This is a genomic window from Oscillibacter valericigenes, assembly GCF_021531435.1.
Taxonomy (GTDB): domain Bacteria; phylum Bacillota; class Clostridia; order Oscillospirales; family Oscillospiraceae; genus Oscillibacter; species Oscillibacter valericigenes_B.
Genome location: NZ_JAFBIS010000005.1, coordinates 57,672 through 113,442, shown reverse-complemented (window position 1 = coordinate 113,442; position 55,771 = coordinate 57,672). Strand labels below are relative to the sequence as shown.

Genomic DNA, 55,771 nt, shown 5'->3' with positions numbered 1-55,771 from the left:
CGGTACAGCAACATCAACTTCGTTCTCATCTCTCCCACCGAGCTAAAGCTGCCCCGCTATGTGAAGGAGGAGGCCCTGAAAAAGAAGGGCATCCCCTACACCCAGACCACCGATCTGGAGTCTGTCATCCCCCAGCTGGACATTCTGTACATGACCCGCGTCCAGAAGGAGCGGTTCTTCAACGAGGAGGACTACCTGCGGCTGAAGGACAGCTACATCCTGACCCCGGAAAAGCTGGTAAACGCCAAGGCCGACCTCTCCATCCTCCATCCCCTGCCCCGTGTCAATGAGATCGCCGTGGCGGTGGACAAGGACCCCCGGGCCGCCTACTGGCGCCAGGTCAAGAACGGCAAGTTCATCCGCATGGCCCTCATCATGAAGCTGCTGGGCGTTGAAATCTAAGGGGAGGTATCTGCATCTATGAATATCGACAGCATCCAAAACGGCGTGGTCCTGGACCACATTCAGGCCGGCAAGAGCATGGACATCTACAGGTACCTCCATCTGGACGAGCTGGACTGCCAGGTGGCCATCATCAAGAATGCCCGCAGTGAGCACATGGGGAAAAAGGACATCATCAAGATCGACTATCCCCTGGATCTGGATCTGGATGTGCTGGGCTACATCGACTCCAACATCACCGTCAACATCATCCGGGACGGCAAGCGGGTGGAAAAGAAGCACCTGGAGCTGCCCCAGAAGCTGGTGAATGTCATCCACTGCAAGAACCCCCGCTGCATCACCGTGGCAGAATCCCAGCTGGACGCCATCTTCCTGCTGAGCGACCCGGCGAAGCACACCTACCGCTGCGCCTACTGCGAGACCGCTATCGACAAGAAATTCTGAGATAACCGGCCCGGGGCCTTGCTCCGGGCCGGACGCCTTTTAAGGACAAACATATGCAAGAGAAAAATCCCCACGCTCTCCGGGGCGTGGCCTGTGCCGCCCTGGGCGGCGTGTGCTGGGGCTTTTCCGGCACCTGCGGACAATACTTGTTTTCCCGGTTCGAGGTCAGCTCCCTATGGCTGACCTGTGTGCGGCTCCTGGCGGGCGGCATCCTGCTGACGGTACCGGCTGTGCTGCGGCACCGGGACAGCGTGCTGGGTATCCTCCGCAATCCAAAGGACCTGCTGCGGCTCATCTGCTACGGCATCTTCGGATTGCTGCTGTGCCAGTACGCCTACATGACCGCCATCTCGTGGTCCAACGCCGCCACCACCACGGTGCTGCAGAACCTGGGGCTGCTCATCGTCATGGGCTATACCTGCCTCCGGGTCCGCCGCCTGCCCTCCCGTCGGGAGGGAGCGGCGCTGGTGCTGGCCCTGGCGGGCGTATATCTGCTGGCTACCGGCGGCGACCCCGGCCACATGGCGCTCTCTCCCAGGGGACTGTTCTGGGGGCTGGCCGCCGCCGTAGCTGTGGCACTGTACACCCTGCTGCCCCAATCCCTGCTCTCCCGCTGGGACCGGGACGCCGTCATCGGTCCCAGCATGCTCATCGGCGGCGTCTTTTTGAATCTGACGGCCAGGAGCTGGACCTTTTCCGTCAGCCTGTCCCTCCAGGGCTGGCTGGCAGTGGGGGCCGTCGTCCTGCTTGGCACCGCCGCGGCTTTTTCCCTTATCATGCAGGGCATCCTGGACATCGGCCCCGCCAGGGCGTCCATGCTGGCCTCCACAGAGCCTGTCTCCGCCACGGTATTTTCCGCCCTGTGGCTGGGGACCACCTTTTCCGTGACAGACCTCATTGGCTTCGCCGCCATTACCGCCACCGTGTTTCTGCTGGCAAAATCCGAGTAGAGTCGTCCATATGGAGCGGATGACTACTCTTGACAGGAGCATCTGCCCCATTTATACTGAAATCGGCCTCAACAGGCATATTTAAAAAAGGAGAACTGCTGTTTGACACTGTACCGTACCTCGGAGCTTGCGGACTGACCGGGAGGTCTGTTCCGTAACGCCACGACCTCCCGGAAGCTGAAAAAACAACTTTCGAGGAGGAATTCCCTTGCATCACGATCCCAAACGGAAAAAGCCCGACTACCGCACCGAACCCTGCGATGATGTGTTCACCTGCCGTGTCTGCGGCTGGCCCGTTGGCCCCGAGGGAGCCGGGAGCCACCACCGCAACCACTGTCCCAATTGCCTTGCCAGCGTCCATCTGGACGACGAGCCCGGGGACCGGTCCGCTCAGTGCGGCGGCACCATGGAGCCGGTGGCGGTGTGGGTGCGCAAAGGCGGCGAATGGGCCGTCATCCACCGCTGCAAGGTCTGCGGCGTGCTCCACTCTAACCGGGTGGCCGCCGACGACAATCCGGCGCTGCTCATGAGCCTGGCGGTGAAGCCTCTGGCGGAGCCCCCCTTCCCCCTGAGCCGTCTGAAAGACCTGCTGTAAAAAAAGATCCCGGCTGACGGTTGTCAGCCGGGATCCTTTTTTACAGGCGATGCGCAGCCTGATATAGCCCCGCTGTCCCCGTGTAGTCCCGGAACAGGCGGTAGGAGTACCAGGGGGAGTACATCGACACCCGCGCCCGGACCGCCGGGGTCTGTTCCTTCATCCCGTCATCTTCTTGCGCGCCTATCCCGCCGAAGACAGGGCATGCTTGACTCGATGTTTTTGGCTATATAAAAATGGACGCCTCCCCGGCGTCCATTTTTCATTGTTACAGGCCCCGCCATTCCTCAGGCCGCAGACGGCTCAAGTCGTGCTCCGCGGCGTCAATGGTGCGGAGCATGGCCTCCTTGTCCTGGTTCAGCGTGCCTTTCAGCACCAGGTAGTTGCTGGCGTGGTTCATGCGGAACACACTGCCGGGGCTGTCTAGGTTCTCCACAAGGAGGCGGGTCTCCCGCAGTACCTGGGGCTGGGTCAGCAGCCGGAAATCTCCGTCCCGCACCCAGTCGTACAGCGGCGTGCCCGGCTCCACCATCAGCGTCAGCATCCCGATGTACTCCGGATTCATGGCGTTGAAGGCCTTGGCCGTCTCGATGGCATGCTGCTCCAGCAATTCCGGGCCGCCAAGTCCGGTGATGGCGGTGACGGACAAGGCGATACCGTTCCGGCGGACCTTCTGGCCCATCTCGATGATCTCCGCCGACATGTGGCCCTTCCGCATCAGCTTCAAAACCTCGTCGCAGCCGGATTCCAGGCCCATGTAGACCATGGTCAGGCCCTTGGCCCGGAGGGTTCGCAGCTCCTCGTCCGTGCGGATGCGGATGCTGGCCGGAGATGCGTAGCTGGTGACCCGCTCACACTCCGGGAACAGCTCCCGGATGGTGTCGAGGATAGTGTACAGCTCCGACGCCTTGCGCACCAGGGCGTCACCGTCCGCCAGGAACACCTTGTCCACATGGCGGTAGGTCCGGCGGGCGATGCGGAAGTCCTCCAGCACCTCGTCCAGGGGCCGCAGGGCAAACCGCTTTTCCTTATACATGCTGCAGAAGGCGCAGGTATTGTGGCTGCATCCGTAAGTCACCTGGACGATGAGGCTGTACGCCTCGGAGGGGGGGCGGTAGACGGCTCCGTAGTATCTCATACGCCCAGCTTCTCCAGAGCGGCCATTTTCAGGCAGGTGCAGAACACGGCAATGGCCTGCTCCAGCTCCTCAACGGGAGGCAGAGACGGGGCAATGCGGATGTTGCTGTCCTGCGGGTCCTTGCCGTAGGGGAAGGTGGCGCCGGCGTTCGTCATGGTGACGCCTGCCTCCTTGCACAACGCCAGGGTCCGCTTGGCGGTGCCGGGCATGGCGTTCAGAGAGACGAAATACCCGCCCTTGGGCCGCCGCCAGGTGGCGATGTCCAGCGGTGCGATCTCCTTGTCCAGGGTATCCACCACGGCCCGGAACTTGGGGCCCATGATGGCGGCGTGCTTCTTCATCAGCTCCAGGGTGTGGGCCTTGTCCTTCAGGTACAGAACGTGGCGCTGCTGGTTCACCTTGTCGAAGCTGATGACCTGAACGGTCAGCAGCTTTTCCATGTACTTCATGTTGGCCTCGGAGCAGGCGAAGCAGGCCACGCCCGCGCCGGGCAGCGTCACCTTGGAGGTGGAGGCAAACTCGAAGACCATATCGGGATGGCCCGCCTCCTCGCACATGCTGAGGATGTCCGGGAACTCCACGTAATCGCCCTCAAACTCGTGGATGCAGTAGGCGTTGTCCCACATGACGAGGAAGTCGGGGGCGGCGGGGTTCAGGGCCGCCATGCGGCGGACGGTCTCATCGGAGTAGATGATACCGTCGGGGTTGGAATACTTGGGTACGCACCAGATGCCCTTGACGGCGGGGTCCTTGACGGCCTCCTCCACGGCGTCCATGTCGGGGCCGTTGTCGGTCATGGGGATGGTGATCAGCTCAAAGCCGAAGGACTCGGTGATCTTGAAGTGGCGGTCATAGCCGGGGGCAGGGCACAGCCACTTCACCTTTTCTTCCCGGCACCAGGGCCGCTCACTGCGGAGCAGGCCGTGGGTATAAGCCTTAGAGATGGTGTCGTACATGAGCTGGAGGCTGGCGTTGCCGCCAACGAACACCTGCTCCGGCTTGCAGCCCAAAATCTCGGCAAACAGGCGCTTGGCGGCGGGGATGCCGCTCATCTCACCGTAGTTGCGGACGTCGATGCCGTCGGAGACATAGTCCTCCGGCTTCTGCATCAGGCCGAAAATATCGCTCACCAGGTCCAGCTGCGCCTTGCCGGGCTTGCCCCGGGCCATATTCAGGCTCAGCCCCTGAGCTTTCAGAGCCTCAAATTCTTTCAGCAGGCGGGCATACTCCGCCTTGCGCACCTCGGCGGTCATCTGGGGATACGCGGTCATAACGATCTTCCTTTCCGTTGGTTTTTTCGGAACATTTTCAACCACCAGTATACCCCATTCGTCCAGTCCCTTTCAAGGCCCAATTCCCCGTTAAAATCGCCCAAAAAGTTCCGCATCCGCCGGAATATTCCGGCGGATGCAGTCAATTTCTTCAGCTCAGTCTCCGCATCTTGCGCATTTGCCGCCGGCGCAGGCGATGGTCGGGTCATCGCAGTCCGTGGTCACGCCGAAGCGGACGGGCACCGAGACGCAGACCTTCTGTGTAATGGTCAGCGTGCAGCTGATCCCTCCGTCGTTGGTCACGCAGTCCACATCCGGCGCGCCCTGGCAGGCTACGCTGATGCTCCCTACCACAGCGGTAGGCGTCAGCGTCACCGGAGCGGTGACTTCCACGCACTGAGAGGCGGTCTTGCTGCAGCTGTTGATGGGGCAGGCGTCCTCCGGCTGGTAGGGCAGGATGGGCTCATGCTCATAGGCCTCATTGATATGCAAAACGATCCCCCGTTTCCTGGATATTGTACCCGACAGCACGGGTACGGTATATCCTATGTTCCGGGGGGTGCCTTTGTCAGTGGTAGCGGTGCGCCGCCGGGGCAGCAGTTTTCTTTTTCGGAAAAGCCATTTTCTTTTTTCTCAAAACCGTGTTATAATATCGCTCAGAGAACGAAAACGTTTGAGGTTTAGTGATATGGACGAAAAACAAGAGAAAAAATTTCATAAAATGACCGAAGAACCGGTGGGAAGCCTGATCTGCCAGCTGGCTCTGCCCTGCATCATCAGTATGCTGGTCACCGCTTTTTACAACATGGCGGACACCTTTTTCGTGGGGAGGCTGGACAGTGACGCCGCCACCGGTGCCGTGGGCGTGGTCTTTTCCCTGATGGCCGTCATCCAGGCCATCGGCTTCTTCTTCGGCCACGGCAGCGGCAACTTCATCTCCCGGGAGCTGGGAAAGCAGAATTTTGAGGACGCCTCCAACATGGCGGCCACCGGCTTCTTCTCCGCCCTGGGGACCGGCCTTGTCATCTGCATTCTGGGCCAGATCTTCCTGGAGCCGCTGGCCTATCTGCTGGGCTCCACGGAGACCATCCTGCCCTACGCCAAAGATTATATGCGCATCATCCTCATCGGCGCGCCGTGGATGACTGCCTCTCTGGTGCTGAACAACCAGCTGCGGTTCCAGGGCAGCGCCGCCTACGGCATGGTGGGCATCACCAGCGGCGCCGTGCTGAATATCGCGCTGGACCCCCTGCTGATCTTCGGTCTGAACATGGGCGTGGCCGGCGCAGCGCTGGCCACCATCATCAGCCAGTTCGTCAGCTTCTGCTTGCTGCTGGTAGGCTGCGGCAAGGGCGGCAACCTCCACATCCACATCTCCCGGGTACAGCTGAAATGGCCCTACTACCAGCAGATCATTCGGGGCGGCCTGCCCTCCCTGGCCCGGCAGGGGCTGGCCTCCGTCGCCACCATCTGCCTGAATCTGGCGGCCAAGCCCTACGGCGACGCCGCCATCGCCGCCATGGGCGTAGTGCAGCGCATCATGATGTTTGGTGCCTCCGCGATGATCGGCTTTGGCCAGGGTTTCCAGCCGGTGTGCGGCTTCAACTACGGTGCCAAGCTCTATGACCGGGTGAAGAAGGGCTTCTGGTTCTGCGTGAAAAGCTCCACCACCTTTCTCTTTGCCGTCGGCGTCCTGGGCTTCATTTTCGCGCCCCAGTTGGTGGCCCTGTTCCGGGACAGCCCGGAGGTGGTTGCCATCGGTGCCACGGCCCTGCGGTTCCAGTGCGTCACCTTTTGCTTCCACGGCTGGGTGGTCATGAGCAATATGATGCTCCAGACCATCGGCCGTACCGCCCCAGCCACCTTTCTGGCCATGGCCCGGCAGGGCGTCTTCTTCATTCCCCTGGTGTGGCTCCTGTCGCATCTCCTGGGTCTGACCGGCATCCAGATGGCCCAGATGGTCTCCGATGCCCTGACCCTGGCCTGTGCCATTCCCATCCAGATCAAAGTGCTGCGGGAGCTGTCCGCGCCGTCCGCATGAGCAGCCGCCCCCTCCACGGGGCGGTTTTACATACATTTTACGCAAACGTTTAATGTTTTTTTCGTGAAAGCGCCCAGCTTTTTTATAAATACTTGTTCTAAACGTCGAACTTTTCTTTGCCTACTTGACTTTAGTTGGAGTTTATCCCATAATATACTCACCTCAAGGGAAGAAACCCGGGGGTTTTTCTTTCCGATTTTTTCGGAAACGTTTGCGTTATTTCGCGATTTTAGAAGGGATGTGTGAACTTCCTATGGCACCCTCCTTCTGGATATTGACCGCGTTGGTCTTTGTATTCACCTATGTGAACGGCTTTCACGACGGGTGCAACGTCGTCGCCACCCTGATCGCCAGCCGTGCAATGAAACCGCATCCGGCACTGGCCTGGGCCGCCGTCGTGGAGGTTCTCTCCCCCTTTGCGATCCTGGTGGTGGGCTCCAGTGTTTCCGATACCATCAAGAAGCTGGTCGGCGAAGCCTATTATACCGACCCAAGCGTGCGCAGCACGGCGCTCGCTTTCATTACGGCGGGGATCCTGGCCGCGATCCTGTGGAACGTAACGACCTGGCGTTTCGGGATCCCCGCCTCCTCTTCCCACGCGCTGATCGGCGGCGTGGTGGGAGCCGGCATGGCGGCCTTCGGCACCGGGGCCATCTCCTGGGGCTACTTCTGGGGCCGCGTGGTGCTGATGATCTTTCTGACTCCCGCCATCAGCTTTGTGGTCGGCTTCCTGATCCTGAAACTTCTCCTGCGGCTGACACGGCACGCAAGTGTGGGCGTCAACAAGTTCTTTACATACGCCCAATGGCTGAACATGACCTTTCTGGCCTTCAACCATTCCTTCAATGATTCCCAGAAGTCCATCGGCATCGTGATGATCCTGCTGGGCATCTACGGCGGCAGTATCAATTCCATTCCCGTGTGGGCCATCGCCTGCGCCGCTCTGTGCCTGTCCTGCGGCATCGCCTTCGGCGGCTTCAAGATCATCAAGACCGTGGGCACCGGCATTTACAAGGTGCAGCCCATCCACTCCTTCGCCTCCCAGCTCACCGCCGGCGCGGTGATCCTGTCCGCCTCCCTGCTTGGCGCTCCCGTATCCGCCAGCCAGATCGTGTCCTCCTCCATTATGGGCGTGGGCTCCGCCGAGCGGTACAAGGCCGTCCACTGGAACGTGGCCGGAAAGATTTTGACGTCCTGGTTCATCACCATTCCCATCGCCGGTGTGCTGGGTGCCATCCTCTATTTCGTATTTTCCATGATTTTCTGACAGCGAGGTGCGTTTCACCATGTTCAAACGGAAAGAAAGTCTCAATTTTTACGCGCTTTTGATCCAGCAGGCCCAAGTCATCCGCGACGCGGTGGAAGCCTTGTGCGCCTTCTGTGAAGACCCCACCCAGGAAAAGGGTGATTTCGTCAAGGTCAAGGAGAAGGAGGCAGACGCCATCCGCCGGGAACTGGTGGATGACATCAACCGCACCTTCATCACCCCCATCGACCGGGATGACCTGTACCGGCTCTCCACCTCCATCGACGATCTGGCGGACTACGCCTGGACCACGGTGAAGGAGATCCGCATCTATGACATCACGCCCGACGCGCACCTGCTGACCATGGCCCGGACCCTGCTGAAAATGGCGGACGGCCTGCTGGTATGCACGCAGAAACTGGAAAAGGACCACGCCGGTGTAGCTGCCGAGGCCACCAAGGTCAAGAAGCTGGAAAACACTCTGAACGTGCAGTTCCACCAGTCCATCGCGGCACTGTTCGAGGAAGACGATATTAAGAAGATCCTGAAATACCGGGAGATCTACAACCATATGAACCACGCCGCGGACAAGGGCGACTTCAGCGCCGACATCCTGCTGGACATCGTGGTCAAGCTCTGATTTTGTTTCCCCGCACGCATTGTTTTGTAATGATGCGTTTCTGTTTCTCCTTTCCTTCTATGGCAAAGGGCCCGCGCTTTGGCAGAGGCGCGGGCCCTTTGCCGTTTAAAACCATAAAAGTGCCTGCCCAGAGAGCAGGCACTTTTGATTCATTTTTCAAGTATGGCCAAAAGTGCTTCCATCAGCTTTTCGCCGCCCCGGATGGGATAGCCGCCCTTTTCGGCGCTGGAATAAATCACGAAACAGGGCTTTCCGCCATTACCGCCGTCATTGAGGACAATATGCAGAGGACGGCGGCCATCGCCTCCGGTCAGACAGAGGGAACCATAGCCGCCCCATGGGACCCGGCGGGGCACCGCGCCGCGCTGATAGGTGCGGAGCAGGGCTTCAATTTCCTCCCGTTCCGCTCTGGAACTGTCATCATGGAAATGAATCGTTTCCCCCTGGTATTCAACATAATCCAGCTGATAGCTGCTCCCCACCAGCGGGTGCGGAATGACACACCAGACTACCGTCAGGGCAGCCAGAGCAGCGATGCCGATGATGACTTTCTTTTTCACAGCCTGCCCCCCTTTTTTACAATGTTATCATATCCCTTAATAAAAGCCAACAGGCGCCGCTTTCGGGCGCCTGCTGGCTATGTATGGGTCTTAGTAGAACGCTTTCATGTAGGCGTCCAGGTCCTCCCGGGTGCCCATGTAGGGGCCGGGGGTCTCCATTTTCAGGGAGACCAGCGCCGTGGCGGTCTTGAGAGCGGTGGGGATGTCCTGGGTCAAACGCTCGGTGATGTAGCTGGCGAAGGTGGTATCGCCCCGGCCGGTACGTCCGGACAGGTTCCGGGCCTTGATGGGGCAGGTGTAGATGTCCTTGCCATCGTAGACCAGCACCTCGGTGTTATGGGTGATGAGGACCTCTTTGGCGCCCCAGTCGTACAGCATCTTGGCGGCGGCCACCCGGTCATCGGTGCCGGTCAGGATCTCCGCCTCGGCAGCGTCGGTCTTGAGGAAGCGGATGTAGGGCAGCATCTCGCGCTTGGCGGCCCAGTCGTGGTACACCATGCCGCCGTTCTCGGCCCAGCGCAGCATGGTCTGCACATCCACGGCTACCATGGCGCCCCGGGACACAGCGTAGGGGATCATCTCGTCAGGAATGTCTCCGCCCACCAGTCCCGCCAGGTGCCAGATCTTGGCGTCGATCTCCTCCGGGACCTCAGAGGGCTTGTAGGGGTCGATGACGCTATCCACCGTGGAGGTGCGGCGTTCCCGGTCAGGGGTGTGGTAGACGTTCTTGGTGACGAAGGAATGGGTGCTGTGGATGGGGAACACGGTGATGTTGGGGGCTTTGGCGAAAACGTCCTTCAAATCCACCTTGGCGGTGTCCGCCTTGGGCAGCACGGCGATCTTGTGGCCGATGTTGGCGGCGGCGAAGCCGGAATAGTACACCGCGCCGCCGATGGCCTGGATGGTGGTGCCGTCATAATCCACGTTGGTATCTTCCGCGATCTCGCCGATGATGAGGGATTCAAACTGGCTCATTTGTTGTTCTCCTTTCGCATTTCCGCGTCGGCCGCCAGAATATCCGGGAACTCCGGGCACCAAAGCTGGAACTGCATCGTTTCGATCATATGCTTATAGGCACGGGAATCCTTGACGCGTTCGGGGAGGATGACGCCCGCGCGGGCCTCGTCGCCGTCCCGGTGGGTGTCGGAGCCGGCCAGTCGGAAATACTCGGGGTGGCGGCGGCACATGGCCAGCGCCTTGTCGTTGTTGTTCTCATGGCGGGGGTTGTCATTGATGATCTCCGCGCCGTGGATGGCGGTCTCCTGCACCGGGGCGCTGCCCGCACGGAAGGGGTGGGCGTGGATGATGAGCACCTCGTTATGGAACTTGTCGTAAAACTCCTGGGCGCTCATGCAGCAGGCGTAGGGATTGGAGCGGAGCCACTGCTCGTCGATGCCATAGACCAGGTAGTCGTTGTCATTCTCCGGGAAACGGAACTCGGCGCCCAGCATCACGTCCAGGCCCACCTCGTCGCCCCGCTTCTTGGAGGCGTGATAGCCGGAGAGGTAGTGGTCCATCACCATGTCCCAGTTGTGCTGGGTGTCGATGCGAGAGAGGTACTCGGGGTGGAGGTGATCCGTGACCACCAGGCCGGAAAAGCCGTTGCGCACATAGCGATCCACCACATCCGCGGCAAACAGGTGACCGCACTTGCTGGTCTCCGCCGTATGGGTGTGGGGATCATACAGGTAACCGTTCATTTCTCTTCTCCTCTTTCGGGAACCCGGCCCTTTGCCGGGCATCCCGTGATTTCAATTTAATCCAGTTCTTTGCAGGTCCCACGCTTGATGAGGGTGGGAAGCAAAATCTGGTGGACATACCCCTGGGTGCCGTTTTCGATCTTGTCCCGCAGCATGTCCACCGCCTGGACCGCCATGTCCCGCTTGGGCTGCTCAATGGTGGTCAGGTCGATGCGGGGCAGACCCGTGGCCGTGATATTGTCGAAACCGATCAGACTCAGACGGCCGGGGATGTCGATATGCAGCTCATCCGCCGCCTTCAGGATACCAAGAGCGTTGGAGTCCGTGGAGGCAAAGATGGCGGTGTAATCTATCGGCTTGGAAAACAGCTCCCTGGCCATCTCATAGCCGTTGGCAATGGAGGAACGGGAAAACTCGCTGTTCACAAAGCGCTGCTGAAGCCCCAGCTCCTGGCAGGCCTTCATATACCCCTCGGCGCGGAGCTGGTGGGTGGTGGTATGACGGCGGCCAAAGTACAAAATGTCCCGGTGGCCCAGCTCATACAGGTACTTGGTGCCGATATAGGTGCCCCGGCTGTTGTCCGCGGCCACGTAGCTCTGAGGCTGGTCCCGGAGGTTCTCGCTGAGGAACACCGTGGGCACCTGGTCGGTGTAAGCCCGGATGTTCTCGTAAGTCTTGGGGCTCTGGGGGACAATGAGGATCCCGTCCACCTGACGGCCCAGCAGCAGCTTGACCACCGTCTTTTCCTGTTTCAGGTCAGGGCCGGAGTTGCACAGCATGATATTGTAGCCATGGGACCGGGCGCTCATCTCCGCGTAATAGGCCAGCTCGGACATGAACTGGTTGTCAATGGAGGGCACCACCAGGCCGATCAGGTCCGTCTTTTTCATCACCATGGAACGGGCCACATAGTTCGTGGTATAGCCCATCTCGTCACAGAGCTTGATGATGCGTTCCCGGGTGTCACTTCCGATCTGGGGGCTTCCCGACAGGGCGCGGGAAACGGTGGCATAGGAGACGCCCGCTGCCTTAGCGACATCTTTCAAAGTCACGCTTTTCACTAATATCGTCCCCTCTGCACAGCGGAAAATCGCAAACGTTTCCGCTTTATTTTAGGCAGCCATGGGCGAAACTCTCCCCTTGGCTGCATAATAGAAGCATATATGATTTTCCCGGCAATGTCAATAACAATCTGGATTTTTCCCATGTTTGGGCAGAAAAACGAAAATCCCGCTCACTCTTTGGCATTTGTCATATTGACAAAGCCGCCCCGCTTATTTAGAATAAAACCAGCGAAAAGTCGCAAACGTTTACAATCGTTTTACATCACAGAACAGGAGAGGATGCCTATGATCCGTGCGGTCCTTTTTGACGTGGGCGGCACGCTGCACGAAGTCCATCATTCCCCGGAGCTGGAGACTTCCTTTTGCCAGCGGCTGCTGGATCTGCTCTCCGCCCACGGCATCGCCCTTCCCATCACAGCCGCGGAGCTGGCGCCCCGGCTGCATGAGAACGCTGAAGGCTACAAGCACTGGTCGGAGCAGTCCCGCCTGGAGCTGCCCGGCGCGAAAATCTGGAGCGAATACTATTTAAAGGAGTTCCATCTCAGCGAGGAGCTTCTCTCTCCCATGGCGGAGGAGCTGTCCTGGATGTATGACGCCGTCCGGGTGGAAAACGTCCCCCGTCCCCACATGCGGGAGACCATCCGCACCCTTCACGACGAGGGACTGAAAATTGGCATCATCAGCAACATCATCTCCGCCACCTTCGTTCCCCGGCTCCTGGAGGACTACGGCATCGCGGACATGATGAGCTGCGTCATCATGTCCTCCACCGCCGGCGTCCGCAAGCCTGACGCCGCCATCTTTGAAAAAGCCGCCGCGGAGTGCGGCGTGCCCTGCGGCGAGATGGCCTACGTGGGCGACACCCTCTCCCGGGACGTGCTGGGCTGCCGGAACGCTGGCGTGGCCCTCTCCATCCAGATCAGCAATCCCTCCATGGCCCACCGGGACACTGCCTTCATCGGCACCGGCCTGGCGCCGGATGTGCTGATCCACGACCTGGCGGAGATCCCCGGCATCGTCCACGCCTTCAACAAGCGATAAATCATTTCACATACATTTCTATTTTATAAGGAGGAACCTCATATGACTCCCGACATTCAGACCATCTTCTTCGACGTTGGCAATACCCTGCGTATCGTGGTGCCCGATCAGGAATTCATCGACAAGGCCGAGGCCGGTCTGATGGAGCTGATCCAGACCAAGGAATCCCACGACGAGCTGTTTGAAAAGCTGGAGGCCCGCTGGAAGGTCTACCGCAAGCTGTCCAAGGACACCCTGCTGGACGTCTCCGAGGGCGAGCTGTGGACCCAGTTCATGCTGCCTGATTACGAGCCCAACATGGTCTACGCCAACGCGCCCAAGCTGACCCGCCTGTGGCGCGACCATGACGGCCGCCGCGTGGCCCGTCCCGACGCCGTGGCTACCCTGAAGGAGCTGCAGGCCCGGGGCTACACCCTGGGCATTATCGCCAACACCGTCACCGAGACCGAAATTCCTGACTGGATGGCCGCCGACGGCGTGGCCCAGTGCTTCAAGACCACCATCCTGTCCTCCAAGGTGCGGCTGCGCAAGCCCGACCCCGCCATCTATCACCTGGCCTGCCGCTGCATCGGCACTCCCGAGGCCAACTGCGCCTACGTGGGCGACAACCCGGTCCGCGATGTGGAGGGCACCCAGGCCGCCGGTTTCGGCATGATGATCCGCATCGACGAGCCCGACACCCTGAACAAGGAAAAGGCCACCGGCAAGGAGTTCATCCCCGATCACGTCATCACGAAGCTGGGCGACCTGCTGGACATCTTCCCTGCCCGTGGGTGAGCGAAATGGCCCTGTCTGATATTCAAACCATCTTTTTCGACATCGGCAGCACCCTGCGGGTGACGGACAAGGATCCCGCGTTTATCGCGGAGGGACGCTGGAAGCTGGCGGCACTGGCCAGGAGCGACGAGGACCCGGAGGTCTTTTACAAAAAGCTGAAGGACCGTTATGACGTCTACCGGGAAGCCTCCAAGGTCGCCCTGCTGGACTATCCCGAAATTGAGCTCTGGCAGCAGATCATGCTGCCGGATGTGGACGGCGAATATGTGGCCGCCCACGCCCAGGAATTCACCACCCTCTGGCGGGACGGCACCAACGGCAAGCGCCTGACCCGGTTCGACACCGTGGACACCGTCAGGGAGCTCTACCGCCGGGGCTATAAGCTGGGCATCATCGCCAACACCATCACCGAGGCGGAGATCACCGACTGGATGATCGAGGAGGGCATCTCCCACTGCTTCACCACCACCATTCTCTCCTCCAAGGTGCGGCTGCGCAAGCCCGACCCCGCCATCTACCACCTGGCCTGCCGCTGCTGCGGCACCCCGGAGGCGGGCTGCGCCTACATCGGCGACAACCCCGACCGGGATGTGGAGGGCACCCGGGCGGCAGGCTTCGGCTGCATGATCCTCATTGACGACCCCAAAAAGGGCCGGACGGAGAAAATGCGGGCGGCCTGCGATCACCTCATTGAAAATCTCAGCGATCTGCTGGACCTCTTCCCCGCCCGCGTCTGAGCGGCAATCAAAATACAGGAGGTTTCTACCCATGGATAACACCAAGCGTTACAAAGCGGTATTTTTTGACCTGGGCGGCACCCTGCGCATCGCCCTGAAGGATGAGCCCTACATGAAGCACGCCCGCCGCAAGATGGCGGAGATCGCCGGCACCGATATGCCCTACGAGGAATTTTTCCAGTTGATCGAGGACCGCTACGAGCCCTACCGCAAATGGGCCCTCAGCGAGTTCAAGGAGTCCGACGACGAGGAGCTGTGGTGCAAGTGGCTGCTGCCCGACTATGACCCGGTCCGCATCAAGCAGGTCTGCCATGAGCTGAGCTACCAGTACCGCCAGACCAAGGGCCGCCGCGTCGTGGTAGACGGCGGCGTGGAGGTCATCAAGGGCCTCCATGAGCGGGGCTACAAGCTGGGTATCATCTCCAACCTCATCGGCGAGACCGAGGTCCCCGACTGGCTGGAGGAGGACGGCCTGGACCAGTATTTCGACTCCGTCATCCTCTCCTCCGTCTGCCACCTGCGCAAGCCCGGCTTTGAGATCTATCAGCTCTGCGCCAAGGAAATGGGCGTGGAACTGGCGGACTGCGTGTCCGTGGCCGACAACGTCAAGCGGGACATCCCCGGCGCCAAGAAAGCCGGCGTGGGCTGCAACATTATTTTCGAGTCCCCGGAGAAAAAGCACGCCGTGGAGTTCACCGAGGAGAACCGCCCCGACGCCATCATCAAGGACTTCCGGGAAATTCTGGACCTGCTGCCGCCCCTGAACTAAATCACATGGCGGGACGTCCGGGGCCTCCCCGGGCGCGTCCTGCGTTATGGAGGTCATCAATATGAATACGGATATTCGCTATATTTTCATCGACCTGGGCGGCACCTTCCGCGTCATCGACGAGGACCCCGCCTACCTCTCTGCCGCCCGTGCGAAAATTGCCGAGCTGTGCGGCGTGGAGACCGACGACCCCAACAAGTGGTTCGACGAGGTCATTGACAAGCGGTACGACAAGTACCGGGAATGGGCCCTGAAGTTCATGTGCGAGGCTCCCGAGGAGGTCCTGTGGACCCGCTGGCTGGCCTACGACATGGACCGGGAGCGCATCCTGAAGAACGCCGCCGAGCTGACCTACCAGTACCGCCAGACCAAGGGCCGCCGCACCGTGGTGGAGGGTGGCGCCGAGACCGTCAAGGAACTGTGCGCCAGAGGCTACACCCTGGGCATCATCAGCGATTTGGTTGGCAAGCGCGAGGTGGACGAGTGGCTGGATGCAGACGGTCTGCGGCCCTATTTCAAGACCGTCCAGCAGTCCTCCATCACCTACGTCCGCAAGCCCGGCCCCGCCATCTACTACTACGCCATGGAGGAAGTCGGCGCCCAGCCGGAGAACTGCTGCTATGTGGGCGACAACCTGAACCGCGACATCGTGGGCGCTAAGGCCGTGGACTTCGGCATGACCGTGGCAGTCCAGTACAACAAAAACAAGCCCCTGAAGCTTACCGAGGAGAACATGCCCAGCGCCAAAATTTACACCTTCCCCCAGCTGCTGGACATCTTCCCCGCCTGCGGCCAGGTGGCTGTGGATAAGCTGATCGCCCCCAACGACGGGCAGTAATTTGTAATTAGGAGGTACATTCCATGTCTGATTTGAAACGCGGCGGCGCCCAGCTGGCGGAAGCCGTCAAGAGAGCATACGAACTGGGTCAGGACGACTACCATCTGGAGCCGATGCTCCTGGTGGAGGACGGCAAGCCTGTGGGCAAAATTTCCGACGGCGACGCCGCCATCTTCTGCTGCCGCCGGGGCGAGCGGGAGATCGAGCTGACCGAGATGTTCACCGAGGAGGGCTTCGACAAGGTGGAGCGCCGGAAGCTGAACGACCTGGACTTCGTTATTATGACGATGTACCACGACAAGTTCAAGGACCTACCCATCGCTTTCGCCCCCGCCAAGGTGGTAAAGCCCCTGGCCCAGGTCCTCAGCGAGGCCGGGAAATCCCAGTTTCACTGCGCCGAGAGCGAGAAATTCGCCCATGTGACCTTCTTCTTCAACGGCGGTGAGAACAACGCCTTCCCCGGCGAAGATGACGTCTGCATCCCCTCTCCCAAGGGCATCGACTTTGACCAGCAGCCCGAGCTGTCCCTGCCCAAGGTGGCGGACACGGTCATGGACGCCCTGGGCAAGTATGACTTCGTGGTCACCAACTTTGCCAACGGCGACGTCATCGGCCACACCCAGAACACCGCCGCCAAGATCCAGGCCTGCGGCCATGTCAGCCACTACCTGGACGTGGTGGTCCACGACGCGCTGAACAAGGGCTACGTGGTGGCCATCACCGCCGACCACGGCAACATTGAGAAGCTGTACACCGCTGCCGGCAAGCCCGACGGCGCCCACACCACCAACCTAGTGCCCTTCATCATGATCGACCCCGCCGACAAGTCCCCCATCGCCCTCCGGGACGGCTCCCTGGGCGACGTGGCTCCCACTGTGCTGGACGTCATGGGCATCCCCCAGCCCGCCGAGATGTCTGGCCGTTCCCTGGCCGAGGGCAAGAACTGGGGCAAGGACCGCAAGATGCTGCTCATCATCTGCGACGGCTGGGGCCTGGGCACCGGCGACGAGAACGACGCCATCCATGTGGCCGACACCCCCTATTGGGATTCTTTGCTTGCCGAGCAGTCCTGGAGCAAGCTCCACGCCTCCGGCGAGTTCGTGGGTCTGGGCGCCGGCAAAGCCGGCAACTCCGAGGCCGGCCACTCCAACCTGGGCGCCGGCCGCTGCGTGATGCAGGACGACGTCCGCCTGGACGCCGCTGTCAAGGACGGCAGCTTCAAGAAGAACCCCATCTTCCTGGAGGCCATCGAGCACGCCAAGCGCAACGGCACCGCCCTGCACCTGCTGGCCTACCTGACCTACAAGTCCTCCCACGGCTGCATCGACTATCCTCTGAACATCTGCGAGATGGCAAAGGAAGCCGGTCTGGAGAAGGTCTACTTCCACATCATCTTTGACGGCCGCTCCACCGAGCCCGGCTCCGCCCCCACCCTGCTGGCTGAGCTGGACGCCAAGCTGGACGCCATCGGCCTGGGCCGTATCGTGGACGGCGTGGGCCGCGGCGTGGCGCTGGACCGCGACAAGAACTACGACAAAGTCAAGCGCGCCTATGACGCCATGGTCGACGGCGTGGGCACACAGTACGAATAATTGGTTGTCTCATAAAATTCCGGCGGCGGCACCCTCCACCGGCTCTCCCGCGGAGCTTTCGGAGGGCTCCGCCGCCTCTTTTTACCGGTTTCCGCATTTATCCTTGTTAAAAAACAAACGGTCATTGACGAATCGGCTGTTTCTGCTGTAAAATAACTCCGAACGCAGAGTGATCTTGCCATTCTGTTTTTATGGGCGTTTGGCAAACGATTACCTGCGCCGCAGCCAGCGTGAATCCTGCGCCCTGTCAGCCCTTTTCTGGCCTGGCGCTTCATTTAAAAAAGGAAAGGAAGATACCCCCCATGAACGAGAAAAAGTGCAAAGTTCTGGCGGCCGAGATCCGGCTGGAGACTCTGAAAGTCATCCACTCCCGCGGTTTTGGTCATGTGGGCGGCTCCATGGATCTGGCCGATCTGATGGCCGTCCTGTATGGAGAGGTCATGAAATTCGATCCCAAGAATCCCCGCTGGGAAGACCGTGACTGGCTGGTCCTGTCCAAGGGTCATGCCGGCCCTGTGGCTTACGCCACCTTCGGCCTGATGGGTTTCTATCCCATGGAGGAGGCCTATACCCTGAACCAGCCCGGCACTAAGTTCCCCAGCCACACCGACCGGAAGCTGACCCCCGGCGTGGACCTGACCACCGGCTCCCTGGGCCAGGGCGTGTCCACCGCCACCGGCGCGGCTCTGGGCAACAAGATCGACGGCCGTGACAACCACGTGTTCTGCGTCATCGGCGACGGCGAGGCCGACGAGGGCCAGGTTTGGGAAGGCCTGCACTTCGCCTACGCCCACAAGCTGGACAACATCATCTACTTCTTCGACAACAACGGCTATCAGCTGGACGGCCCCACCGACGACATCCTGGCCCACGGCAGCCTTGCCAAGAAAGCTGAGGCCTTCGGCCTGTACACCCAGGAGATCGACGGCCACGATGTGAAGGCCATCTACGACGCCATCCAGAATGCCTACGCCAAGAAGGGCGTGCCCAGCTGCATCGTTCTGGACACCAGCAAGGGCAAGGGCGCTACCTTCGCCGAGCCCAAGCACGACCACTCCTCTCAGCCCAGCGAGGAGCAGTGGACCGAGGCCATCGCTGCCGCTGAGAAGGCACTGGATGCCATCAAGAACGCTTAAAGGAGGGAAAGAACGATGAACGTGAAACTGATTGGTGAGCACAAGAAAGATTCCCGCGCCTGCCGCGACGGTCTCGCTCTGACCCTGAACGAGATGATGGCGGAGGACAAGTCCATCTGCTACGTGGACTGCGACCTGATGGGCTGCATCAACACCAAGATGCTGCGCAAAAACTATCCCGACCGCGCTTTTGAGGCCGGTATCGCCGAGGCCAACGGCGCCGGCGTTGCCGCGGGCCTTGCCGCCACCGGCAAGAAGGTGTTCTATCACTCCTTCGGCACCTTCTCCTCCCGCCGCTGCTATGACCAGATCTACATGTCCGCCGCTTACGCCGGCCTCAGCGTCCGTGTGCTGGGCTCCGACGCCGGTGTGACCGCTGCCTTCAACGGCGGCACCCATATGCCTCTGGAGGATGCCGCCATGTACCTGAGCATCCCCGAGACCACCGTGCTGGACCCCGCTGACTACGACCAGCTGGCCAGCATCACCCGCCAGCTGGTGAACGTGGAGGGCGTTTCCTACACCCGCTTCGTCCGCAAGGGCATCATCCAGGTCTACGGCGAGGGCTCCGAGTTCGAGATCGGCAAGGGCGTCGTCCTGCATGAGAGCGACAAGGATGTGGCCACCATCATCACCTCCGGCATCATGGTGGACGAGAGCCTGAAGGCCTACGAGTCCCTGCAGGCCGAGGGCATTTCCGTCCGCGTCATCGATATGTTCACCTGGAAGCCCCTGGACGAGGAGCTGGTCATCAAGGCCGCCAAGGAGACCGGCGCCATCGTCACCGCTGAGAACCACAACGTCACCTGCGGTCTGGGCTCCGTAGTCGCTAACTGCCTGGCCAAGAACTGCCCCACCATCCAGGAGTTCGTGGGCGTACAGGATCTGTTCGGCGAGGTGGGTCCCCAGGACTACCTGATGGACCGCTTCGGCCTGCGTGCCGCCAACATTGTCGAGGCCGTGAAGAAGGCCGTTTCCCGCAAGTAAGTTCGTTGACTTCTGTCCCGGCGGGCGCCGGGACAGCGTCAAATAATTCTATATTTCAAAGGAGAGTTGATTCCAATGGCTATGGACGCTTTTTCCGCCTCTCTGATGGCTGATAAGAGAGAGATCATCTTCGCCCCCACCGTGTACAAATTCCAGACCTTCGCCCAGATGGCGGAGGAGTTCAAGCTGAACGACCGCGACGTGGTCCTGACCAACGAGTTCATCTACAAGCCCTTCATGGAGGAGCTGGGCCTGAAGTGCCAGTTCGTGTTCCAGGAGAAGTTCGGCGCCGGTGAGCCCTCCGAGGCCATGATCCAGACCATGTACGACGCCATCCCCTATGACAGCTATGACCGTGTCATCGCCGTCGGCGGCGGCGCCATCATGGACCTGTGCAAGCTGCTGGGCTGCCAGCGTCCCGACACCGTGCACAACCTGTACTTCAAGCGCTTCCCCGTCGTGCATGAGAAGGACGTCATCGCCATCCCCACCACCTGCGGCACCGGCTCTGAGTGCACCAACATCTCCGTGGCCATCGTCAAGGACGAGAAGGACGGCGTTCTGACCGGCGGCGAGACCAAGCTGGGCCTGGTTTCCGACGACATCATCCCCAACAAGGTCTGCCTGATCCCCGACCTGCTGCGCACCCTGCCCTACAAGCCCTTCGCCTGCTCCGCCATCGACGCTCTGGTGCACGCCACTGAGTCCTTCCTGAGCCCCCACCGCAAGACCATCACCAGCGAGCTCTTCAGCGAGAAGGCCATGGACATGATCCTGAAGGGCTTCAAGCTGCTGGACGAGAAGGGCCCCGACGCCCGGTTCGAGTACATGGACCAGTTCGTCACCGCTTCCTTCTACGCCGGCATCGCCTTCCTGAAGGCCGGCTGCGGCCCTGTTCACGGCATGAGCTTCCCCCTGGGCGGCACCTATCACGTGCCTCACGGCGAGTCCAACTACATGCTGTTCGGCGCCATCATGGACTACTATGACGAGAAGAACCCCGACGGCGAGATCATGCGCTTCAAGGAACTGGTGGCCGGTATCCTGGGCTGCGAGGCCAAGGACGCCATCCCCGAGATGAACGCCCTGCTGCAGCGCATCCTGCCCCTGCGTCCCCTCCGGGACTGCGGCTTCACCGAGGCCGACTTCAAGGCCTTCCCCCAGTCCGTGGAGGCCAACCAGCAGCGCCTGATGACCAATGCTTACTATCCCTTCGATCTGGAGAGCGAAGAGGCCATCTACCGCAAGTGCTACTAATTCCCACATGCAGAAAGAGCGACGGTTTTTACCGTCGCTCTTTTTTGTCCTGTTCATATCGTTTGCCGAACCGGATCAGGGCGATCCCCACGGCGATCTTCAACGCGGCAAGCAAAGTCGGCAGCACAAATGCCGACACCAGCATGGTTGTACCAAAGGATTCCATACGTCCCTCCCCTTTCAATACCATAACACCCTTGCGATATTCAGGATGCCCAATAAGTCCAGTGCACCCCAAGCCACCGCCGCCCAGCCCAAAATTCGTGCCAGGGTTCCCAGATGCTCCGTCAAAAATCGGTTGGATTTCTCCCGGCGGATGGGCTCCTGTCTCTCGACCTCCGGCCGCAGCTGATAGTCCGTGGTAACGCCGAACAGGTCTGCCAAAAGGATGACCTTCTCTGTCTCCGGCATCGTCTCGTTCCGCTCCCAGCGGCTCACCGCCTGGCGGCTGACGTCCAGCTTCTCCGCCAGGACGTCCTGGCTCATACCCGCTTTTTGCCGCAGGCTTTGCAGCTTCTCTCCAAATGTCATGGCCCCGCTCCCTTTCTTTAGTAGTGGCACCATCATAGCAAAATTTCTCTATGCCGTCCAGCAACCGGGCATGGAACTTCCGCAATCTCAGGTTGCGCGGTGAAAAGACGCAAAAAAACAGCCCCCTTCGGGACTGTTTCACGGATTCAGTTGGATACCTCCCGCATGACGGCGTCCAGGGCCTCCTGGGGCGCCATGCCGCCCTCCGACACCGCCCGGCACAGGCGGCGGTAGAGCAGGCGGTCCGCGCCGGCCAGGGCTACGGCCCGGTCCAAAAGTTCTTCCCGGAAGCCCACGGCCTCCAGCTCCTGCATCAAGGGGATAATATTCACCGCGCCACCGCCTTTCCGACACCAGTATACCCGCTGCGCCGGAAAAAACGCTATCAAGATTTTGTTAAATTCTTGTATGGCTTTCGTTTACTCAGCCAAAATCGGCAGGTCCACGATGGCCAGTCCCTGGTTCAACGCATATTCCACCGTGTACCGGGTGCCGCCGGAAGTGCCGTCAAACGCGGCGATAAGCAGCGACGCGTGGTCCACCAGATAGCGGTCCCGGCGCAGCATACAGGTGGAAGTGTACTGGCCGGACACCATCGTCTCAAAGTCGCAGGCCGCCACCAGGCGGTCATACCGCTCCCGCTGGGCGGGCGGCCAGGCGTCGGCCTGGGTGGGACAGGGGATGGCCGCTTCCACCGTCACATCGGGGTGACGCTCCCGCAGGGCCAGCACCGCCTCGCAGAAATAGAGGTCACAGCCCATGGCCATGCCGCAGAGAAAATGGCGGAAGCCCTGCTCATAGGCCAGCTCCACCGCGTCGGCAATGCGGCGCTTCAGCTTCAGGCAGCGGGGGTCGAACTCGTTATACCGCCAGGGCAGTTTTCCCGGCCGGTGGCCGGTAAAGCAGCAGGATTCCTGTCTGGCACGCATGGCAGCACCTCCCCTTTTGATAGCTGTTTTCAGTATAGAACATTCGTTTGAATTTGTAAAGGGGAAGCGAAAAAAATTAGGGGTTGCTTTTTGATGGAGACTGTCATATAATATCCCACAGGAAACAACTGAATACTTTGTCTTCAGGGCGGGGCGAAATTCCCCACTGGCGGTAAAGTCCGCGACCGGATACCTTCGGTATCCGCTGACCCGGTGAAACTCCGGGACCAACAGTATAGTCTGGATGGAAGAAGATGAGTGCGGCAAGGCCGCGCGTTTTTGACGCGCTTCTTTGTTGTAGGAAGCTCTGATTCAATTCGTGTATGTGGATCGGGGCAGTTTTTTTGTCCGGCGAGGCAAAAATCTGCAGGAATCCCAAGGGATTTCAAAGATTTTTAACGAAGCTGGGCGGAAAAAATGCCGCCGGGACATGTGCGCGAAGTGGAGCAGAGGTTCCTGAGATCACCTTGGAGAGAAGTCAAAGCATCCAGGGTGTTTTCAAAACAACAAAGGAGTGTATTTTTATGTCCGAACCCAATGTCAACGCCATCCCTGCCACCAAGTCCAATGTCAAAACCATCACCTCCATGGCCATGCTGACCGCCATCGCCTATGTGGTGATGGTCCTCTCCAAGATGCTGCCCCAGGTCTCCGGCTTTTTGCAGCTGGACCTGAAGGACACCGTCATCTGCATCGGCGGTTTCGTCTTCGGCCCTCTGGCCGCCGCCATCATCTCTATTGTAGTAGCCGTCGTTGAGATGTTCACCGTCAGCGACACCGGCATCATCGGCCTCATTATGAACATGCTGGCCACCTGCGCCTTCTGCTGCACCGCCGCTTTTGTGTACAAGCGCATCCACACCAAGAAGGGCGCCATCATCGGCCTGGCTCTGGGCGTGGTGCTCCTGACCATTGTGATGATGCTGTGGAACTACCTCATTACCCCCCTGTACATGGGCGTGCCCCGTGAAATGGTAGCCGGCATGATGCTGTCCGTGTTCCTGCCCTTCAACGTGGTCAAGGGGGGTCTCAACATGGCTCTGATCCTGCTGCTGTACAAGCCTGTGGTCACCGCCCTGCGGAAAGCCAAGCTGGTGCCGGAGTCCCACGCGCCCCAGCAGTCCGCCCGCAAGCTGAACGCCGGCTTCCTGCTGTTCTCCCTGGCCCTGCTTGCTACCTTCGTGACCCTGGCACTGGTGCTGATGGGCATCATCTGATCCCGTCCATACTTTTTACTCCGGGAGGAGCGGTGCGCTTCTGCGTACCGCCCCTCCCCTTTTTTCGAAATCCGGCTTTTCTTTTCCGAACAAATGTGCTATTATAGGAATATTGAATGAAAGGGGGGATACCGTGGACCGCATCATCCTGCACTGCGATCTGAACTGCTTTTACGCTTCCGTGGAGCTGTTGAGCCACCCGGATCTGCGGGACGTGCCCATGGCCGTCTGCGGCGACCCCCAATCCCGCCACGGCATCATCCTGGCGAAGAACGAACCTGCCAAGAAATTCGGCGTCCAGACGGCGGAGACCATCTGGCAGGCCAAAAAGAAGTGCCCGGACCTGGTGCTGCTGCCGCCCCACCATGACCTGTACCGGGAGTACTCCCGGAAAGTCAACGCCATTTACGACGAGTACACCGACCTGGTGGAGCCCTTTGGCATCGACGAGAGCTGGCTGGATGTGACCCACACCCTCCACCTGTTCGGCGGGGACGCCAGGGCCTTGGCCGACGCCTTGCGGGAGCGGATGAAGCGGCAGCTGGGGCTGACTCTCTCCGTGGGCGTCAGCTTCAACAAGGTCTTTGCCAAGCTGGGCAGCGACTATAAAAAGCCCGACGCCACCACCGTCATCTCCCGAGAAAACTGGAATGAGCTGGTGTGGCCCCTGCCGGTGGGGGATCTGCTGTATGTGGGCGGCGCCGCCCGGAAACTCTTAAAGCAGTACGGCATCACCACCATCGGCCAGCTGGCCGCCTGCAAGCCGGAGATGCTGGAGACCCTGATGGGCAAAATGGGCACCCAGCTTTACGATTACGCTAACGGCCTGGACCGGGACCCGGTGCGCTCCCGGTATGACACGGAGCCGGTGAAGTCCGTGGGCAACGGCACCACCTTTCCGCAGAACCTCACCACCCGGGAGCAGGTCCACGCTGGCATCGCCGTGCTGGCGGACTCCGTGGCCTCCCGTCTGCGGCACGCGGGGCTGTATGCGGGCGGCGTCCAGGTGACGGTCCGGGACCCCCAGTTCCACGACCGCTCCCGCCAGCGGCAGCTTGCCGCCCCCACCCATCTCATTCGGGACCTGACGGACGCCGCCATGGAGCTGCTGTATGAGCTCTGGAAGCCGCCATCTCCCATCCGGGCGCTGACGGTCACCGCCATCCATCTGGTCCAGGAGGGCGAAGCCTATGAGCAGGTGGATCTGTTCAGCTCCGGCCCCGGCAAGGAAAAGCAGGAGAAGCTGGAGGGCGCCATGGAGCAGATACGGAAAAAATTTGGCGCGGACGCCATCGTCTTCGGCGCCGCCCGGCCGGAAAAAGAGGAGGACCCCTTACCATGACGAAAGCAGAGGACAAGCAGCGGCTCCGCCGCGTCATCCGGGAGTTGGAGCGCCAGCTCTCTCCCCGCTACAAGGAGGCCAGCAGCCGGGCCATCGCCGCCCATCTGCTGGCCATGCCGGAATACCAGGCCGCCGGGACGGTGTTCTGCTTTGTGGGCTCGGAACGGGAAATCGACACCCGGCCCATTCTGGAGGACGCTCTCGCCGCCGGGAAGTGGCTGTGCGTGCCGCTGTGCACGGGGCCGGGTATCATGGAACTGCGCCAGGTCACGGCGCTTGACCAGTTGGTCCCCGGCGCTTACGGCATCCCGGAGCCGCCTGCCGCTGCCCCCGAGGTGGACATGGACGAGGTGGACTTCGCCGTCCTCCCCTGTGTCGCCTGCAATCATCTGGGACAGCGCCTGGGCCGGGGCGGGGGCTACTACGACCGCTTTCTCTCCGGTTACCGGGGCGGCACGGTGCTGCTGTGCCGGGAAAAGCTCATCCGGGAGGAGATCCCCCTGGAGCCCTGGGACATGCCCGTCCCCTGGGTACTGACGGAGCGCGGCTTGTACGAGGACGGCATCCCCGCGCGGCTGGGTTGACAAAATTGGCTGTTTTTCCTGAAAAAGTCCTCTGTTTTCCGTGAAAACCGTCGGTTGTCAAATCCGCTCTTCTCCCGTACAATGGACGCAATACGTTTTCGGCGGCAGCGCCGCTTTCCAAAGGAGGACTTTTTCATGCTTCAGCAATCTATGGAGTTTCTCTCCCAGTACGACCCGGAGGTGGGGGCCTCCATTCAGGAGGAATTTGCCCGGGAACGATGCCATATTGAACTGATCGCATCAGAGAACATCGTCAGCGAGGCGGTGATGCTGGCGCAAGGCTCCTGCCTGACGAATAAATACGCCGAGGGTTACCCCGGCAAGCGGTACTACGGCGGCTGCTACGCCGTGGACGTTACCGAGGACCTGGCCCGCCGCCGGGCCTGCGAGCTGTTCGGCTGTAATTATGCCAACGTCCAGCCCCACTCCGGTGCCAACGCCAATCTGTCGGCCTTTTTCGCCCTGCTGCAGCCCGGCGACACCGTGCTGAGCATGAGTCTGGCCCACGGCGGCCATCTGAGCCACGGCAGTCCCGTCAATATTTCCGGCAAGTATTTCCACATCGTCCCCTACGGTGTGGAGGACGACACCGAGGTCATCGACTACGACAAGGTGCTGGAACTGGCGAAGGAATGCAAGCCTAAGCTGATCCTGGCAGGTGCCAGTGCCTATCCCCGGACGCTGGACTTCCCCCGGTTCCGGGCCATCGCTGGCGAGGTAGGTGCCTATCTGATGGTGGACATGGCCCACATCGCGGGGCTGGTGGCCGCCGGGGTCCATCCCTCCCCCATCCCCTACGCCGACGTGGTGACCACCACCACCCACAAGACCCTGCGGGGCCCCCGGGGCGGCATGATCCTCTGCAATGATGAGACGATCTACAAGAAAATCAACTCCGCTGTATTCCCCGGCACTCAGGGCGGCTCTCTGGAGCACGTCATCGCTGCCAAGGCCATCTGCCTGGGCGAGGCGTTGAAGCCGGAGTTCAAAGCCTATGGCGAGCAGGTGGTGAAGAATGCCAAGGTCCTCTCTGAAGAACTGACGAAGCAGGGCTTCCGGCTGGTATCCGGCGGCACTGACAATCACCTGTGCCTGCTGGACCTGCGGCCCTTCCACATCACCGGCAAGGAGTTTGAGAACCGCCTGGACGCGGTGCAGATCACCGTCAACAAGAACGCTATCCCCAACGACCCGGAAAAGCCCTTCGTTACCAGCGGTGTCCGGGTGGGCACTCCCGCCGTCACCTCCCGGGGCTTCAAGGAGCCGGAGATGATAGAAATTGCCCGGTGGATGGGCATGGTGGCCCGGGACTTTGAGGGCTGCCGCTACCAGGTTCGTTCCGAGGTGGACGCCCTGTGCCGCCGTTTCCCCATTTACGAATAAGCGCAAAGCCGTCAGGTCACATCCCTGGCGGCTTTTTCATGCCGCCTTGGTTGACGGTTTCCGGTTTCTGTGTTATATGTGCTATGTAGATATTTTTTTATAGAAGCAGCGTGGGAGGATACCGCATGGAATATTGCAAGCTCCAGACCGGCTGTCTGCTGGTCGTCGCCTATATCGCCTTTCTCTATGTCCGGGAGCGTCGGCGTTATGAGAAAAAACTCCGCCCTACGCCCTTCGACGGGCTTCTGGCTCTGGGTATCCTGAGCCTGACGCTGGACGGCGTGACGGCCTAGACCGTCAACCGCCTGGACACCGTCCCGGCGATACTGAACCTGGTGCTGCACCTGCTGTTTCTCATCAGCCTGGATTCCATTGTTTTTCTGCTGTTTCTCTACTTTTTGGCATCCACTGAGGGTCTCCCCAAGCGGAAAAGCGCACGGTTTTGCCTGTTTGCCCCCTACGCCGCCAGCATTGCCATGGTGCTGCTGAATATCGGCTCCCTGGAATACCGGACGGGACGGCTGTCCAACTACTCCATGGGCGTGTCAGTCTACGCCTGCTTTATCATGGTGGGGCTCTCCATCATCTTCACCTTCGTGGTGTTTTTCCGGCGGTGGAATTACATTGAAAGCCACAAGCGGGCCAGTATTTTCACCTACCTGCTGGTAATGCTGCTGTTAGGCGGGTATCAGATGCTGTTGCCGGACGCTCTGGTGACCAGCCTGGGCGTGACCATTTTCATTCTGGGCGTATACCTGAACCAGGAGAATCCCGCCCTGCGGCAGCTCTCCCACTATCACCGGGAGATGGTGATGGGCTTCGCCGTCCTCATCGAGGGCAAGGACGGCAGCACCGGCGGCCACGTCCGCCGCACCACCGCCTATGTGGAGGTGCTGGCGAAGGCCCTGCGGGACCGGGGCCATTTCCGGGACGTCCTGACCAAGGACTATCTGGAAAACCTGATGATGGCCGCTCCCATGCATGACATCGGCAAGATCTCCGTACCGGACAGCATCCTGCAGAAGCCGGGGCGTCTGACGGCGGAGGAATTTGAGATCATCAAGCGCCACACCGTCAGCGGCGGCGAGATCATCCAGAATACCTTTGGCCACGTCGGGAACGCCCAATACCTGGACATGGCCTACAACGTGGCCCTCCACCACCACGAGAAATGGAACGGCAAGGGGTATCCTACCGGGCTGAAAGGCGGAGAAATCCCCCTCTGCGCCCGCATCATGGCCATCGCGGATGTATTTGACGCCGTGTCCGAAACCCGCTGCTACCGCCCCGCCATGCCTCTGAACCAGTGCTTTGACATCATCCGTCAGGGCGCCGGGAAGGATTTTGACCCCCTGCTGGCGGAGGTTTTTCTGGACATCCGTCCCCAGGTGGAGGCCATTCACGCCCAGGTACAGTGATTTCCCATATGCAAAAAGGAGTTGAACCCCATGGAACAGGAGCATAAGCGGCGCGTCCGCTACAAGGGCACCCATCCCCGCGCCTTCCGGGAAAAATATAAGGAACTGGATCCGGAAAAGTACGGCGCTGATGTGGAGAAGATCATCCAAAGCGGAAAAACCCCCGCCGGAATGCACATCCCCATCATGGTGAATGAAATTCTGGAGGTACTGGATATTCAGCCGGGACAGGTAGGGTACGACGCCACCCTGGGCTACGGCGGCCACACCCGGAAGATGCTGGAAAAGCTGGAGGGGCAGGGCCATCTTTACGCTACCGATGTGGACCCCATCGAGTCCGAAAAGACCCGGGCACGGCTGGAGGCCGCGGGCTATGGGTCCGACATCCTCACCATCCGGCGGATGAACTTCGCCCAGGTGGACCAGGTGGCGCCGGGTGAAAAATTCGATTTCGTGCTGGCGGATCTGGGCGTCTCCTCCATGCAGATTGACGACCCGGAGCGGGGCTTCACCTTCAAGTACGACGGCCCCCTAGACCTGCGGCTGGACCCCACCTCCGGCGTGTCCGCGGCAGAGCGCCTGCGGGAGCTGGACGAGGAGGAGCTTGCCGCCATGCTGGTAGAAAACGCCGACGAGCCCTATGCCAGCCGCATCGCCAAGGCCGTCATGCGGGTATACCAGCGGGGCGGCAGCGTGGATACCACAAAGCAGCTGGCCTCTATCATTGAGGGTGCCCTCTCCTTCCTGCCGCCTGCCGAGCGGAAGGAGGCGGTCAAAAAATCCTGCCAGCGGACTTTCCAGGCGCTTCGCATCGACGTGAACAGCGAATTCGAAGTTTTGTACACTTTCTTAGATAAATTGCCCACTGTATTGAATAGCGGCGGCAGGGTCGCGGTACTGACCTTCCACTCCGGAGAGGACCGGCTGGTGAAAAAAGCCTTCAAGCAGCACCTGCGGGAGGGCGTTTACAGTGAAATCTCCGAGGACGTCACCCGGCCGTCAGCGGAGGAGTGCTACCGCAATCCACGGGCCAAATCCACCAAGCTGCGGTGGGCAGTCCGGGCATAAGGAGGAACTGCCATGCTGAGAGTCGAGACCATACAGCGTGTCCTGAAATTCCGGGACGACCGGGACTGGCGGCAGTTCCACACGCCGAAGGACCTGGCCATTTCCATGAGTCTAGAGGCCGCCGAGCTGCTGGAGGTGTTTCAGTGGAGCGGTACGGACCTGGAGTGCAGGGACAAGCTGGATAAGGTCAAGGAAGAACTGGCGGACGTGCTGAGCTACTGTATTCTGATGGCGGACGTCTGCGGACTGGACCTGGACGAGATCATGAACGAAAAAGTCGATAAAAACGAGGCCAAGTACCCAGTGGAAAAAGCCCGGGGCAGCGCCGCCAAATATACGGAACTGTGAAAAACCGCCCGCGGAAAGATCCGCGGGCGGTTTTTTGCAGAGATTTTTTACAGGGGATGGCGCTTACGCACCACATCAAACGCTTCCTCCGCCACGGCGACGGTCTGGGCAATGTCCTCGTCAGACAGGGCGTAGTTGATGAAGTGGTTATGGTGGGTGGTGAAAAACACGCCCCGTTTCACACACTCGGCGATCCACTCCTGGTGGAGCATCAGGCTGGGGTCGTCCGCCAACCGCAGATAGAACAGGCTGGGCATTCCGCTCACCCGGAGGTCAAAACCGTACTTTTGTCCGGCGTCAACCAGGCCATCGCACAGTTTCTTGCCCTTTTCGTTCAGTATCTTGGGCAAATCCAGTTTCTTCATCTTCTCGATGCAGGCGATGCCGGCGGCGAAGGGCACGGCGGACATCCAGTAGCTGCCGGTGTAGCTAAGCCCGGAGACGGCGTTTTTCAGGAATTCCTTACCGCAGAGGGCGGAGACGTTGTAGCCGTTGGCCAGGGCCTTGCAGAAGCAGATGAGGTCCGCTTCAAAGCCGAAATAGTGGTCGCTGCCCTGGAGGTCGATGCGCCAGCCCGCCCGGACATCGTCCACGATGAGGACGGTGCCGTTGTCGGTGCAGAGCTTGCGGACCTTCTGCCAGAAGCCGTCGGCAGGCAGCTCGTTGTCCTTGAAATTGCCGTGCATATAAGGCTGGCCGATGACGGCGGCGATCTCCCCCTTGTAGCGGTCAAACAGCTCCGCCAACGCGTCGAAGTCGTTCCAGTCCACATAGAGGTTGTGCATGACGTCCTCCTCCAGAATGCCGGAGTAATCCAGCTTCTGGGTCCAAGGGGCGACGCCGTGGTAATAGCCCTTGAAGAACACGATTTTTTTGCGGCGGGTGTAGGCCCGGGCGGTAAGGACCGCCAGGGTGGTGACATCGTTGCCGTTCTTGGCGAAGAAGGCCCAGTCTGCGCAGGCCACGGTATCCACCAGCAGCTCCGCGAAGTCGATCATTTTGGTGGAGGGGATGGTGACGCAGTCCTCCTTCTCCCGCTGCTTGCGGGCAGCCTCATCCACATCCGGGTCGTGATAGCCCAGGATATTAGGGCCGTAGCCGCACATGTAGTCGATGAAGCGGTTGCCGTCCACATCCCAGAAGTAGCTGCCCTGGGCACGGTCGGAAAACAGGGGCCACGCCTCCACGGGGGTGTAGCAGCCCTCGGCGGGGCCCTGGTGTCCGTAGATGCCGGAGGGGATCACCTTACAGGCCCGGAGGTATGCCTCCCGGCTCTTGGAATAGTCGTTGATGTTCATGTCCGTCCCTCCTTACGCCAGATACACCGCCACCCGGTCCAGGATGCGGTTGATGTTGTCCACCTGGCTGATCTGTCCGCCGATACGGACCTGCCCCAGGCCCACGGCGGAGATGGCGTTCACGTTCCCGTCAAACAGGGCGCGGGCCAGGGCCATGTCCTGAAATTCCATGTAGGAAAGATACTCTGCGGGAGCCTGATGGACCGCCGTGATGCGGTGGTCCCGGCAGCACAGGGCGGCGGCGGGGCCGCCGGCAATGGACAGCTTGGCCGTGCCGTCCACGATGTTAGAGGCGGAGAACATGCCCACCTTGTCGTGGTTGGCGATCTGGGCGATGGCCTCCGCGATGACGTGGAACATCAGCGTGGTGGAGACGCGGAAGAACTCCGGGTCCTCCAGCGCCGCCGGGTCCGACTTCAGGAACATCGTCAGCCGGTCCGTCAGCTTGGTGAAGGGGCCGGTGAGGAAACCGATTTTCGTAAAGCCCTTGCTGGGGATGGGCGTCACGGTGCCGTCGATGAGGCCGTTGAACTTCTCGCAGGAGGAGAAGGGCAGCTTCACCTGGCAGCGGTCCACGCCGGGGGCCATGCGGCACTTGCCGCTTCCGAAAAACAGTGTGGCTTCGGGGCCGTCCTTGACGGCAAAGCCCACGGAGACGGACTTACCTTTGATCAGCTCCGCGGCCTCCTTGTCCAGGTCGCAGAGATAGGGGATGGCGCCCAATACGGCGAACAGGTTGATATATGCCAGCGTTTTGGCATCCTTCATAACTTTCCTCCGATCTCCCGCGCTCCAGCGGGGCAGGATAGAAAAAGTATACCAGCCCGCCGCCGTGGTTGCAAGAAAATCCACAAAAAACCGCCTCCGCTTGCGCGGAGGCGGCTGCTGTTACTTCAGAAGTGAGACGGTATAACGCAGGCACTTGCTCTCTCCCGGTCCCAGAACGGCGCAGTGGGGCTTATCCGTAAAGTCGCCGCTCTCATTGTCCACGGCGGCGCAGCCCTGCCAGGGTTCGATGCAGATGTACGGCGCCCGCACCCCCGGCATGGTCCAGAAGGCCACCATGGGGAACTCCGAAAAGTCCACCCGGACGCCCCTGCCCGTTGCGTCATGGCGTAAGGAGACGGTTTTGGACCGCAGGCCATCGTAGATCAGGGTATCCACCTGGTCGAAGATCTGGTGGTCCAGGCGGATGTCCGTGCCGGTCAGAGCCGGGCCGGGCTTGTCATGGCACAGGCAGCCGCCGGGCCCCGGCAGAATGGAGTGGGTATCCTCCGCTCTGTCGAACACCAGGCGGTAATCCTCGAACTTCTCCCCCTCCGCCAGCGGACAGCGGAAAGCGGTGTGGCCGCCGATGCAGAAGGGCATGGGGGCCGTCCCCGTGTTCATCACCCGGAACTGGGTGAAAAAGCCGTCTTCAGTCAACTGGTGCCGCACCCGCAGGGAAAACGGGAAGGGATACCGGGCCAGCGTCTCCGCCGTCTCCCCCAGTTCCATCTCCGCATAGTCGTCTCCCTGTCCGACCACGGAAAACTCCATCCGCCGGGCGAAGCCATGGCGGTCCATCTGATAAGGCTTTCCGCCGATGCGCACCGTGCCATCCTTCAAGCCGCCCACGATGGGGAACAAAATGGGGTTCCGGCCGCTCCAATAGGCCGGGTCGCCTTCCCAGATATACTCCGTCCCCGCCGCGTCCCGCAGAGAGACCAACTCGCCGCCCATGGTGTCCGCCAGTGCCGTCAGGCCGCCGCGCTTCAATACGATCTGCATCGTCTCCCCCTCTTTCCATTATCCGAATGATTCTTCCAGCCGGTCCATGATCTCGTCGGCCAGGTCCTCCAGCTCCTCATGGCGCTCACCCCAGGCCTCGTATTCCTCACTGTTCATGTCCGCCGGTTCCCGCTCGTCCAGGTCCGCGATGCGCTCCCGCACCTCCTGCAGACAGGCTTGCAGTTCCTCCCGGTCCATTGCTTCAATATCCGGCGCAAAACCGCCGTCAAATTCCAGAAATTCCGCCATTGTTTACGCTCCTTTTATGAAAACACAGTGATTTTCCCCGGACTCCGCCGGGTCGTAATGGTATCCCAGGTCGTGAAATTCCCGGATGTCCACCGCTTTCGTGACGTTGTTTTCCGCCAGCCAGCGGACCATCTGGCCCCGGGCCATCTTGCACATGGTGCCCTTTTCCACGATCTTACTCCCCTGCCGCTCGCCGAAGGTGCAGCGGGCCAGGCGGACGGTTTTCGGGAGGTAAGGCTCCACCGCCCGGCTGTACTCCCTGGAGGCCAGGTCCAGCACAAAGTCCGTCTCCTCCGCCAGCCGCCGGGCCAGCTTACCGCCCCAGAAGGCGTACAGGTCTTTGCAGCCGTCCACCGCCAGCTTCGCCTGCATCTCCAGCCGGTAGGGCGTCACGCCGTCGAAGGGCCGCAGCAGGCCGTAAAACCCAGAGACGATACGCAGGCGCTCCTGAATGAAGTCGTATTGCCCCGCTTCAAACACGCCGGGAGCCATGTACTGGTACTGGATACCCTCATAGGACAAAATGGCCGGTGTCAGGCCGCTGCGCAGGTCCATGTCCGCCAACCGCTCCACGTTCAGGGCGGCGATGGCGTCATTGCATTTCCAGAGGGTCTGTAATTCTTTGGGGCTCATGGCCCGCAGGGCGGTCAGCAGCCGCTCCGTCTCCGGGAGGAAATCCGGCAGAGCCTGGATGGGCAGGCTGTCGGTGTCCACCTGCATTTTCTTGGCGGGCGAAATGATGATCCGCATGTCGTCACGCTCCCTCATGGGGGATCAGGCACTTTTCCACCCGGAAGCGGCCATCCCCCGCCTCCATGCGGCAGAGGGTGATCTCCTGGTGGAAGCGCCGCCGTCCGCAGCTGCCGGGGTTCAGCCACAGCACGCCGTTTTCCTCCCGCTCCTCGTATTTATGGGAATGGCCGAACACCACCACGTCCACACCGGACAGGTCCTTGGGCACGTCCTTTTTGTTGTGGACGAGGAAAAAGCGAACGCCCTCCACCGTGAAGGTCAGGCTGTGGGGCAGGTCCACCGCCCAATCCTTGTCGTTGTTGCCCCGGACGATGTAGCTCTCCCCGCACCGGCGCAGGGCGTCCACGATGGCCGGGGTATTGATGTCCCCAGCGTGGATGACCACGTCCGCCTGGGCCAGCAGAGCCTTGACCTCCTCCCGGAGCAGGCCGTGGGTGTCGGATAAGATCAGGATGTGTTTCATGTGTTCTCTCCTTGGGTCACAGCCCCGTGCGGTACAGGGGGATGACGTTGATGACCGGCTCTTCGTAGGGGTGGATGGCTTTGACAGCTCGCAGCGTCTCCTCCACCCGCTCCGTCCGGCAGGTCACTTCCACTTTCAGCTCCGGCTCGGCGCAAAATTCTCCCTTGGTGCCGATATAGGGGTTCGTCCCCTCCAAAGGCCGCCAGCAGCCGGTCACCCGGCTGTATGACAGGCAGCCGTCGTATTTCCCGATGTGCCCCGCGTCCACTGACAGCAGCGCCTTCCGCAGCGGCTCCAGATGGGTCTCGGGAATAAAAATCTCCAGTTTACAGCAGCAAAAATCCGGCACACCGCTCCCTCCTTTATCGGATACTCCCGGATTCGGGCGCATACAGCTTCCGCAGGTCCGTGATGGCAAGCACCAGCTCCGCCACCTCCTGGGGCGTTTTCGGGATGTCTTCCGTCATCCACCGCCGGATCAGGTGGTATGTGCCGAAGCCGATGCAGGCACTGGTCAGTTTCCAGGTATCCTCGTCCATCCGGGGCATTCCCTCGATCTCCTCCCGCAGCTCCCAGACGCTGTCGTTGATCTCCCTGACGACCTCCTCGTCCGTATAGCAGCGAAGCAGGATCTTCACCAGGTCGGCGTGGTCATACAGATAAACGCAGATATGCTCCGTGACTTTTCTGATATCCGCCATCGTTCTAGGCTTGATCATCGTGCTCCGTAGCTCCCGGGAGCAATCCCATTCAATGTCCTTCAATACATCCCGTGGCGTCCCGTAATGGCGGTAAAAGGTGGCGCGGTTGATGGACGCCTCCCCGCACAGCTCACTGACAGTGATCTGGTCCAATTGTTTGCGGGTGAGCAGGCGCAGCAACGCCTCCTTCAAAAGCCGTTTGCTGAGTGTGATCCGCTGATTTTCTTTTTCCATGCAAGCTCACCTAAAAAAGTTCACAAAATAAACGATACATTTTTGTCAAAACTGTCGCATTCACAGCATTTTCAGAATAATTATCCGTTGTCAATGCGACATCTGTATCATATAATCTGCTTTGCCCGCTGTCAAGCGGCAGACTGCGGAGAAAGAAACAGAAGAGGTGTTCTCCTATGATTTGGATCGCGTATATACTCGCCGGGCTGGGCGCCGGCGTCGTCACAGGGCTGGCGGGGCTTTCCGCCGCGGTGGTCATCACGCCCGTACTGGTCAGTCTGTGTGGCTGGGTCAGCTATGACGCGGTAACGGTGGCGCTGGCCTCCGACGTGCTGGCCAGCACCCTTTCCGCCTATACATACTACAAAAATAAAAATATCGACCTGAAAAACGGCACGCTCGTCACTATCACCGCATTCTTCGGCGCCGTGATCGGCAGCTACTGCGGATACCTGTTCAGCCAGGCCCAGCCGGACGGACTGGGGTACCTCTCCATGGCGACAACGATTTTTCTCGGCATCAAATTCCTGCTGAAGCCCATTACCAAAGGCGCGGACGCGGCCGACGGCAAAAGTCTGCTGTCTCCGAAGAAAACAGCCCTGGCCATGTTCCTGGGCTGCGGCATCGGCTGGGTCTGCGGCTTCACCGGCAGCGGCGGCGGCATTTTGATGCTGACGGTGTTCACGGTGGTGCTGGGCTACAATCTGAAGGTGGCGGTGGGCACCAGCACGATGATCATGGCGGTGGTGGCCCTCACCGGCACGGTGAGCCACTTCTGCATGGGCGCGGCTATTCAGCCCCTGCCCATGGCGGTGACGGTGCTGGCCTGTCTTTTCGGCGCCTATGTCTCCGCCAAGTTCGCCAACCGCTGCGAGATCACCCGGCTGAACCGGGTGGTAGGCGTGGTGCTGACCATTTTGGGTATCGTTACCATCCTGATCAAATTACTTTAATTTGACTAATAGCAAAACAGGACTCCCGCGGCAAATGCCGCGGGAGTCCTGTTTAAGAAAGGAAAGTTTGTTTTCTGGCTTAGCCGATACCGCCGAACGCCGCGCCGAGGACCAGAGCGGCCAGGGCAGCGATGCAGTACACCCACTTGCCCAGGGGATAGAACCAGCTGCCGATGTCCTTCTTGCCAGCAGCGCGGCCATCGTGGACAGCGCCCAGAGCGGTCTCTTTCTTGAGGACCCAGAAGAACATGATGCCGGCCAGCAGAGCGCCCAGGGGGCAGATGTAAATGGAGACAACGTCCATCCACTGAGAGGTCCAGGGCTGGATCACGACGGAGACGATAGCGCCGATGACGCCGATGATCGCCACGGAGGGAACACGGTTCAGGTGCAGCTTCTCCTGCAGGAAGGCCACGGGAGCCTCATACAGGTTCACGATGGAGCTGACGCCGGCGAACAGCACACAGATGAAGAAGATCATGCCGACGATACGGCCGCCGGTCATGCCGTTGAACACGTTGACCAGGTAGACGAACATCAGGCCGGGGCCGCCGGAGGAGGGCTCCACGCCACCCGCGGCCATGGCGGGCAGAATGACGAAAGCAGCCAGCAGAGCGGCGATGGTATCGAACAGGGCCACGTTGCGGGCGGAGCTGGGGATGTCCTCGCTCTTGCTCAGGTAAGAGCCGTAGATCACGGAGCCGTTGCCGGCGATGGACAGGGAGAAGAACGCCTGGCCGAACGCGAAGACCCAAACCTGGGGATTCAGCAGGCCGGCGGGCTGCAGGGTGAAGATGTAGCGGTAGCCGTCGGAAGCGCCGGGCAGGAAGGCGATGTAAATGCCCAGGACCACGAACAGGCCGAACAGCAGGGGCATCATGACCTTGTTGGCCTTCTCAATGCCGCCGGCAACGCCCAGAGCCATGATGATCAGGGAGACCACCAGACCGATGAGCTGCCACACGCCGTTGCCGATGCCGAAGAAGCCGTTGCTGGCCATCATACCGACGGCCTCGCCCAGGGTAGCGGCTTCGGGAGCGGTAGCGCCGAAAGCGCCGCCGATGCTGCCCATATCAGTGCCCAGGGCATACAGGCTGCCGGAAATGCCCATCCAGCAATACTTGAAGATCCAGCCCAGGACCACGGTGTAGCCGATAGCCAGCATCAGGGAGCCGATGATGGGAATGGCACCGATGGCCTCGCCAGCACCCTTCTTGCCGGTGCGCTCTTCGGTGCACTTACCGAAAGCGCCGACAGGACCGGCACCGGCCCAACGGCCGAGGGCGAACTCCTCCATAACGCCGGAGGCGCCGATCAGGACGACGAAAATGAAATAGGGAATCAGGAAAGTCAGGCCGCCGAACTTGGAGACCATGATGGGGAAGCGCCAGATGTTGCCCATGCCAACGGCGGAGCCAATGCAGGCCAGAATAAAGCCCCATTTGCTCTGGAATCCGTCGCGCTTTTCCAGAGTCTGATTACTCATGCGTTTGACACTCCTTCTCTTATCTCAATAATTTGCGGCGCCCGCGAAAACATATTCAGTTTTCGCGGGCGCCGCTTTTACACACACTTACGTTCCTGCGCTCTTTCCACGCGGCACAGGTTACGCAGAATTTTGCTTGCGTGCCCACACTGTCTTCAAACAGTACCGTTCACGCTTGCCGCACAGCGCCTCTTACTTCTCCTCGTTGGGATAGGGCTCGAGGAAGGCGTGGAAGTGACGCATGGGCAGGTTGTGGCCCCAGACAATGCGCATGTTGGGGATGTTCTCGCGGTCCTCGTACAGGGCCTTGACAGCGGCGATGACATAGTCCAGGTGCTCCTGGGTCAGGCGGCTGCGGTCGATGGCGAAGCGGACCACGTTGGCGACCTCGGCCTGCTGCTCGGGAGTCTTCAGGTCATACTCCATGGAGTAGTCGCCCAGCTCGGAGACACGGATACCGTAGCGGCGGATCAGCTCCAGAGAGAAGCCCTGGCCGGCGAAGGTATCATGGCCGCGCTTGCCGTCGAAGAACTCGGTCATGTTGATGTACACGGCATGGCCGCCGGCGGGCAGAACGACGCCCTTGACACCGGCCTTGTAGAAGCCCTGAGCCAGGTACTCGCACTGCTTCACGCGCTCGTCCAGATAGTTGAAGTTGCAGGACTCATACAGACCCACGGCCAGAGCCATGATGTCGCGGCCGCTCATGCCGCCGTAGGAGTCGTTGCCGTAGCAGGAGATCTGCTTCACCTTCAGCAGAACGCCCACGTCGGTCTTGACGGTGCCGTCCTCGTTGAAGTCGGAGAAGTTCTTCCAGAACAGGCCCTTGTCGCGGAAGGCCAGCATGCCGCCCATGTTGGCGTGGCCGTCCTTCTTGGCGGACATGGTGAAGCCGTCGCAGTAGGAGAACATCTCGGTGGCGATCTCGGCGATGGACTTATCCTCGTAGCCGGGCTCGTTCATCTTGATGAAGTAGGCGTTCTCGGCCCAGCGGGCGGCGTCCAGGATGTAGGGGATGTTGTACTTGTGGGCGATCTCGGAGGTGGCCCGCAGGTTGGCCATGGCGACGGCCTGGCCGCAGACGGGGTTGTTGGTGATGCAGGTGAACACCAGGGGCACATTCTCGGGACCCACGGCCTGGATCAGCTCTTCCAGCTTCTCGGTGTCCATGTTGCCCTTGAACGGGTTCTTCTCGTACTTGCCGCCCTCGGGAACCTCGTACAGCAGGGTCTTGTTGTACAGGTTGCGGGGCACGGAACCCATCTGCTTGATGTTGCCCTCGGTGGTGTCGAAGTGGCCGTTGGAGGGAATGGTGAAGACCTTGCCGGGATGACGCTGGGCCAGGATCTTCTTCACGATCTCCATCAGGACGGACTCAGCGGCACGGCCCTGCTGGATGATGAAGGCGTTGGGACGCTCCATCTGCGCGGCGCCGCCGTTGAACAGGCCACCCTCATACTCGCAGAGGTAGACCTCGTCCATCATCTTCTCCACGTCACGGCAGTCGGTGCGGACCAGGTCGATGATCTTCTTCCAGTTCTTCTCGCCGCCGCGCTCGAAAATGTCGCGGAAGGTGTCCAGCAGGACATAGTAGCCGGTGTTGCGGCCGTAAGCCTCGTCGCCCAGGAACAGGGAGGCCCACTGATGGTTGGTCATGGCGGTGGTGCCGGAGTCGGACAGCATATCGACGGTCAGCATGCCGGAGGGGAAAGCGAACTCGTTGTAGTGGGTGGCCTTCAGGGCACGCTCACGCTGCTCAACAGTGACCTCGGGCAGGTCACGGACAGCAAAGGTAAAATGATGGGGGGCGGGAACGTTCAGCGGATACTCTTTAGACATAATACTTTACCTCCATATTCGGCGCTTGGCGCCTTGATTTTTTTTGGAGATACCCCGGTCGTCGAAGGGCGGGCTTCCCAGATCCCGCCTTGCGCCTAGCGGACAGTATCATTCACAAGGGTTGATGGGTTTTGGGGAATGCTTACTTCGCGGCGATGACCTCGATCTCCACCAGCGCGTCCTTGGGCAGGCGGGCCACTTCCACGGCGGACCGGGAAGGATAGCTGCCTTCCGTAAAGAAGGTGGCATAGACTTCGTTCATAGCGGCGAAATTGTTCATGTCGCTGAGGAACACGGTGGTCTTCAGTACATGATCCATGTCGGTGCCGGCCTCGGTGAGGATGGCCTTGACATTGGTCAGGGACTGCCGGGTCTGCGCCTGGATCCCCTCGGGGAATGCCCCGGTGGCGGGATCGATGGGCAGCTGCCCGGAGGTGATGACCAGTCCGTTGGTTTCAACAGCCTGGGCGTACGGACCGATGGCAGCGGGTGCCTGGCTCGTACTGATGATGGTTTTCATCGCAAAACGCCTCCTCTCATTTTTTGACGAGATAACTTTATCAGAATGAAAAAATTTTGTCAAGTAGAAACTATGCACTTTGTACGTATAGCCATTTTAAAAGCTTTAATTTTGTGTCAAATGTCCATAAAGTTTCCAACGCAATGTGCGAAAACTTTTTATTAGCAATATAATAATTTTTTCTTTTGACAAAGTTTTTATTTCTATATATAATGATGTAAACTCACAGGCGAACTACATGAAAAGAGGTGCTCCTATGGCGAATGTCACCAACGCGCTGCTGCAGCACTACGTGAAGCTGACAGAATTTCTCGGGCAGGCTTTAGGCCCGGATTACGAGGTCGCGCTCCACGACCTGACAGATAAAAACCGCTCCATCATCGCCATCGCCAACAACCATGTCAGCGGCCGGGAAATCGGCGCCCCCCTGACCAATGTGGCGCTGAGCATCCTGCGGGACAAGAGCTATGAGACCTCGGATTACCGCCTGCATTACTATGGGGTCTCCGTCAACGGCAAGGACCTGCGGTCCAACACCATGTTCATCAAGCAGAACGGCCGCCTCATCGGGATGCTCTGCATCAATTTTGATGACAGCCGCTACCGGGCCATCAGCAACCAGATCATGGGGCTGTGCCATCCGGACATTTTCGTGGAGGATGTGCTGCAGCCGCTGGAGCCGGAGGAGCCCGGCGCCGTATCCGCCGTCCGTTCCTCTCCGGAGAAGTTCCGCAATTCCACCGAGGCGGTGGCGGCGGACGCCATCAATCGGGAGCTGGAGGCCCTGGGCGTGACCGCCGAGCGGCTGACCTCCGATGAACGGCTGAAGATCATCGCCGCTCTGGAGAGCAACGGCATCTTCCTTTTGAAAGGCGCCGTCAAGGACGTGGCCGCGGGGCTCCACTGCTCCCAGGCCAGCGTGTACCGCTACCTGTCGCAGCTGAAGAACGTCCACGCTGAGGCGCAGGAAGAGGCTTGAGGGACCCATACGGGAAGCAGGTGCGAGCCTGCTTCCTCTTTATAATAATAAAAAGCTGTTTGAAAAATGAAAACCGGCATGTCCGGAGAAACGCTCCGGCCGGTTTTCGGATAGGATGAAACAGCGAAACACAGCGGCGGCCGCCGGGGACGGCCGCACTTTTGGATGAGGAGTTTTGAGATGGTTCGGGAATATGGACGCCGCCTGCTGATTCTGACAGGCGGTCTGATGGTCAGCGCGGTGGGCATCACCATGATGCTCCAGGCCAATGTGGGGCTGGAGCCGTGGAGCGTGCTGCAAAACGGCATGTCGATCTTCTTCGGCATCACCTACGGCACCGCCGCCATGATCGTCGGCGCGGCGGTCATTGCCGTCGCCGTGCTCTGCGGTGAGAGCTTCGGCATCGGGACACTGGCAAACATCTTTGTCTGCCCGGTTTTTATTGATGTACTGCTGTACCTGGGCTGGATCCCCCAAATGGAAAGCCTGTGGTCCGGCCTCATCATGCTGCTGGCGGGCATGGAGCTGCTGGCTGTCGGCACCTGGATGTACATGAAAAGTGCCCTGGGCTCCGGCCCCCGGGACGCGCTGATGGTGGTGCTGGCCCGCAAGACCGGGCGGTCCGTGGGCTTCTGCCGGGCCGTGGTGGAGCTGATCGCCATTTTTGTTGGCTGGCGGCTGGGCGGTCAGGTGGGCATCGGCACCGTCATCACCGCCGTGGGCGTGGGCACACTGTTCAACCTGAATTTCGCGCTGCTGCACTTCAGGGCGGCGGAGCTGCACCAGGAAAACCTGCCGGAGACCATCCGGCGCATCCGGGGTGGAGAAAACGTGGAAGCATAAAGATGTTTTTCTCACGGGCCGTGTGAAAACACGGCCCGTTTTCTTGCATTATTACCCTAAATATCGTATGCTTAAAAAAACAGGTGAAAGGGGGGCCGAACGATGGAACAGCAGCCGCGCAGAAGGCCGGCAGTCAGGCAGGCCTGTTTGTCCTTTGTAATTGCGCTGCTGGCCGGACTGGTGCTGACCGGGTACATGGAAGTCAGCCGCCTCCAGTTGGAGCGGGACCGGATGGGCTACATCGCCAGCTCCCTCGGCTCGGAGACCTATGAGTTCATGCTCTCCGAAATGAGCAAGACCCGGGTGCTGGAGGCATACCTGCGGCAGACCGGCGGCTCCTACGAGGGCTTTGAAAAAATCGCTGACATCCTGCTCCGGGAGGAGTGTGTGCGGAACGTCCTCTTTGCCCCCGGCGGCATTGTGGAGGGCGTCTTTCCCCTGGCGGGCAACGAGGCGGTCATCGGGCTGAACATGTATGAGGACGGCGCCGGCAACAAGGAGGCTCAGGCCGCCATCGCGAAAAAGGATTTGTATATCGCTGGCCCCTTTGAGCTGATCCAGGGCGGTCTCGGCATCGCCGGGCGGCTGCCGGTGTTTCTGGAGGATGAAAACGGAGGTTCCACCTTCTGGGGCATCGTCTCCGTGACCCTGGATTTCCCGGACGCGCTGTCCGGCAGTTCCATCGAGCGGGTCAACGAGCAGGGCTTTGCCTGTCAGATCTGGCGCATCAACCCCGACGACGGCCAGAAGCAGGTCATTCTGGAAACGGACACCCCCCTGCCGGAGGGCTGCGAGACCGTGGACTATGACCAGACGCTGTTCAACTCCGTCTGGACGGTGTCCATGGCCTCCCTGCGGCCCTGGTACCGGCGCAGCGACCTCTGGCTGGGCGTGGCGGTGAGCCTGCTGGTGGCTCTGCTGGCGGCGGCGGGGGTCTATTACGCGGAGCGGCTGCGGCAGATGAAAGTGGAAAAATCCCAGAAGGAGATCCAGCGGCTCCAGGAGCAGCTGGAATACGAGCAGGGCAATATGCTGCTGAGCCAGATCCGCTCCCACTTTTTCTACCACACCCTGAACTCCCTCCAGGCCCTCATCGTCCTGAAGCCGGACGCGGCCTACAAGATGGCGGGCGACTTCTCCCGCTACCTGCGCTTCAGCCTGGACTCCGTCACCGCAAACGGCGGCGTGGGCTCCTTCCGGGAAGAGCTGCGGGCTGTCCGGGCCTACGCGGACATCAACCAGCAGCAGCTTGGCGACCGGCTCCGCATGGTCTACGACATCCCGGAGGCGGATTTCCAGATCCCCCTGCTGACCATCCAGCCCGTTGTGGAAAACGCCATTCTCCACGGCATCAAGCCCAAGGTGGGCGGCGGAACGGTGACGCTGAAGCTGGAGGAGCTGCTGGACTGCTGGCGGGTCACGGTGGACGACGACGGCGTTGGCTTCGACCTGGAGGCCGCCCACAGCCAGGGCTCCATCGGCCTTGAGAACGTGCGGCGGCGAATGGCCCGGTTCCCCGGCTGCGAACTGCGGATCGCCAGCTTCCCGGGAGTGGGCACAAAAGTGATCCTGATCTACGGAAAACAGGAAAAAAGTGAAGATCCCTGACTTTTTCTCCCATGAAGCGTACGGTTTCCGTACGCTTCATTTGTTACAATCAAACTGTATAGCGGAGGTGACCGCAGATTGAAAACCATCCTGGTAGATGATATGCTGCTGGACCTGCAGTTATTTGAGCTCAAGTGCACCGACATGCCGGATTTTGAGATCGTGGGCAAATTCACAGACCCCAACGAAGCCATTGAGTATGCCTCCGGCCATGTGGTGGACTTCGCCCTGCTGGACATCGACATGCCGGGCATGAACGGCATCGAGCTGGCTCAGGAGCTGCGGCGCCTGCGGAACGACATCATCATCGTCTTTGCCACCGCCCACCCGAAATTCGCGGTGGAGGCGCTGAAGATGAAGGCGGATTACATGATCTTCAAGCCCTTTGACCGGGAGGACATTGCCGACGTGATGGAGCGGGCCAAGCTGCTGCGCAGGCGGCAGCGCAAGCGCATTTACTTCCACACCTTCGGCGCATTCGATATGCTGGTGGACGGGGAACCGGTGCGTTTCCGCTCCGGCAAGGCCAAGGAGCTGATGGCCCTGTGCGTCTACCGGGAGGGACGGCCGGTGTCCATCCACGAGATCGTGGAAAACCTGTGGGGCGAGGACGCCGACGGCGCGGGCTACCGCCGCACCATCAAGGAGCTGGCGGACACCCTGCGGGACTATGGCGCGGAGGAGATGTTCCTGCGCAGCCGGGGCAGCCTCCGGGTGCGGATGGACCTGGCGGACTCGGATTTTCAGGATTTCATGAACGGGGACGAGGACGCCATCTGTCAATATCAAGGTGTGTTTATGCAGCAGTATTCCTGGGCGGAGCCCATGGTCTACACGCTGCAGGAGAAAAAAGAGCTGATGCTTTCCCGCATGGGGCAGCACGGCAAAAACGAGGGGGGCTGAAACTTTGGACGAATTTCTGAGAATGGAGCACGTCAGCAAACGGTTCGGCGACTTCTACGCCAACAGGGACATCAACCTGAGCATCCGCAAGGGCGAGGTACATACCCTGCTGGGCGAGAACGGCGCCGGAAAGTCCACGCTGATGAATGTGCTCATCGGACTGTACCAGCCGACGGAGGGCACCATCTACCTGAACGGCAAGGCAGTCCGCATCGACTCTCCCGCCCAGGCAGTCAAGCTGGGCATCGGCATGGTACATCAGCACTTCATGCTGGTGGAGGCCATGACGGTGTTCGAGAACATCATCCTGGGCGACCGGAACACCAAGGGTATTTTCATCGACAAGGAGGCCCGGAAGAAGGAAATTCTGGAGCTGGCGGAGCGCTACGGCCTGGACGTGGAGCTGGATAAGCCCATCACGGAGATCGCCGTGGGCGCCCAGCAGCGCGTGGAGATCCTGAAGGCCCTGTACCGGGGCGCAGAGCTGCTGATTTTGGACGAACCCTCCGCCGCCCTGACGGACATCGAGGTCGAGGGATTGTTCAAGATCATGAAGAAGCTGACGGAAGAGGGCAAGAGCATCATCTTCATCAGCCACAAGATGCGGGAGGTGCTGCGCATTTCCGACCGCATCACCATCCTCCGGGCAGGCGAGGTCATCACCACGCTGGAGCGGTCCGAGACCGACGGCCAGGAGCTTGCAAACCTGATGATCGGCCGGGAGCTGGCTCCCTCCCACTACGGAAAGGTAGAGGAGCCCGGCAGCCCCGTCATCCAGCTGCGGGGCGTGGATTACCACAAGGAGTCCAAGCACAACGGTCTGAACGGTGTCTCGCTGACCGTGGGCCGGGGCGAGATCGTGGGCATCGCCGGCGTGGACGGCAACGGACAGAGCCAGCTGGCCCAGGTGGTCACCGGCGTGCTGACTCCCGATGCCGGCGAGGTGGACATGAAGGGCTCCAAGGTGGCCCAGTTCACCCCCAACGGCTTCATCCTGGAAAACGTGTCCCACATCCCCGAGGACCGGAACAAGATGGGCCTGATCGGAAATATGTCCGTTAAGGACAACATCGTCCTCAAATCCACGGATTCGCCGGAATTCTCCAGTGCCAAGGGCTATCATTTGAAGAAAAAGGCCATCCGGGACTATGCGCTGAAGATGCAGGAGAAGTACGACATCCGCTGCACCTCCATCGAGCAGGAGACCCGGAACCTCTCCGGCGGCAACCAGCAGAAGGTCATTCTGGCCCGGGAGCTGGAGGGCCACCCCGACCTGCTGGTGGCGGTCCACCCCACCCGGGGCCTGGACATCGGCGCCACCCGCTTCGTCCACGACACCATGATTGAGGCCCGGGACAAGGGCTGCGGCGTGCTGCTGATCTCCGCCGACTTTGACGAGATCCTGGAGGTCTCCGACCGCATCGTGGTCATGTTCGAGGGACAGGTCATGGGCGTGTTCTCCGGCAAGAATCCTCCCATTGAGGAGGTCAGCCTGGCCATGGCCGGCAAGTAAGGAGGGGGAAACAAAATGAAAAACAGCAGTAAGCTGGTCAGCTTCCTGGTGCCTGTCATCTCCATCCTGCTGGCCTTTATCATCGGCTGCGTCATTATGGCGATACTGGGCGCCAATCCCTTTGTGGCGCTGCAGTCCCTGTGGATCGGCGCCTTCGGCAGCCTCCGCAACGTGGGCACCACCCTGGCCCGCTCCACCCCGCTCATTTTCACCGGCCTGTGTGCCTGCTTCGCCTACCGCTGCGGCGTGTTCAACCTGGGCGGCGAGGGCCAGTTCCTGATGGGCTCCATCGTCTGCTGCTACATCGCCACCCAGAGCGGCATTGAGGGGCTTCCCGCCATTCTCCTGTGCCTCGTCGCCGGCGCTGTCGCCGGCGGCCTGTGGGCCCTGATCGCGGGCCTTTTGAAGGTCTACCGCGGCCAGAACGAAATGATCATCACCATCATGCTCAACTACGTGGCGACGCTGTTCATGGGCGTGGTGTACACCAACTGGCTCCGGGACGGCAGCGTGCCCCAGACCGTGTCCGTGCCCGACTCCACCAAGCTCAGCCGCCTGTTCGGCCTCCGGGTCACCACCGCTTTTGTGCTCGCCCTGGTGGCGGGCCTGCTGGTGTACTACTTCCTGTTCTACACCTCCAAGGGTTTCCAGCTCCGGGCTGTTGGCCTGAACATGACGGCGGCCCAGTTCAACGGCTTCGCCGTGAAGCGGTACATTCTGATGAGTTTCATCGTCTCCGGCGCCATCGCGGGTCTGGGCGGCAGCGCCGAGCTGCTGGGCACCCAGTTCCGCCTCATCAACGGCTTCGGCAGCGGCTACGGCTTCGACGGCGTGGCCATGGCCCTGATCGGCCAGCTCCATCCCCTGGCGACCATCGTGGTGGCCATCTTCTTTGCGGCATTGCGGGTGGGCTCCACCACCATGCAGGCCGCCACCGGCGTCCCCACCAGCGTGTCCGACATCATCCAGGCCTTAGTGATCGTGTTCACCGTGGCGGGTCTCGCCATGGTGAAGCTGCCCCAGTTCAAGGCGTTCCTGGGCCGTCTGACCGACAAAAAGCAGAAGGAGGCCGCGTAATATGGAATTTGCGATGAACGTGATCCTCTCCAGCGTCCGCATGGCGACGCCGCTGATCTTCCTGGCCCTGGCGGAGCTGTACTCCCAGCGGGCGGGCCTTGTCCACATCGGCCTGGAGGGTCTGGCCGCCATCGGCTCTCTGAGTGGCTTCCTGGTAAGCCTCATCACCGGCAGCCCCCTGCTGGGCGTGGCGGCCGGCGCGGCGGTGGGCATCCTGGTCAACATGATCTACGCCTACGCCACCATCAACCTCTGCGCGGAGCAGATCGTCTACGGCATGGCCATCAACATCTTCGCCCCGGCTTTGGCGGCCTTCATCTACCGCGTCTACTTCGGCGCCGGCAGCGAGCTGGTCCAGGTGGGGCTGATGAACTCCCTGGCCTCCATGCTGGGCGTCACCCCCACCAGCTTCATCGGCAAGCTGTTTCTGGAGCAGACCCCCATGGTGTACCTGGCCTACGCTCTGGTGATCTTCACCGCCATCTACTTCAACAAGACCAAGTCCGGCCTGAACTACAAGGCCGTGGGTGAGTATCCCAAGGCCGCCGCCACCCTGGGCATCAACGTGGTGGGTGTGAAGTACGTGGCCTGCGTCATCTGCGGCGCTCTGGCCGGTATGGGCGGTGCCTACCTCACCACCTGCTACACCACCACCTACACCGACGGCAACGTGGCGGGCCGCGGCTTCATCGCCCTGGCCGCCGTCATCTTTGGCCGCTGGAGCGCCGGCGGCGTGCTGCTGGCGTGCCTGTTCTTCGGCTTCTGCGACGCGCTGCAGATCCGGCTCCAGGTCAGCAGCTACGGTGTGCCCTACCAGTTCTTCCAGATGATCCCCTACATCGCTACCGTGGTGGTGCTGGCGGTCATCGGCATGAAGAAGGCCGGCCCCAAGGGCGTCGGCAAACCTTATCTCCGCGAGGAGCGTTAACCCGGATAACCGCCGGATGGCAGTTATACATACATCCACCATGAAATCTGGAATTGGAGGAATGAAAAGATGAAAAAACTGTTTGCACTGCTCCTGACCCTGGCGATGGTCCTGTCCCTGGCCGCCTGCGGCGGCGGCAAGACCGAGGCCCCCGCCGCTTCCGGTGACAAGCCCGCCGCCACCGAGACCGAGAAGCCCGCCGACTCCGGCAAGACCTACAAGGTCGCCATGATCTGCGACTCCAGTATCTCCGACGGCGGCTGGGGCATGGCCTGCTACAACGCCATGATCGCCGCCGCTGAGAAGTACGGCTGGGAGACCGCCTACTCCGACAGCATCGACCAGTCTGCCTACTATGACAACATCGTCTCCTACTGCGACCTGGGCTATGACCTGATCTACGCCCCCGGCAACCAGTACACCGACGCGGTGCTGCAGGCCGCCGAGGAGTATCCCGACATCGCCTTCGCCCTGCTGAACGGCGCGGAGTCCACTCCCGCCAAGGCCGTCAACAGCAACGTCACCTCCCTGCTGCCCAACGCCACCCAGATCGGCTGGATTGCCGGCGCTCTGGCCGGTCTGATGACCGAGACCAACACCATCGCCTTCATCGGCGGCATGGAGCTGGACACCACCAAGGGCAAGTATGAGGGCTACAAGGAAGCCGCCGCTTACGTCGGTGCCCAGGAGGGCAAGGACGTCAAGACCCTGGACATCGTGTACTCCAACTCCTTCTCCGCCTCCGATAAGGGCATCGAGTTCGCCAAGGCCATGATGGACCAGGGCGCTGACGTGTTCTTCGGCGACGCCTCCGCCGTCGACTCCGGCGCCCGTCAGGCCATCGACGAGGCCAACGCCGCCTCCGGCTCCGTGAAGGTCTACGACATTGCCCAGCCCTCCGACTCTCTGGGCCAGAACGAGTGCATCATCTGCAGCCAGGTGACCGACAACTCCGGCCTGGTGGGTCTGAGCATGGAGGCCGTGGAGAACGGTACCTTCGGCGGCGAGACCATCTACGGCACCCTGCAGAACGGCGTTCTGTCCGCCGGTGCCATCAGCGACCTGGTTCCCTCCGAGATCGCCGAGAAGTATCAGGGCTATCTGGATCAGATGACCAACGACACCTTCATGAAGTAAGCGAATAACCGAACAAAGGGCCTCTATCCACCTGGATAGAGGCCCTTTGCCTGCGAACGGCCCTTGCATTTCCCTGGGATTGCTTTTATACTGTTGGCAAAGCTGTTTGAGGAGGGACTTCCCATGAGCGAGTATTCCGGTAATATCCAGGACCTGCCGGTGGTGACCGGCGGTCATTTTATTGAAAATTCCACCAAGAAGATCGTCTTTGGCCCCGACGGCCGTTTCTGGGATGACTACGTGATGCGGCTGTTCACGCTGGAGCCCGGCGCGGAGAGCAGCATCCACTCCCACCCCTGGCCCCACTGGTTCGTGTGCATCAAGGGCGAAGGCTATTTCCTCATCGACAAGGAGCGGGTGCCTCTGGAGTTCGGCACCTGGGTCCACATCCCCGCCGGGATGCGCCACAACTTCGGCAACACCGGGGACGGCGAGCTGATGGGCCTTTGCATCGTGCCGCCGGAGGGCGATGTGAATCCCCTGATCGGCTGCTGAGTACATAAAAACGGCTGGAAGCATTGGCTTCCAGCCGTTTTTATGTTATTCCGCGTCAAATATCCAGGCCTGCTCAAAACCGCCGCGGATGGCGCCCGCGATGCGGCCCGGCGTCTCGGCGCTGCCCACCAGAACAGCAGGCAGGCCCGCGGCCTCGAACTCCGCTGCCAGGGGCGCCTGGTTCCGGGTGCCCAGCGCCAGGACCACCGTCCCAGCGGGGACGGTCTTAGTCTCGCCGGTGGCCAGATCCTTCACCTCCGCGCCGCTGTCAGTGACAGCTGTGAGCTGGTGGCTGGTGAGGATGGTGGGGCTGTGGGGCGTGATGCGGCTCATAATGTCATTGAACACCACATTGTAGATGCCCTGGCCCACAGTGGGGTTCATCTCCACCATGGTCAGCTTGTGGCCCTGCTCCAAAATCATCTCGGCGCACTCCAGGCCGGTGAGACCTGTGCCGATGAGGGCCACATCTCCCTCACATTTCGCCTTGCCCAGGATGACGTCCTCCGCCAGCACCGCCTTTTCGACGCCGGGGATGGACTTCGGCACCACAGGAGGCGCGCCCACCGCCAGGAACACGCCCACAGGGGCCATGGACTTGACCAGTTCCGGGGTGGCCTCGGTATTCAGCCGGATGTCCACGCCGGCTTCCCGGGCTTCCAAAGCCAGCACGTCGATGGTGCCCTGGAGATTGGCCTTGAAGGGAGGCAGCTTGGCGATGTTCAGAGTGCCGCCCAGGGCGTCGCCCTTTTCCAGCAGCGTGACCGCGAAGCCACGCTTCGCCAGAATAATAGCGCATTCCAGACCGCCGGGGCCGCCGCCCACGACGACCACACTGCGGCCATTGCCGTTCTTCTGCAGGTCCTGCCAGCGGTAGCGGTACTCCCGGCCCAGCCGGGGGTTCAGGGAGCACTGGACGGGCATGGCATTGCCCAGCAGCCGCTCCCGGCAGTACATGCAGGCGATGCAGTTCCGGATTTTTTCCGGATGGCCCGCTTTTGCCTTGTTCATGAACTCGGGGTCCGCGAACTGGCTGCGGCCCAGAGCCACAAAGTCGCTGACGCCCTCCTCCAGCAGCTGCTCGGCGAAGTCCGGGTCCTTGATGGTGTTGGTAGCGATGACGGGGATGGACAGCGCCTCCTTGAAGGCCTTGGCAACGTGCTTCTTCCAGCCGGGGGTATAGGAGAAAGGCTCGCAGTTGGCGTTGCCGTTCCAGGAGCTGCCGTTGGAGATGTTGATGCAGTCGATGCCCTGTGCCTCTAGGTGCTTGGCGATGGCCAGGCCGCCCTCCAGGTTCCAGAAGCCGGGGTGGTCCGTCATCTCGTCGCCGCAGATGCGGACGGAGATGGGGTAGTTCCCCAGCTTGGCCCGGATGCCCGCGATGACCTCGTCGATGAAGCGGCAGCGGTTCTCCAGAGAGCCGCCGTATTGATCGGTGCGGCGGTTATAGTACTCGCTGAGGAACTGGGTCATCAGGTATCCGTGGGCGGCGTGGAGCTCCACGCCGTCATAGCCCGCCTTCTTGCAGCGGACGGCGGCGGCGATGAACTTGTCCTGCACCCGCTTGATGTCCTCCAGGGTCATCTCCCGGGGGACCTCCCCGGCAGGGGTCATGGGGATACCGCTGGGGCTCAGGTTCTGGCGGCCGGTGAAAGCGCTCTTGGAGGTGGCGCCGCCGTGGTGGAGCTGAGCGAAAATCTTCGCGCCGTACATGTGGACCGTCTCCGTCAGCTCCTCGGCGGCCTTGACGTTGTAGTCCTGGGCCATCCGCAGGTTGTGCTGGGTGGGGATGGAGTCCACGTCGTCCACGCCGGTGTACTCATTGATGATAAGGCCGACGCCGCCCTTGGCCCGCTCGGCGTAGTAGGCGATGAGCCGGGGGCTGGCGTTGCCGTTGGTGTCGGCGAAGTCCGTGCCCATGGGGGACATGACCGCCCGGTTCCGGATGGTCAGCGGACCGATGCGGCCCGGGGTAAACAGCTTTTCGTATGCCATGGCGCACCCTTAGTCAAAGTTGCGGTTGTGGCTGAAATGGCCGGGGTTGGCAACGGGGGCGATGGTGGAGACCCAGCGGTTGGTGTAGTTGAAGAAACCGGCTACAAAAGCGGCCTCCAGGATCTCATGGTCGTTGAAGCCCACGGCCCGGAGCTTTTCGATCTGGTCCTCCCCGATCTCGTCGGCGTGCTTGGTGACGTACCAGGCGTACTCACACAGGGCGTACTGCTTCTCCGTCAGCATATCCTTGGCGGAGCGGAAGTTGTAGCTCAGCTTGTCCACCAGGATAGGATTCTTGGTGTAGCCCCGCAGCGCGTCGCCGTGGGTGGTGAGGCAGTAGGAGCAGCAATTGACGGAGGACACCACCACGCCGATCATCTCCTTGTCGGCGTTGGTGAGGAAGCAGGTCTCGGGGTTGAACAGAGAGCCCTTGAAATTCAGGAAGCCGATGTACTGGGAGGCGTTCAGGGGCAGGACCTTGAAGAGGTTGTTGATAAAGCCCCAGTTCTTCTCCATGGACTCCACGTTCTGGTTGAATACCTCGTACTCCTTGTTGGTCATCTCGTCACGGCTGGGCTTTTCCAGGCGGGAGAGCTGTTCATCAAATTCCAGTGCCATAGTTAATTCCTCCTGTAATAGTATGAAATGTGTGATTGGCGGGCGCGGCAGATGGTTGCCGCGCCCGCCGTTGGATGCAGAAATTATTCAGCAGGGCAGATGGCAAAGCATCTGGCGGAGAAGCCCACGCCGTCCTTCATCTTGGGGAAGGCGCAGACGATGATGCTGCCCACGGGGGGCACCTGGTCCAGATTCCGCATGACCTCGATCTGGATGCGGTCCACCTCCAGGATGTACTGCTCGCCGGGATAGGGATACGCGCCCTCCTTGGTGGTGACGAAGCCGGGGTCGGTGTCGGCGGGCTCATGGCCGATGGCGCCGATGTTCCGCTCCTCCACCAGCCACTGGATGGCGGCCTTGTCCCAGCCGGGATAGTGGGGCACGCCGTTCTCGTCGGGGTTGTCCAGGTTGGCCTTCTTGTGCCAATCGGACCGGAAAGCCACGAAAGCGCCCTCGGGGATCTTGCCGTACTCAGCCTCCCATGCCTTGATGTCATCCACCGTCAGCATAAAGTCGGGATTCTCAGCGCACTCCTTGGACTTGTCAATGACCACCAGAGGATACACCATCTCCTGAACAGTAATGTCGTTCATGGCGCGGCCATCCCCCCAGAAGTGGCGGGGCACATCCACGTGGGTTCCGTACTGGCTGGCCACACTGATCTGGAAGCAGCGCATGGGGGCCATCATGTCGTCGGGGGTGCCCTCCACATAGTCGAACAGCTTGGTGGCCTCCAGGGGCTTGAAGCCATACCAGTGCGGGGTCTCCGGGCTCAGCTCATGGGTCAGGTCCACCCATTTGTACTTCGGGGACTTCCACTCCTTCAACTGGTCCCACAGAGTCAGATTTGCCATAACTGTATCCTCCTTTAAACGATATATCCCAAAGATGTGTCTGTTCCCATCTTTTCTCTCACAGGCTGCCGCCGTGCGGCATACCTATGGAGTGTATTATACAAATATCCGCTCCGCATTTCAAGTGTGTATCACTTTAAACCGTCAAAATAACGGATACTTTTTCCTGAGCCGGTTCATGCCCGCAAATTCCTTGCTATTTTTTATGTCAACTATTATAATAGATCGCAAGCGATAAAAACAGACATTTGATGCCGGCTGCCTGTTGGCAAAATGGCGCAAATAGATTATGATAGTCATACGGGAAACACAAAGAATTGAGGGGGATCTTATGGAAAACACGAAAATGATGCAAGTAACCGTGAATGGGTCGAAGCATACATACCCCTTCGGGACGCCATACCGGGTGATCGCCGCGGATTTTCAGAAAGCGTATCCGTATGACATCCTGCTGGTCAGCCGGGACGGGAAGCTCTGTGAGCTGCATAAGACCCTGGACCGGAACTGCACCCTCAAAATGCTCACAGCCCAGGATAAGCCGGGGATGCAGACCTACGAGCGCAGCGCGGTCTTTTTGATGCTGAAAGCCTTCCACGATGTGGCGGGCCGTGAAAACGTGGAGCGCATCACCGTGGAGTATTCCATCAGCCACGGGCTGTTCATCCGTGCCAAGGGCGCCTTCACGCTGGACCAGGCGCTGCTGGACCGGGTGGAGGGCCGCATGCGGGAGCTGGCGGAACAGGCGGTTCCCATTCAAAAGAAGTCCGTCAACACCGATGACGCCGTGGAGCTCTTCCAGAAGACGCAGATGCACGACAAGGCCCGCCTGCTCAGCTACCGCATCAATTCCCACGTCAACATCTACACGCTGGACGGATTTTCCGACTACTTTTACGGCTACATGGTCCCGGACGCGGGCTATGTGAAATGCTTCGGCCTGGAGCTGTTCGCGGACGGCTTCGTCCTGCGGCTGCCGGACCAGAAAGATCCGGACCACCTGGGCGAGTTCAAGCCCTCCATCAAGGTGTTTCAGGCGCTCCACGACGCCACCCAGCGGTCCGAAGCCCTGCACATCTCCAATGTGGCGGAGATGAACGACACGATCTCCGGCGGCAACGCCACCCAGATGATCCTGGCCCATGAGTCCATGATGGAAAAGCAGATCGGCGACATCGCCGAGGAGATCGCGAACCGGAAAGGCGTCCGCTTCGTCATGATCGCGGGCCCCTCCTCTTCCGGCAAGACGACCTTCTCCCACCGGCTGTCCACCCAGCTCATAGCCTGCGGGATGCGCCCCCATCCCATTGCCACCGACAATTATTTCAAAAACCGCTCCGAGACGCCCCGGGACCAGAACGGCCAGTACGATTTTGAGTGCCTCGGCGCCATGGACATCCAGCAGTTCAACACGGATATGACCCGGCTTTTGAACGGCGAGACGGTGGAAATTCCCCAGTTCAACTTCAAAAAGGGCGTCCGGGAGTACAACGGCGACTACCTGACGCTGGGTGAGCAGGATGTGCTGGTCATCGAGGGCATCCACTGCCTGAACGACCAGTTCTCCTACGCGCTGCCCAAGGAGAGCAAGTACAAAATTTACATCAGCTGCCTGACGACGCTGAACATCGATGACCACAACCGCATCCCCACCACCGACGCCCGGCTGCTGCGGCGGATCGAACGGGACGCCAGGACCCGGGGATACAGCGCCCAGGCCACTATCCGGATGTGGCCCTCCGTCCGGAAGGGTGAGGAGAACAACATCTTCCCCTATCAGGACAGCGCGGATAAAATTTTCAACTCGGCGCTGATCTACGAGACCGCCCTGCTGAAGCCCTACGTAGAGCCGCTGCTCTTCGGCGTCCCCAAGGACTGTGAGGAATACGTGGAGGCCAAGCGCCTGCTGAAATTCCTGAACTACTTCCTGCCGCTTCCCGCGGACGACGTGCCCAAGACCTCCCTGATGCGGGAGTTCGTCGGCGGAGGCTGCTACAAAACCTGACCGCGCTTTCGCCGGAAGCCGCCATAGCCGGTCAAGGCCCGCCGGGACCAGTGTCCCCGGCGGGCCCCGCGCACGCAGGCGCATGAATATAGCGCTTATCGTGTCAGAAAAGCAATCTTTCTGTTGCAAAACCGTCCGCTTCGTGCTATAATCAGCTAGAATTTATTGGGAAGAGCAAACCCATCGTGAGGTGGGGACGCAAAGCTACAGGGGCTTTATCGCCAGCCAGCTGCCGCATTGTCTGTATGCATCAGACAAGGGCGGCTTTTTTTATGGGAATTGGGAGAATGTCAGATGGATATGAAATTTAAGCTTCTGGCCATTTTGAGGACGATCAACACAAAACCGCCGAAGAGCCGGATCAACGGGGCATTATCCAGGGCAAGAGCTGTCGGCTGTCTGATCCTGTCGTGTTTCTTTTTCCTGCTCAGTGCATACAGCTTCTGGAAAGTCCGGGACATCGACGGCATCCTCCTTCTGGCTCTTTCCCTTCTCTGCGCCGCCGGCGCGTTCTTTGGCAAGCGGCTGTTCAGGCAGGGGACCGCGTC

Annotated in this window: 62 protein-coding genes and 2 riboswitches (2 of these 64 only partly in view); of the genes, 36 read left to right on the top strand and 26 right to left on the bottom strand. The window is 60.5% G+C overall.

From position 1 onward, the window contains the following. The 4 genes from pyrB to JQM68_RS04515 all read left to right on the top strand — a co-directional run. Positions 1-402, top strand: partial view of an aspartate carbamoyltransferase gene (gene pyrB, locus JQM68_RS04530; RefSeq protein ID WP_235221747.1) — the 3' portion only. The gene continues 519 nt to the left of window position 1, outside the view; the window shows 402 of its 921 coding nt (coding positions 520-921); its start codon lies off the left edge, out of view; its stop codon occupies positions 400-402. 18 nt (positions 403-420) lie between these two features. After that, complete coding sequence (locus JQM68_RS04525; protein WP_235221745.1) at positions 421-846, top strand: aspartate carbamoyltransferase regulatory subunit; 426 nt, start codon at positions 421-423, stop codon at positions 844-846. Positions 847-899: 53 nt separating this feature from the next. Next, positions 900-1,796 (top strand): DMT family transporter, encoded by an 897-nt coding sequence (locus JQM68_RS04520; protein WP_235221743.1) that lies wholly within the window; start codon positions 900-902, stop codon positions 1,794-1,796. 208 nt (positions 1,797-2,004) lie between these two features. Continuing rightward, positions 2,005-2,391: an RNHCP domain-containing protein gene (locus JQM68_RS04515; protein ID WP_235221742.1), complete on the top strand. Its 387-nt coding sequence runs from the start codon at positions 2,005-2,007 to the stop codon at positions 2,389-2,391. A gap of 40 nt (positions 2,392-2,431) precedes the next feature. On the opposite strand, the gene JQM68_RS13735 is transcribed toward JQM68_RS04515, so the two are convergent. From JQM68_RS13735 to JQM68_RS04500, 4 genes are all read right to left on the bottom strand, one after another. Beyond that, a complete protein-coding gene (locus JQM68_RS13735; RefSeq protein WP_268821411.1) occupies positions 2,432-2,554 on the bottom strand; it encodes a hypothetical protein in 123 nt (40 codons plus the stop codon). A gap of 105 nt (positions 2,555-2,659) precedes the next feature. Continuing rightward, entirely contained in the window at positions 2,660-3,529 is an 870-nt protein-coding gene (locus JQM68_RS04510; RefSeq protein WP_235221741.1) for a radical SAM protein, read from the bottom strand. Beyond that, positions 3,526-4,800, bottom strand: a complete 1,275-nt coding sequence (locus tag JQM68_RS04505) for an aminotransferase class I/II-fold pyridoxal phosphate-dependent enzyme (RefSeq protein WP_235221740.1) — start codon at positions 4,798-4,800, stop codon at positions 3,526-3,528. Before JQM68_RS04505 ends, JQM68_RS04510 begins: the two co-directional genes overlap by 4 nt. Before the next feature lie 156 nt (positions 4,801-4,956). Continuing rightward, a complete protein-coding gene (locus JQM68_RS04500; RefSeq protein WP_235221739.1) occupies positions 4,957-5,292 on the bottom strand; it encodes a hypothetical protein in 336 nt (111 codons plus the stop codon). 196 nt (positions 5,293-5,488) lie between these two features. Between JQM68_RS04500 and JQM68_RS04495 the strand changes: the two genes are divergently transcribed. From JQM68_RS04495 to JQM68_RS04485, 3 genes are all read left to right on the top strand, one after another. Continuing rightward, positions 5,489-6,841 carry an MATE family efflux transporter gene (locus JQM68_RS04495; protein WP_235221738.1) on the top strand — a complete coding sequence of 451 codons (1,353 nt, stop codon included), beginning with the start codon at positions 5,489-5,491 and terminating at the stop codon, positions 6,839-6,841. Between the two features lie 238 nt (positions 6,842-7,079). Further along, entirely contained in the window at positions 7,080-8,108 is a 1,029-nt protein-coding gene (locus JQM68_RS04490) for an inorganic phosphate transporter (RefSeq protein WP_235221737.1), read from the top strand. Positions 8,109-8,127: 19 nt separating this feature from the next. Then, entirely contained in the window at positions 8,128-8,727 is a 600-nt protein-coding gene (locus JQM68_RS04485) for a DUF47 domain-containing protein (protein WP_235221736.1), read from the top strand. A 149-nt stretch (positions 8,728-8,876) separates the two neighbouring features. Here JQM68_RS04485 and JQM68_RS04480 read toward each other — a convergent pair whose 3' ends face one another. The 4 genes from JQM68_RS04480 to JQM68_RS04465 form a co-directional block, all read right to left on the bottom strand. After that, positions 8,877-9,287: a hypothetical protein gene (locus tag JQM68_RS04480; protein WP_235221735.1), complete on the bottom strand. Its 411-nt coding sequence runs from the start codon at positions 9,285-9,287 to the stop codon at positions 8,877-8,879. Positions 9,288-9,377: 90 nt separating this feature from the next. Further along, complete coding sequence (locus JQM68_RS04475; protein WP_235221734.1) at positions 9,378-10,262, bottom strand: PfkB family carbohydrate kinase; 885 nt, start codon at positions 10,260-10,262, stop codon at positions 9,378-9,380. Continuing rightward, positions 10,259-10,987 carry a PHP domain-containing protein gene (locus tag JQM68_RS04470; RefSeq protein ID WP_235221732.1) on the bottom strand — a complete coding sequence of 243 codons (729 nt, stop codon included), beginning with the start codon at positions 10,985-10,987 and terminating at the stop codon, positions 10,259-10,261. The genes JQM68_RS04475 and JQM68_RS04470 overlap by 4 nt, the downstream gene beginning before the upstream one ends. Positions 10,988-11,043: 56 nt before the next feature. Further along, the gene (locus tag JQM68_RS04465; RefSeq protein ID WP_235221731.1) at positions 11,044-12,048 is read right to left on the bottom strand and encodes a LacI family DNA-binding transcriptional regulator; all 1,005 of its coding nucleotides are present in this window, start codon (positions 12,046-12,048) and stop codon (positions 11,044-11,046) included. Between the two features lie 288 nt (positions 12,049-12,336). On the opposite strand from JQM68_RS04465, the gene JQM68_RS04460 reads away from it, so the two are divergent. From JQM68_RS04460 to JQM68_RS04420, 9 genes are all read left to right on the top strand, one after another. Next, the gene (locus JQM68_RS04460; protein WP_235221730.1) at positions 12,337-13,092 is read left to right on the top strand and encodes an HAD family hydrolase; all 756 of its coding nucleotides are present in this window, start codon (positions 12,337-12,339) and stop codon (positions 13,090-13,092) included. Positions 13,093-13,134: 42 nt separating this feature from the next. Then, complete coding sequence (locus JQM68_RS04455; protein ID WP_235221729.1) at positions 13,135-13,869, top strand: HAD family hydrolase; 735 nt, start codon at positions 13,135-13,137, stop codon at positions 13,867-13,869. 5 nt (positions 13,870-13,874) lie between these two features. Then, a complete protein-coding gene (locus JQM68_RS04450) occupies positions 13,875-14,606 on the top strand; it encodes an HAD family hydrolase (RefSeq protein ID WP_235221728.1) in 732 nt (243 codons plus the stop codon). Between the two features lie 31 nt (positions 14,607-14,637). Continuing rightward, the gene (locus tag JQM68_RS04445) at positions 14,638-15,375 is read left to right on the top strand and encodes an HAD family hydrolase (protein WP_235221726.1); all 738 of its coding nucleotides are present in this window, start codon (positions 14,638-14,640) and stop codon (positions 15,373-15,375) included. Between the two features lie 61 nt (positions 15,376-15,436). After that, positions 15,437-16,213 (top strand): HAD family hydrolase, encoded by a 777-nt coding sequence (locus tag JQM68_RS04440; RefSeq protein WP_235221725.1) that lies wholly within the window; start codon positions 15,437-15,439, stop codon positions 16,211-16,213. 23 nt (positions 16,214-16,236) lie between these two features. Then, positions 16,237-17,805 (top strand): alkaline phosphatase family protein, encoded by a 1,569-nt coding sequence (locus tag JQM68_RS04435; protein WP_235221724.1) that lies wholly within the window; start codon positions 16,237-16,239, stop codon positions 17,803-17,805. A gap of 302 nt (positions 17,806-18,107) precedes the next feature. Further along, entirely contained in the window at positions 18,108-18,941 is an 834-nt protein-coding gene (locus JQM68_RS04430) for a transketolase (RefSeq protein ID WP_235221723.1), read from the top strand. Between the two features lie 15 nt (positions 18,942-18,956). Then, entirely contained in the window at positions 18,957-19,928 is a 972-nt protein-coding gene (locus JQM68_RS04425) for a transketolase family protein (RefSeq protein ID WP_235221722.1), read from the top strand. A gap of 75 nt (positions 19,929-20,003) precedes the next feature. Further along, positions 20,004-21,185 carry a 4-hydroxybutyrate dehydrogenase gene (locus JQM68_RS04420; protein ID WP_235221721.1) on the top strand — a complete coding sequence of 394 codons (1,182 nt, stop codon included), beginning with the start codon at positions 20,004-20,006 and terminating at the stop codon, positions 21,183-21,185. Between the two features lie 28 nt (positions 21,186-21,213). Here the strand turns inward: JQM68_RS04420 and JQM68_RS04415 are convergent, their stop codons facing one another. The 4 genes from JQM68_RS04415 to JQM68_RS04400 form a co-directional block, all read right to left on the bottom strand. Next, positions 21,214-21,351: a hypothetical protein gene (locus JQM68_RS04415; RefSeq protein WP_235221720.1), complete on the bottom strand. Its 138-nt coding sequence runs from the start codon at positions 21,349-21,351 to the stop codon at positions 21,214-21,216. 14 nt (positions 21,352-21,365) lie between these two features. Next, positions 21,366-21,716, bottom strand: a complete 351-nt coding sequence (locus tag JQM68_RS04410) for a helix-turn-helix domain-containing protein (protein ID WP_235221718.1) — start codon at positions 21,714-21,716, stop codon at positions 21,366-21,368. Between the two features lie 146 nt (positions 21,717-21,862). After that, a complete protein-coding gene (locus tag JQM68_RS04405) occupies positions 21,863-22,048 on the bottom strand; it encodes a hypothetical protein (protein WP_235221717.1) in 186 nt (61 codons plus the stop codon). 87 nt (positions 22,049-22,135) lie between these two features. Next, positions 22,136-22,645 (bottom strand): SLOG family protein, encoded by a 510-nt coding sequence (locus tag JQM68_RS04400; protein ID WP_235221716.1) that lies wholly within the window; start codon positions 22,643-22,645, stop codon positions 22,136-22,138. A gap of 135 nt (positions 22,646-22,780) precedes the next feature. Next, a riboswitch (FMN riboswitch) is annotated at positions 22,781-22,905 on the top strand. 264 nt (positions 22,906-23,169) lie between these two features. Here JQM68_RS04400 and JQM68_RS04395 point away from each other — a divergent pair. The 8 genes from JQM68_RS04395 to JQM68_RS04360 all read left to right on the top strand — a co-directional run bounded on the left by JQM68_RS04395 (position 23,170) and on the right by JQM68_RS04360 (position 30,005). Continuing rightward, on the top strand, positions 23,170-23,862 hold the full coding sequence (locus JQM68_RS04395) for an ECF transporter S component (protein ID WP_235221715.1): 693 nt from the start codon (positions 23,170-23,172) through the stop codon (positions 23,860-23,862). A gap of 133 nt (positions 23,863-23,995) precedes the next feature. Then, positions 23,996-25,204: a DNA polymerase IV gene (dinB, locus tag JQM68_RS04390; protein WP_235221714.1), complete on the top strand. Its 1,209-nt coding sequence runs from the start codon at positions 23,996-23,998 to the stop codon at positions 25,202-25,204. Continuing rightward, positions 25,201-25,788 carry a 5-formyltetrahydrofolate cyclo-ligase gene (locus tag JQM68_RS04385; RefSeq protein ID WP_235221713.1) on the top strand — a complete coding sequence of 196 codons (588 nt, stop codon included), beginning with the start codon at positions 25,201-25,203 and terminating at the stop codon, positions 25,786-25,788. The genes dinB and JQM68_RS04385 overlap by 4 nt, the downstream gene beginning before the upstream one ends. A 135-nt stretch (positions 25,789-25,923) precedes the next feature. Further along, positions 25,924-27,171, top strand: a complete 1,248-nt coding sequence (gene glyA / locus JQM68_RS04380; protein WP_328283717.1) for a serine hydroxymethyltransferase — start codon at positions 25,924-25,926, stop codon at positions 27,169-27,171. A 125-nt stretch (positions 27,172-27,296) separates the two neighbouring features. Next, positions 27,297-27,464, top strand: coding sequence for a hypothetical protein (locus JQM68_RS04375; protein ID WP_235221711.1), 168 nt, complete (start codon positions 27,297-27,299; stop codon positions 27,462-27,464). A 42-nt stretch (positions 27,465-27,506) separates the two neighbouring features. Next, complete coding sequence (locus JQM68_RS04370) at positions 27,507-28,589, top strand: HD-GYP domain-containing protein (RefSeq protein ID WP_235221710.1); 1,083 nt, start codon at positions 27,507-27,509, stop codon at positions 28,587-28,589. A gap of 30 nt (positions 28,590-28,619) precedes the next feature. Next, positions 28,620-29,657 (top strand): 16S rRNA (cytosine(1402)-N(4))-methyltransferase RsmH, encoded by a 1,038-nt coding sequence (gene rsmH, locus JQM68_RS04365; protein WP_235221709.1) that lies wholly within the window; start codon positions 28,620-28,622, stop codon positions 29,655-29,657. A gap of 12 nt (positions 29,658-29,669) precedes the next feature. Beyond that, positions 29,670-30,005: a nucleotide pyrophosphohydrolase gene (locus JQM68_RS04360; RefSeq protein ID WP_412758453.1), complete on the top strand. Its 336-nt coding sequence runs from the start codon at positions 29,670-29,672 to the stop codon at positions 30,003-30,005. A 47-nt stretch (positions 30,006-30,052) separates the two neighbouring features. Here JQM68_RS04360 and JQM68_RS04355 read toward each other — a convergent pair whose 3' ends face one another. From JQM68_RS04355 to JQM68_RS04320, 8 genes are all read right to left on the bottom strand, one after another. Beyond that, positions 30,053-31,303 carry an aminotransferase class III-fold pyridoxal phosphate-dependent enzyme gene (locus JQM68_RS04355; protein WP_235221708.1) on the bottom strand — a complete coding sequence of 417 codons (1,251 nt, stop codon included), beginning with the start codon at positions 31,301-31,303 and terminating at the stop codon, positions 30,053-30,055. Positions 31,304-31,315: 12 nt separating this feature from the next. Beyond that, complete coding sequence (locus tag JQM68_RS04350) at positions 31,316-32,071, bottom strand: hypothetical protein (protein ID WP_235221707.1); 756 nt, start codon at positions 32,069-32,071, stop codon at positions 31,316-31,318. A 120-nt stretch (positions 32,072-32,191) separates the two neighbouring features. Beyond that, positions 32,192-33,073, bottom strand: a complete 882-nt coding sequence (locus JQM68_RS04345) for an aldose 1-epimerase family protein (protein ID WP_235221706.1) — start codon at positions 33,071-33,073, stop codon at positions 32,192-32,194. 18 nt (positions 33,074-33,091) lie between these two features. After that, complete coding sequence (locus JQM68_RS04340; protein ID WP_235221705.1) at positions 33,092-33,322, bottom strand: hypothetical protein; 231 nt, start codon at positions 33,320-33,322, stop codon at positions 33,092-33,094. A gap of 3 nt (positions 33,323-33,325) precedes the next feature. Further along, positions 33,326-34,072 (bottom strand): peroxide stress protein YaaA, encoded by a 747-nt coding sequence (gene yaaA / locus JQM68_RS04335; RefSeq protein ID WP_235221703.1) that lies wholly within the window; start codon positions 34,070-34,072, stop codon positions 33,326-33,328. A gap of 4 nt (positions 34,073-34,076) precedes the next feature. Further along, entirely contained in the window at positions 34,077-34,538 is a 462-nt protein-coding gene (locus JQM68_RS04330) for a metallophosphoesterase family protein (RefSeq protein ID WP_235221702.1), read from the bottom strand. A gap of 16 nt (positions 34,539-34,554) precedes the next feature. Continuing rightward, a complete protein-coding gene (gene cutA / locus JQM68_RS04325; RefSeq protein WP_235221700.1) occupies positions 34,555-34,929 on the bottom strand; it encodes a divalent cation tolerance protein CutA in 375 nt (124 codons plus the stop codon). Further along, the gene (locus tag JQM68_RS04320; RefSeq protein WP_235221699.1) at positions 34,901-35,473 is read right to left on the bottom strand and encodes a TetR/AcrR family transcriptional regulator; all 573 of its coding nucleotides are present in this window, start codon (positions 35,471-35,473) and stop codon (positions 34,901-34,903) included. The genes cutA and JQM68_RS04320 overlap by 29 nt, the downstream gene beginning before the upstream one ends. Positions 35,474-35,649: 176 nt before the next feature. On the opposite strand from JQM68_RS04320, the gene JQM68_RS04315 reads away from it, so the two are divergent. After that, positions 35,650-36,426, top strand: a complete 777-nt coding sequence (locus JQM68_RS04315) for a sulfite exporter TauE/SafE family protein (protein WP_235221698.1) — start codon at positions 35,650-35,652, stop codon at positions 36,424-36,426. 79 nt (positions 36,427-36,505) lie between these two features. Here JQM68_RS04315 and JQM68_RS04310 read toward each other — a convergent pair whose 3' ends face one another. From JQM68_RS04310 to JQM68_RS04300, 3 genes are all read right to left on the bottom strand, one after another. Beyond that, complete coding sequence (locus tag JQM68_RS04310) at positions 36,506-37,912, bottom strand: sodium-dependent transporter (RefSeq protein WP_235221697.1); 1,407 nt, start codon at positions 37,910-37,912, stop codon at positions 36,506-36,508. 192 nt (positions 37,913-38,104) lie between these two features. Continuing rightward, on the bottom strand, positions 38,105-39,751 hold the full coding sequence (locus JQM68_RS04305; protein WP_235221696.1) for a tryptophanase: 1,647 nt from the start codon (positions 39,749-39,751) through the stop codon (positions 38,105-38,107). Positions 39,752-39,893: 142 nt separating this feature from the next. Further along, positions 39,894-40,271, bottom strand: coding sequence for a RidA family protein (locus JQM68_RS04300; protein WP_235221695.1), 378 nt, complete (start codon positions 40,269-40,271; stop codon positions 39,894-39,896). Positions 40,272-40,527: 256 nt separating this feature from the next. Here JQM68_RS04300 and JQM68_RS04295 point away from each other — a divergent pair, with 256 nt between their 5' ends. From JQM68_RS04295 to JQM68_RS04255, 9 genes are all read left to right on the top strand, one after another. Then, positions 40,528-41,250 carry a helix-turn-helix transcriptional regulator gene (locus JQM68_RS04295; RefSeq protein WP_235221694.1) on the top strand — a complete coding sequence of 241 codons (723 nt, stop codon included), beginning with the start codon at positions 40,528-40,530 and terminating at the stop codon, positions 41,248-41,250. A gap of 180 nt (positions 41,251-41,430) precedes the next feature. Next, entirely contained in the window at positions 41,431-42,093 is a 663-nt protein-coding gene (locus tag JQM68_RS04290) for a YczE/YyaS/YitT family protein (protein ID WP_235221693.1), read from the top strand. Between the two features lie 147 nt (positions 42,094-42,240). Further along, positions 42,241-43,701, top strand: a complete 1,461-nt coding sequence (locus JQM68_RS04285; protein ID WP_235221691.1) for a histidine kinase — start codon at positions 42,241-42,243, stop codon at positions 43,699-43,701. A gap of 78 nt (positions 43,702-43,779) precedes the next feature. Continuing rightward, the gene (locus tag JQM68_RS04280; protein WP_235221690.1) at positions 43,780-44,604 is read left to right on the top strand and encodes a response regulator; all 825 of its coding nucleotides are present in this window, start codon (positions 43,780-43,782) and stop codon (positions 44,602-44,604) included. 4 nt (positions 44,605-44,608) lie between these two features. After that, positions 44,609-46,117 carry an ABC transporter ATP-binding protein gene (locus JQM68_RS04275; protein WP_235221688.1) on the top strand — a complete coding sequence of 503 codons (1,509 nt, stop codon included), beginning with the start codon at positions 44,609-44,611 and terminating at the stop codon, positions 46,115-46,117. Between the two features lie 15 nt (positions 46,118-46,132). After that, a complete protein-coding gene (locus JQM68_RS04270; RefSeq protein WP_235221686.1) occupies positions 46,133-47,194 on the top strand; it encodes an ABC transporter permease in 1,062 nt (353 codons plus the stop codon). Between the two features lies 1 nt (position 47,195). Continuing rightward, positions 47,196-48,122, top strand: coding sequence for an ABC transporter permease (locus JQM68_RS04265; protein WP_235221685.1), 927 nt, complete (start codon positions 47,196-47,198; stop codon positions 48,120-48,122). A gap of 69 nt (positions 48,123-48,191) precedes the next feature. Then, positions 48,192-49,259: a BMP family protein gene (locus JQM68_RS04260; RefSeq protein ID WP_235221683.1), complete on the top strand. Its 1,068-nt coding sequence runs from the start codon at positions 48,192-48,194 to the stop codon at positions 49,257-49,259. A gap of 123 nt (positions 49,260-49,382) precedes the next feature. After that, on the top strand, positions 49,383-49,754 hold the full coding sequence (locus tag JQM68_RS04255; protein WP_235221682.1) for a cupin domain-containing protein: 372 nt from the start codon (positions 49,383-49,385) through the stop codon (positions 49,752-49,754). A 45-nt stretch (positions 49,755-49,799) separates the two neighbouring features. On the opposite strand, the gene JQM68_RS04250 is transcribed toward JQM68_RS04255, so the two are convergent. The 3 genes from JQM68_RS04250 to JQM68_RS04240 all read right to left on the bottom strand — a co-directional run bounded on the left by JQM68_RS04250 (position 49,800) and on the right by JQM68_RS04240 (position 53,221). Continuing rightward, complete coding sequence (locus JQM68_RS04250) at positions 49,800-51,749, bottom strand: oxidoreductase (protein ID WP_235221681.1); 1,950 nt, start codon at positions 51,747-51,749, stop codon at positions 49,800-49,802. Between the two features lie 9 nt (positions 51,750-51,758). After that, positions 51,759-52,367: a peroxidase-related enzyme gene (locus JQM68_RS04245; protein ID WP_235221680.1), complete on the bottom strand. Its 609-nt coding sequence runs from the start codon at positions 52,365-52,367 to the stop codon at positions 51,759-51,761. Between the two features lie 83 nt (positions 52,368-52,450). After that, positions 52,451-53,221, bottom strand: coding sequence for a cyclase family protein (locus tag JQM68_RS04240; protein ID WP_235221678.1), 771 nt, complete (start codon positions 53,219-53,221; stop codon positions 52,451-52,453). 331 nt (positions 53,222-53,552) lie between these two features. On the opposite strand from JQM68_RS04240, the gene JQM68_RS04235 reads away from it, so the two are divergent. Next, positions 53,553-55,223, top strand: coding sequence for a nucleoside kinase (locus tag JQM68_RS04235; RefSeq protein ID WP_412758452.1), 1,671 nt, complete (start codon positions 53,553-53,555; stop codon positions 55,221-55,223). Between the two features lie 163 nt (positions 55,224-55,386). Next, a riboswitch (cyclic di-GMP riboswitch) is annotated at positions 55,387-55,460 on the top strand. 57 nt (positions 55,461-55,517) lie between these two features. Next, positions 55,518-55,771, top strand: partial view of an HD-GYP domain-containing protein gene (locus JQM68_RS04230; protein WP_235221677.1) — the 5' end (the start) only. Its footprint extends 946 nt past the window's final position; 254 of the gene's 1,200 nt are visible here — the first part of the coding sequence; it begins with the start codon at positions 55,518-55,520; the stop codon falls past the right edge of the window.

Coding starts and splice junctions, on each gene's coding strand:
- JQM68_RS04525 (WP_235221745.1), top strand. CDS start 421: ATGAATATCGACAGCATCCAAAACGGCGTGGTCCTGGACCACATTCAG.
- JQM68_RS04520 (WP_235221743.1), top strand. CDS start 900: ATGCAAGAGAAAAATCCCCACGCTCTCCGGGGCGTGGCCTGTGCCGCC.
- JQM68_RS13735 (WP_268821411.1), bottom strand. CDS start 2,554: ATGAAGGAACAGACCCCGGCGGTCCGGGCGCGGGTGTCGATGTACTCC.
- JQM68_RS04510 (WP_235221741.1), bottom strand. CDS start 3,529: ATGAGATACTACGGAGCCGTCTACCGCCCCCCCTCCGAGGCGTACAGC.
- JQM68_RS04505 (WP_235221740.1), bottom strand. CDS start 4,800: ATGACCGCGTATCCCCAGATGACCGCCGAGGTGCGCAAGGCGGAGTAT.
- JQM68_RS04495 (WP_235221738.1), top strand. CDS start 5,489: ATGGACGAAAAACAAGAGAAAAAATTTCATAAAATGACCGAAGAACCG.
- JQM68_RS04490 (WP_235221737.1), top strand. CDS start 7,080: ATGTGTGAACTTCCTATGGCACCCTCCTTCTGGATATTGACCGCGTTG.
- JQM68_RS04485 (WP_235221736.1), top strand. CDS start 8,128: ATGTTCAAACGGAAAGAAAGTCTCAATTTTTACGCGCTTTTGATCCAG.
- JQM68_RS04475 (WP_235221734.1), bottom strand. CDS start 10,262: ATGAGCCAGTTTGAATCCCTCATCATCGGCGAGATCGCGGAAGATACC.
- JQM68_RS04470 (WP_235221732.1), bottom strand. CDS start 10,987: ATGAACGGTTACCTGTATGATCCCCACACCCATACGGCGGAGACCAGC.
- JQM68_RS04460 (WP_235221730.1), top strand. CDS start 12,337: ATGATCCGTGCGGTCCTTTTTGACGTGGGCGGCACGCTGCACGAAGTC.
- JQM68_RS04455 (WP_235221729.1), top strand. CDS start 13,135: ATGACTCCCGACATTCAGACCATCTTCTTCGACGTTGGCAATACCCTG.
- JQM68_RS04450 (WP_235221728.1), top strand. CDS start 13,875: ATGGCCCTGTCTGATATTCAAACCATCTTTTTCGACATCGGCAGCACC.
- JQM68_RS04445 (WP_235221726.1), top strand. CDS start 14,638: ATGGATAACACCAAGCGTTACAAAGCGGTATTTTTTGACCTGGGCGGC.
- JQM68_RS04440 (WP_235221725.1), top strand. CDS start 15,437: ATGAATACGGATATTCGCTATATTTTCATCGACCTGGGCGGCACCTTC.
- JQM68_RS04435 (WP_235221724.1), top strand. CDS start 16,237: ATGTCTGATTTGAAACGCGGCGGCGCCCAGCTGGCGGAAGCCGTCAAG.
- JQM68_RS04430 (WP_235221723.1), top strand. CDS start 18,108: ATGAACGAGAAAAAGTGCAAAGTTCTGGCGGCCGAGATCCGGCTGGAG.
- JQM68_RS04425 (WP_235221722.1), top strand. CDS start 18,957: ATGAACGTGAAACTGATTGGTGAGCACAAGAAAGATTCCCGCGCCTGC.
- JQM68_RS04420 (WP_235221721.1), top strand. CDS start 20,004: ATGGCTATGGACGCTTTTTCCGCCTCTCTGATGGCTGATAAGAGAGAG.
- JQM68_RS04415 (WP_235221720.1), bottom strand. CDS start 21,351: ATGGAATCCTTTGGTACAACCATGCTGGTGTCGGCATTTGTGCTGCCG.
- JQM68_RS04410 (WP_235221718.1), bottom strand. CDS start 21,716: ATGACATTTGGAGAGAAGCTGCAAAGCCTGCGGCAAAAAGCGGGTATG.
- JQM68_RS04400 (WP_235221716.1), bottom strand. CDS start 22,645: ATGCGTGCCAGACAGGAATCCTGCTGCTTTACCGGCCACCGGCCGGGA.
- JQM68_RS04395 (WP_235221715.1), top strand. CDS start 23,170: ATGTCCGAACCCAATGTCAACGCCATCCCTGCCACCAAGTCCAATGTC.
- JQM68_RS04385 (WP_235221713.1), top strand. CDS start 25,201: ATGACGAAAGCAGAGGACAAGCAGCGGCTCCGCCGCGTCATCCGGGAG.
- glyA (WP_328283717.1), top strand. CDS start 25,924: ATGCTTCAGCAATCTATGGAGTTTCTCTCCCAGTACGACCCGGAGGTG.
- JQM68_RS04375 (WP_235221711.1), top strand. CDS start 27,297: ATGGAATATTGCAAGCTCCAGACCGGCTGTCTGCTGGTCGTCGCCTAT.
- rsmH (WP_235221709.1), top strand. CDS start 28,620: ATGGAACAGGAGCATAAGCGGCGCGTCCGCTACAAGGGCACCCATCCC.
- JQM68_RS04360 (WP_412758453.1), top strand. CDS start 29,670: ATGCTGAGAGTCGAGACCATACAGCGTGTCCTGAAATTCCGGGACGAC.
- JQM68_RS04355 (WP_235221708.1), bottom strand. CDS start 31,303: ATGAACATCAACGACTATTCCAAGAGCCGGGAGGCATACCTCCGGGCC.
- JQM68_RS04350 (WP_235221707.1), bottom strand. CDS start 32,071: ATGAAGGATGCCAAAACGCTGGCATATATCAACCTGTTCGCCGTATTG.
- JQM68_RS04345 (WP_235221706.1), bottom strand. CDS start 33,073: ATGCAGATCGTATTGAAGCGCGGCGGCCTGACGGCACTGGCGGACACC.
- JQM68_RS04340 (WP_235221705.1), bottom strand. CDS start 33,322: ATGGCGGAATTTCTGGAATTTGACGGCGGTTTTGCGCCGGATATTGAA.
- yaaA (WP_235221703.1), bottom strand. CDS start 34,072: ATGCGGATCATCATTTCGCCCGCCAAGAAAATGCAGGTGGACACCGAC.
- JQM68_RS04330 (WP_235221702.1), bottom strand. CDS start 34,538: ATGAAACACATCCTGATCTTATCCGACACCCACGGCCTGCTCCGGGAG.
- cutA (WP_235221700.1), bottom strand. CDS start 34,929: ATGCGCCCGAATCCGGGAGTATCCGATAAAGGAGGGAGCGGTGTGCCG.
- JQM68_RS04320 (WP_235221699.1), bottom strand. CDS start 35,473: ATGGAAAAAGAAAATCAGCGGATCACACTCAGCAAACGGCTTTTGAAG.
- JQM68_RS04315 (WP_235221698.1), top strand. CDS start 35,650: ATGATTTGGATCGCGTATATACTCGCCGGGCTGGGCGCCGGCGTCGTC.
- JQM68_RS04310 (WP_235221697.1), bottom strand. CDS start 37,912: ATGAGTAATCAGACTCTGGAAAAGCGCGACGGATTCCAGAGCAAATGG.
- JQM68_RS04305 (WP_235221696.1), bottom strand. CDS start 39,751: ATGTCTAAAGAGTATCCGCTGAACGTTCCCGCCCCCCATCATTTTACC.
- JQM68_RS04300 (WP_235221695.1), bottom strand. CDS start 40,271: ATGAAAACCATCATCAGTACGAGCCAGGCACCCGCTGCCATCGGTCCG.
- JQM68_RS04295 (WP_235221694.1), top strand. CDS start 40,528: ATGGCGAATGTCACCAACGCGCTGCTGCAGCACTACGTGAAGCTGACA.
- JQM68_RS04290 (WP_235221693.1), top strand. CDS start 41,431: ATGGTTCGGGAATATGGACGCCGCCTGCTGATTCTGACAGGCGGTCTG.
- JQM68_RS04270 (WP_235221686.1), top strand. CDS start 46,133: ATGAAAAACAGCAGTAAGCTGGTCAGCTTCCTGGTGCCTGTCATCTCC.
- JQM68_RS04265 (WP_235221685.1), top strand. CDS start 47,196: ATGGAATTTGCGATGAACGTGATCCTCTCCAGCGTCCGCATGGCGACG.
- JQM68_RS04260 (WP_235221683.1), top strand. CDS start 48,192: ATGAAAAAACTGTTTGCACTGCTCCTGACCCTGGCGATGGTCCTGTCC.
- JQM68_RS04255 (WP_235221682.1), top strand. CDS start 49,383: ATGAGCGAGTATTCCGGTAATATCCAGGACCTGCCGGTGGTGACCGGC.
- JQM68_RS04250 (WP_235221681.1), bottom strand. CDS start 51,749: ATGGCATACGAAAAGCTGTTTACCCCGGGCCGCATCGGTCCGCTGACC.
- JQM68_RS04245 (WP_235221680.1), bottom strand. CDS start 52,367: ATGGCACTGGAATTTGATGAACAGCTCTCCCGCCTGGAAAAGCCCAGC.
- JQM68_RS04240 (WP_235221678.1), bottom strand. CDS start 53,221: ATGGCAAATCTGACTCTGTGGGACCAGTTGAAGGAGTGGAAGTCCCCG.
- JQM68_RS04235 (WP_412758452.1), top strand. CDS start 53,553: ATGGAAAACACGAAAATGATGCAAGTAACCGTGAATGGGTCGAAGCAT.